The organism is Aphanothece stagnina RSMan2012, from assembly GCF_046764815.1.
GTDB lineage: Bacteria > Cyanobacteriota > Cyanobacteriia > PCC-6307 > Cyanobiaceae > NIES-981.
Genome location: NZ_JBKOUC010000009.1, coordinates 1 through 55539 on the forward strand (window position 1 = coordinate 1; position 55539 = coordinate 55539).

Annotated in this window: 55 protein-coding genes, 1 tRNA gene, 1 pseudogene and 1 riboswitch (1 of these 58 only partly in view); of the genes and pseudogenes, 38 read left to right on the plus strand and 19 right to left on the minus strand. The window is 68.9% G+C overall.

The window, feature by feature from the left end; translation table 11 throughout:
• Positions 1-79: 79 nt before the first annotated feature.
• Entirely contained in the window at positions 80-316 is a 237-nt protein-coding gene (locus ACLNEE_RS07430) for a type II toxin-antitoxin system Phd/YefM family antitoxin (RefSeq protein ID WP_411421783.1), read from the minus strand.
• An 86-nt stretch (positions 317-402) separates the two neighbouring features.
• Between ACLNEE_RS07430 and ACLNEE_RS07435 the strand changes: the two genes are divergently transcribed.
• The 11 genes from ACLNEE_RS07435 (at position 403) to secA (ending at position 11985) form a co-directional block, all read left to right on the plus strand.
• Complete coding sequence (locus ACLNEE_RS07435) at positions 403-711, plus strand: hypothetical protein (protein WP_411421782.1); 309 nt, start codon at positions 403-405, stop codon at positions 709-711.
• Positions 711-1373, plus strand: coding sequence for a hypothetical protein (locus tag ACLNEE_RS07440; protein WP_411421781.1), 663 nt, complete (start codon positions 711-713; stop codon positions 1371-1373). The genes ACLNEE_RS07435 and ACLNEE_RS07440 overlap by 1 nt, the downstream gene beginning before the upstream one ends.
• Positions 1366-2112 carry a glycosyltransferase gene (locus ACLNEE_RS07445; protein WP_411421780.1) on the plus strand — a complete coding sequence of 249 codons (747 nt, stop codon included), beginning with the start codon at positions 1366-1368 and terminating at the stop codon, positions 2110-2112. The genes ACLNEE_RS07440 and ACLNEE_RS07445 overlap by 8 nt, the downstream gene beginning before the upstream one ends.
• Positions 2113-2114: 2 nt before the next feature.
• Complete coding sequence (locus ACLNEE_RS07450) at positions 2115-2819, plus strand: class I SAM-dependent methyltransferase (RefSeq protein WP_411421779.1); 705 nt, start codon at positions 2115-2117, stop codon at positions 2817-2819.
• A 52-nt stretch (positions 2820-2871) separates the two neighbouring features.
• Positions 2872-3321: a glycosyltransferase family protein gene (locus ACLNEE_RS07455; protein ID WP_411421778.1), complete on the plus strand. Its 450-nt coding sequence runs from the start codon at positions 2872-2874 to the stop codon at positions 3319-3321.
• Positions 3314-4033, plus strand: a complete 720-nt coding sequence (locus ACLNEE_RS07460) for a glycosyltransferase family 4 protein (protein ID WP_411421777.1) — start codon at positions 3314-3316, stop codon at positions 4031-4033. Before ACLNEE_RS07455 ends, ACLNEE_RS07460 begins: the two co-directional genes overlap by 8 nt.
• A gap of 124 nt (positions 4034-4157) precedes the next feature.
• Positions 4158-5300 (plus strand): glycosyltransferase family 4 protein, encoded by a 1143-nt coding sequence (locus ACLNEE_RS07465; RefSeq protein WP_412006948.1) that lies wholly within the window; start codon positions 4158-4160, stop codon positions 5298-5300.
• A gap of 9 nt (positions 5301-5309) precedes the next feature.
• The gene (locus ACLNEE_RS07470; RefSeq protein WP_411421775.1) at positions 5310-6200 is read left to right on the plus strand and encodes an NAD-dependent epimerase/dehydratase family protein; all 891 of its coding nucleotides are present in this window, start codon (positions 5310-5312) and stop codon (positions 6198-6200) included.
• A gap of 11 nt (positions 6201-6211) precedes the next feature.
• Positions 6212-7180 (plus strand): MraY family glycosyltransferase, encoded by a 969-nt coding sequence (locus ACLNEE_RS07475; RefSeq protein ID WP_411421774.1) that lies wholly within the window; start codon positions 6212-6214, stop codon positions 7178-7180.
• Positions 7171-9075 carry a polysaccharide biosynthesis protein gene (locus ACLNEE_RS07480; protein ID WP_411421773.1) on the plus strand — a complete coding sequence of 635 codons (1905 nt, stop codon included), beginning with the start codon at positions 7171-7173 and terminating at the stop codon, positions 9073-9075. The genes ACLNEE_RS07475 and ACLNEE_RS07480 overlap by 10 nt, the downstream gene beginning before the upstream one ends.
• Positions 9076-9108: 33 nt before the next feature.
• Positions 9109-11985: a preprotein translocase subunit SecA gene (gene secA / locus ACLNEE_RS07485; RefSeq protein ID WP_411421772.1), complete on the plus strand. Its 2877-nt coding sequence runs from the start codon at positions 9109-9111 to the stop codon at positions 11983-11985.
• Between the two features lie 29 nt (positions 11986-12014).
• On the opposite strand, the gene cysE is transcribed toward secA, so the two are convergent.
• Positions 12015-12899 carry a serine O-acetyltransferase gene (gene cysE / locus ACLNEE_RS07490; protein WP_412006969.1) on the minus strand — a complete coding sequence of 295 codons (885 nt, stop codon included), beginning with the start codon at positions 12897-12899 and terminating at the stop codon, positions 12015-12017.
• Between cysE and ACLNEE_RS07495 the strand changes: the two genes are divergently transcribed.
• Positions 12885-12956: transfer RNA gene (locus tag ACLNEE_RS07495), tRNA-Gly, on the plus strand. The two genes, cysE and ACLNEE_RS07495, sit on opposite strands and share 15 nt — an antisense overlap.
• A gap of 33 nt (positions 12957-12989) precedes the next feature.
• Here ACLNEE_RS07495 and ACLNEE_RS07500 read toward each other — a convergent pair.
• Entirely contained in the window at positions 12990-13979 is a 990-nt protein-coding gene (locus ACLNEE_RS07500) for a GntR family transcriptional regulator (protein ID WP_411421771.1), read from the minus strand.
• 135 nt (positions 13980-14114) lie between these two features.
• On the opposite strand from ACLNEE_RS07500, the gene ACLNEE_RS07505 reads away from it, so the two are divergent.
• A complete protein-coding gene (locus ACLNEE_RS07505; RefSeq protein WP_411421770.1) occupies positions 14115-14903 on the plus strand; it encodes a dienelactone hydrolase family protein in 789 nt (262 codons plus the stop codon).
• Between the two features lie 134 nt (positions 14904-15037).
• Here the strand turns inward: ACLNEE_RS07505 and infC are convergent.
• Together infC and miaA are read right to left on the minus strand one after the other, a co-directional pair.
• A pseudogene (gene infC / locus ACLNEE_RS07510) lies at positions 15038-15580 on the minus strand (translation initiation factor IF-3); the annotation flags it as partial.
• A gap of 69 nt (positions 15581-15649) precedes the next feature.
• Positions 15650-16636, minus strand: a complete 987-nt coding sequence (gene miaA, locus ACLNEE_RS07515) for a tRNA (adenosine(37)-N6)-dimethylallyltransferase MiaA (RefSeq protein ID WP_411421768.1) — start codon at positions 16634-16636, stop codon at positions 15650-15652.
• A 150-nt stretch (positions 16637-16786) separates the two neighbouring features.
• On the opposite strand from miaA, the gene gyrB reads away from it, so the two are divergent.
• Positions 16787-18754 carry a DNA topoisomerase (ATP-hydrolyzing) subunit B gene (gene gyrB / locus ACLNEE_RS07520; RefSeq protein ID WP_411421767.1) on the plus strand — a complete coding sequence of 656 codons (1968 nt, stop codon included), beginning with the start codon at positions 16787-16789 and terminating at the stop codon, positions 18752-18754.
• Between the two features lie 13 nt (positions 18755-18767).
• Positions 18768-19097: a hypothetical protein gene (locus ACLNEE_RS07525; RefSeq protein WP_411421766.1), complete on the plus strand. Its 330-nt coding sequence runs from the start codon at positions 18768-18770 to the stop codon at positions 19095-19097.
• A gap of 22 nt (positions 19098-19119) precedes the next feature.
• On the opposite strand, the gene ACLNEE_RS07530 is transcribed toward ACLNEE_RS07525, so the two are convergent.
• Positions 19120-19590 carry a glutathione peroxidase gene (locus ACLNEE_RS07530; protein ID WP_411421765.1) on the minus strand — a complete coding sequence of 157 codons (471 nt, stop codon included), beginning with the start codon at positions 19588-19590 and terminating at the stop codon, positions 19120-19122.
• An 86-nt stretch (positions 19591-19676) separates the two neighbouring features.
• Between ACLNEE_RS07530 and mgtE the strand changes: the two genes are divergently transcribed.
• The 6 genes from mgtE to ACLNEE_RS07560 all read left to right on the plus strand — a co-directional run bounded on the left by mgtE (position 19677) and on the right by ACLNEE_RS07560 (position 27081).
• Positions 19677-21101, plus strand: coding sequence for a magnesium transporter (gene mgtE, locus ACLNEE_RS07535; RefSeq protein WP_411421764.1), 1425 nt, complete (start codon positions 19677-19679; stop codon positions 21099-21101).
• 175 nt (positions 21102-21276) lie between these two features.
• Positions 21277-22245 carry an RpoD/SigA family RNA polymerase sigma factor gene (locus ACLNEE_RS07540; protein ID WP_411421841.1) on the plus strand — a complete coding sequence of 323 codons (969 nt, stop codon included), beginning with the start codon at positions 21277-21279 and terminating at the stop codon, positions 22243-22245.
• A 94-nt stretch (positions 22246-22339) separates the two neighbouring features.
• Positions 22340-23707, plus strand: a complete 1368-nt coding sequence (locus ACLNEE_RS07545) for an NDP-hexose 2,3-dehydratase family protein (RefSeq protein ID WP_411421763.1) — start codon at positions 22340-22342, stop codon at positions 23705-23707.
• Positions 23708-23711: 4 nt separating this feature from the next.
• The gene (locus ACLNEE_RS07550) at positions 23712-24770 is read left to right on the plus strand and encodes a glycosyltransferase family 2 protein (RefSeq protein ID WP_411421762.1); all 1059 of its coding nucleotides are present in this window, start codon (positions 23712-23714) and stop codon (positions 24768-24770) included.
• Between the two features lie 2 nt (positions 24771-24772).
• Positions 24773-26044, plus strand: a complete 1272-nt coding sequence (gene mutT, locus ACLNEE_RS07555; RefSeq protein ID WP_411421761.1) for an 8-oxo-dGTP diphosphatase MutT — start codon at positions 24773-24775, stop codon at positions 26042-26044.
• Positions 26044-27081 carry a carbohydrate kinase family protein gene (locus ACLNEE_RS07560; RefSeq protein WP_411421760.1) on the plus strand — a complete coding sequence of 346 codons (1038 nt, stop codon included), beginning with the start codon at positions 26044-26046 and terminating at the stop codon, positions 27079-27081. Before mutT ends, ACLNEE_RS07560 begins: the two co-directional genes overlap by 1 nt.
• A gap of 4 nt (positions 27082-27085) precedes the next feature.
• On the opposite strand, the gene tsaE is transcribed toward ACLNEE_RS07560, so the two are convergent.
• Entirely contained in the window at positions 27086-27595 is a 510-nt protein-coding gene (gene tsaE, locus ACLNEE_RS07565; RefSeq protein ID WP_411421759.1) for a tRNA (adenosine(37)-N6)-threonylcarbamoyltransferase complex ATPase subunit type 1 TsaE, read from the minus strand.
• A 122-nt stretch (positions 27596-27717) separates the two neighbouring features.
• Here tsaE and ahcY point away from each other — a divergent pair, with 122 nt between their 5' ends.
• Positions 27718-29145, plus strand: a complete 1428-nt coding sequence (gene ahcY, locus ACLNEE_RS07570) for an adenosylhomocysteinase (RefSeq protein WP_411421758.1) — start codon at positions 27718-27720, stop codon at positions 29143-29145.
• 106 nt (positions 29146-29251) lie between these two features.
• Here the strand turns inward: ahcY and ACLNEE_RS07575 are convergent, their stop codons facing one another.
• Positions 29252-29656, minus strand: a complete 405-nt coding sequence (locus ACLNEE_RS07575; RefSeq protein ID WP_411421757.1) for a single-stranded DNA-binding protein — start codon at positions 29654-29656, stop codon at positions 29252-29254.
• 127 nt (positions 29657-29783) lie between these two features.
• Between ACLNEE_RS07575 and ACLNEE_RS07580 the strand changes: the two genes are divergently transcribed.
• The 7 genes from ACLNEE_RS07580 (at position 29784) to ACLNEE_RS07610 (ending at position 36290) form a co-directional block, all read left to right on the plus strand.
• Positions 29784-30830 carry a rod shape-determining protein gene (locus ACLNEE_RS07580; protein WP_412006949.1) on the plus strand — a complete coding sequence of 349 codons (1047 nt, stop codon included), beginning with the start codon at positions 29784-29786 and terminating at the stop codon, positions 30828-30830.
• A 5-nt stretch (positions 30831-30835) separates the two neighbouring features.
• Entirely contained in the window at positions 30836-31576 is a 741-nt protein-coding gene (mreC, locus tag ACLNEE_RS07585) for a rod shape-determining protein MreC (protein ID WP_411424840.1), read from the plus strand.
• Position 31577: 1 nt separating this feature from the next.
• Positions 31578-32078: a hypothetical protein gene (locus tag ACLNEE_RS07590; protein WP_412006950.1), complete on the plus strand. Its 501-nt coding sequence runs from the start codon at positions 31578-31580 to the stop codon at positions 32076-32078.
• A gap of 36 nt (positions 32079-32114) precedes the next feature.
• On the plus strand, positions 32115-33422 hold the full coding sequence (locus ACLNEE_RS07595; protein WP_411424384.1) for an ABC transporter substrate-binding protein: 1308 nt from the start codon (positions 32115-32117) through the stop codon (positions 33420-33422).
• A 180-nt stretch (positions 33423-33602) separates the two neighbouring features.
• A complete protein-coding gene (gene rpaB, locus ACLNEE_RS07600) occupies positions 33603-34367 on the plus strand; it encodes a response regulator transcription factor RpaB (protein ID WP_411424385.1) in 765 nt (254 codons plus the stop codon).
• 43 nt (positions 34368-34410) lie between these two features.
• Positions 34411-35922 (plus strand): lysine--tRNA ligase, encoded by a 1512-nt coding sequence (gene lysS / locus ACLNEE_RS07605; RefSeq protein ID WP_411424386.1) that lies wholly within the window; start codon positions 34411-34413, stop codon positions 35920-35922.
• 104 nt (positions 35923-36026) lie between these two features.
• Positions 36027-36290, plus strand: coding sequence for a hypothetical protein (locus tag ACLNEE_RS07610; RefSeq protein WP_035832975.1), 264 nt, complete (start codon positions 36027-36029; stop codon positions 36288-36290).
• Between the two features lie 97 nt (positions 36291-36387).
• Here ACLNEE_RS07610 and ACLNEE_RS07615 read toward each other — a convergent pair whose 3' ends face one another.
• From ACLNEE_RS07615 to egtB, 5 genes are read right to left on the minus strand one after another with little or no spacing between them, the layout of a single operon-like run.
• Positions 36388-37185 (minus strand): YdcF family protein, encoded by a 798-nt coding sequence (locus ACLNEE_RS07615; protein WP_411424388.1) that lies wholly within the window; start codon positions 37183-37185, stop codon positions 36388-36390.
• Between the two features lie 23 nt (positions 37186-37208).
• Positions 37209-37688 carry a hercynine metabolism protein gene (locus ACLNEE_RS07620; protein WP_411424389.1) on the minus strand — a complete coding sequence of 160 codons (480 nt, stop codon included), beginning with the start codon at positions 37686-37688 and terminating at the stop codon, positions 37209-37211.
• Positions 37685-37936 (minus strand): hercynine metabolism small protein, encoded by a 252-nt coding sequence (locus tag ACLNEE_RS07625; RefSeq protein ID WP_411424390.1) that lies wholly within the window; start codon positions 37934-37936, stop codon positions 37685-37687. Before ACLNEE_RS07625 ends, ACLNEE_RS07620 begins: the two co-directional genes overlap by 4 nt.
• Positions 37937-37938: 2 nt before the next feature.
• On the minus strand, positions 37939-38928 hold the full coding sequence (gene egtD / locus ACLNEE_RS07630) for an L-histidine N(alpha)-methyltransferase (RefSeq protein ID WP_411424391.1): 990 nt from the start codon (positions 38926-38928) through the stop codon (positions 37939-37941).
• Complete coding sequence (egtB, locus tag ACLNEE_RS07635; RefSeq protein ID WP_412006951.1) at positions 38925-40133, minus strand: ergothioneine biosynthesis protein EgtB; 1209 nt, start codon at positions 40131-40133, stop codon at positions 38925-38927. Before egtB ends, egtD begins: the two co-directional genes overlap by 4 nt.
• A gap of 67 nt (positions 40134-40200) precedes the next feature.
• On the opposite strand from egtB, the gene ACLNEE_RS07640 reads away from it, so the two are divergent.
• Complete coding sequence (locus ACLNEE_RS07640) at positions 40201-41202, plus strand: cysteine synthase A (RefSeq protein ID WP_411424393.1); 1002 nt, start codon at positions 40201-40203, stop codon at positions 41200-41202.
• Positions 41202-43223 carry a serine/threonine protein kinase gene (locus ACLNEE_RS07645; protein ID WP_412006952.1) on the plus strand — a complete coding sequence of 674 codons (2022 nt, stop codon included), beginning with the start codon at positions 41202-41204 and terminating at the stop codon, positions 43221-43223. The genes ACLNEE_RS07640 and ACLNEE_RS07645 overlap by 1 nt, the downstream gene beginning before the upstream one ends.
• Positions 43224-43284: 61 nt before the next feature.
• Here ACLNEE_RS07645 and smpB read toward each other — a convergent pair whose 3' ends face one another.
• Entirely contained in the window at positions 43285-43785 is a 501-nt protein-coding gene (gene smpB, locus ACLNEE_RS07650; RefSeq protein WP_412006953.1) for an SsrA-binding protein SmpB, read from the minus strand.
• A 67-nt stretch (positions 43786-43852) separates the two neighbouring features.
• Between smpB and ruvB the strand changes: the two genes are divergently transcribed.
• From ruvB to thiC, 6 genes are all read left to right on the plus strand, one after another.
• On the plus strand, positions 43853-44956 hold the full coding sequence (gene ruvB, locus ACLNEE_RS07655) for a Holliday junction branch migration DNA helicase RuvB (RefSeq protein WP_411423256.1): 1104 nt from the start codon (positions 43853-43855) through the stop codon (positions 44954-44956).
• Between the two features lie 32 nt (positions 44957-44988).
• Positions 44989-45837 (plus strand): tetratricopeptide repeat protein, encoded by an 849-nt coding sequence (locus tag ACLNEE_RS07660; protein WP_412006954.1) that lies wholly within the window; start codon positions 44989-44991, stop codon positions 45835-45837.
• A gap of 33 nt (positions 45838-45870) precedes the next feature.
• Positions 45871-47124 carry an amidohydrolase gene (locus ACLNEE_RS07665; protein ID WP_411423254.1) on the plus strand — a complete coding sequence of 418 codons (1254 nt, stop codon included), beginning with the start codon at positions 45871-45873 and terminating at the stop codon, positions 47122-47124.
• On the plus strand, positions 47121-47354 hold the full coding sequence (locus tag ACLNEE_RS07670; protein ID WP_411423253.1) for a DUF3188 domain-containing protein: 234 nt from the start codon (positions 47121-47123) through the stop codon (positions 47352-47354). Before ACLNEE_RS07665 ends, ACLNEE_RS07670 begins: the two co-directional genes overlap by 4 nt.
• Positions 47351-47974, plus strand: coding sequence for a HEAT repeat domain-containing protein (locus tag ACLNEE_RS07675; RefSeq protein ID WP_411423252.1), 624 nt, complete (start codon positions 47351-47353; stop codon positions 47972-47974). Before ACLNEE_RS07670 ends, ACLNEE_RS07675 begins: the two co-directional genes overlap by 4 nt.
• 57 nt (positions 47975-48031) lie before the next feature.
• Positions 48032-48149: riboswitch (TPP riboswitch) on the plus strand.
• Positions 48150-48228: 79 nt separating this feature from the next.
• Complete coding sequence (gene thiC, locus ACLNEE_RS07680; protein WP_411423251.1) at positions 48229-49611, plus strand: phosphomethylpyrimidine synthase ThiC; 1383 nt, start codon at positions 48229-48231, stop codon at positions 49609-49611.
• A 35-nt stretch (positions 49612-49646) separates the two neighbouring features.
• On the opposite strand, the gene ACLNEE_RS07685 is transcribed toward thiC, so the two are convergent.
• The 5 genes from ACLNEE_RS07685 to acpP all read right to left on the minus strand — a co-directional run bounded on the left by ACLNEE_RS07685 (position 49647) and on the right by acpP (position 55290).
• The gene (locus ACLNEE_RS07685) at positions 49647-50228 is read right to left on the minus strand and encodes a WbuC family cupin fold metalloprotein (protein WP_411423250.1); all 582 of its coding nucleotides are present in this window, start codon (positions 50226-50228) and stop codon (positions 49647-49649) included.
• A gap of 24 nt (positions 50229-50252) precedes the next feature.
• Entirely contained in the window at positions 50253-51398 is a 1146-nt protein-coding gene (locus ACLNEE_RS07690; RefSeq protein ID WP_411423258.1) for a PQQ-dependent sugar dehydrogenase, read from the minus strand.
• A gap of 282 nt (positions 51399-51680) precedes the next feature.
• The gene (gene tkt, locus ACLNEE_RS07695) at positions 51681-53705 is read right to left on the minus strand and encodes a transketolase (RefSeq protein WP_411423257.1); all 2025 of its coding nucleotides are present in this window, start codon (positions 53703-53705) and stop codon (positions 51681-51683) included.
• A gap of 77 nt (positions 53706-53782) precedes the next feature.
• Entirely contained in the window at positions 53783-55039 is a 1257-nt protein-coding gene (fabF, locus tag ACLNEE_RS07700) for a beta-ketoacyl-ACP synthase II (protein WP_411423249.1), read from the minus strand.
• An 8-nt stretch (positions 55040-55047) separates the two neighbouring features.
• Positions 55048-55290 (minus strand): acyl carrier protein, encoded by a 243-nt coding sequence (gene acpP / locus ACLNEE_RS07705; protein ID WP_411423248.1) that lies wholly within the window; start codon positions 55288-55290, stop codon positions 55048-55050.
• 234 nt (positions 55291-55524) lie between these two features.
• Here acpP and psaC point away from each other — a divergent pair, with 234 nt between their 5' ends.
• Positions 55525-55539, plus strand: the beginning of a protein-coding gene (gene psaC / locus ACLNEE_RS07710) for a photosystem I iron-sulfur center protein PsaC (protein ID WP_006850103.1). The gene runs 231 nt beyond the window's last position; 15 of the gene's 246 nt are visible here — the first part of the coding sequence; it begins with the start codon at positions 55525-55527; its stop codon lies off the right edge, out of view.

Sequence of the window (55539 nt, forward strand, 5' to 3'; positions counted from 1 at the left end):
CGGTCCCGGATGGCTGGCCGCAGCCGCGGATCACCCAGCAACCACCAGAGCATGATCTGGGTGTCGAGCAGCAGCCGCATCAGCCGCCCATCAGTTGGCTCACCTGCCGCTCCACATCCTCAGCGAAGGCCGCATCCGCCAGCTCAGCGGCGATGCCGGCCAGAGCGCCATGCCCTTCCAGGCCTGCAGCGAGGCTGCACGGCACCAACCGCACCTGTGCCTTGCCGTGGCTGGCGATGATCACCTCCTCGCCGGCCAGAGCCGCCTTCACGAGCTTCGAGAGCTGGCTTTTGGCCTCCAGCATGTTCACCTGCATGGCCGGGTGGGCATTTCCTGGCTAGCTTAGCCAGAGTTTGGGTGGCGCGCCGTTGCCGCCAGCCCGCAGCCACCTGCGCTCCGTCGATGCCGGCCACCATCTACCTGCACTGGGCCGCCACCCCCTACAGCTGGGTGCGCTCCGTCCTGTATCACACGATCATCGGCGGCGACGGCACCCTGCACCGCCTGCACGCCTACAGCATCGACCTGCCGGCCCACACCTGGCGGCGCAACGGCAATGCCGTGGCCCTCTCCTGCGCCTGCATGGGCGGCCGCCCCGATCCCTGGACCCTGCCGCCCACCGAGGTCCAGCTCGATGCGATGTGCCGAGAGGCCGCCGAGATCGCCCGCAGCTGCGGCTGGCGTGAGGCCGAATCACCATCGAGCGCGTGATGACCCACGCCGAGGCCGCCTCCAACCGCGACGGCCGCTGGTTTCACGACAACTACGGCCCCGTGCTCTGGGGCGGCACCGGCGAGCGCTGGGACTTTCTGCAACTGAGCAAGAACGGCCCGCCCGCCGGCGGTGAGGAGCTGCGGGGGCGCATCCGGCGGTTTCTGGCCAATCCCGATGCCGGGCCCGGCGCCACCACCAAGCCGGTGCCCGGCGGTTCACCCGCCCGCCTGGAGTTCCGCCGCGCCACCGCCATCAGCGCCCGCGGCCGGGAGCTGGGGGTGGACCTCGACGCCAACGGCACCTCCTGGGCCCTGGCCGCCGATCTGCTCGATCTCTACGAGATCCCCTACGCCTGGGAGGCCAGCCGCCGCCGCATCCTCATCGGCAGCCTCGATGTGGTGCCCAGCTTCTGCGAGGATCAAGTGCAGCCCACAGTGGGCTGGCCCCTGTTCGAGATGACCCTGCAGAGCGGCAATGCGCCGGTGGTGCTGCGTGGCATCCTGCGTGAAAACCGCGCCTGGTGCCGGGTGCTCGAATTCGCTGAGGAGTTCGGCATCAGCGTCACGTTCGAGCCGTTCACGCTGCTTGAGCGGCTGAGGGGGATGACAAAGGCCGACATTAACACCATGGCCAGCTCGTTTAAGCATCTCAATGAGTAGCGTATGCCTGGCTATCTGCATTGCTACCCATAATGCAGAAAAGACAATCCAAGGCTGTTTGAGGTCAATTCCATATTCCGCAAAAGATAGTGTAGTTATTCTAATTCAGGACAACCTTTCTCAGGACGAAACTCTTCCAATCGCCCAAAAGGAGTTGACAAGCTTGGGCCTCGCGCATGTAATATGCAGTGAAAGCGATGAAGGAATATATGATGCATGGAATCGCATGGCCAAGAAGGCGCATTCAGAGTGGATAACATTCATAGGTTCGGATGATAGATTTCTGCAGAAAATAGATTTAGAAGCCATCGAGAATGAGTACGGAAGCTGTAATTTTATCACTTTCCAAGGGCTCTATGGTGGAGTTAGGCCATATGGAAATAGCTTGGCGGGCTATTATAGGTCCTTGGCGGCTTATCAATCTGGATGGAAAATAATGCATCAAGGTTCATGGTACAAGACAAGTCTTCTCATTTCCAACCCGTTTAATCCTAGGTATAAGATAGCAGGAGACTTTGAGCATCTCATAAGAGTGAGGGGGATGCTTTCCTATGCTCACGTTGATACCGTGGTTCTATGGGTTGGCGGCTCTGGAGTGTCAGCCCGAAGACCATGGCTAGTGGCAGTAGAGGCGTTCAAGGCAGTTGCATCACAGAGTGTTAAGCCAAAAGTATCATCTTACTTGATTGGACTTATACTTATGTTGAAAATCATAGCGTATAGCATCTTCAAGTGGTAGGAGTGCATTCTCGCTATCTTAGTGGTGAATATCAAGCCAATAATCCTGACTGGGATAGAGACCATACGCCCTGGAAGCTGTCTTGCTTTGTCCCAATTCTCAATAGTCTTATTGGCAAGGCGGGTGTTGTCAGAGTAGTCGATATAGGATGTGGAAGTGGGCAGCTATTGGCATGCATGGCAGAGGCGTATCCATCAATAGACTTTATTGGCTACGATCCTTCTAGTGGCCTAGACGATGCTTGGCAAATTCTTCCTGGGCTGCCCAATCTGCGATTGATTAATTCAGAATTTGATATTCGTCAAAGTGCCGACCTCATTATTCTATCTGATGTCCTAGAGCATCTATGGGATCCCATTGGATTTGTTTCTCTTGTTTCTAAGAATGCTAAATATCTTGCGTGCTTAATCCCTATTGAGCACTCTGTTTCTTCATTGATCTTCCCGAAGGCGTTGCGTCAATCGTATGAGCTTGTGGGTCATATTCACTTTTTCTCCTTAGAGTCTGTCAAAATTCTATTCGACGAGGCTGGCTGCTACATCTTGTCAATTACATACACGGGCCGATCCCGCCAAGCCCCATCAAAAAATATTAGACAGCGATGCGGTTCTCTTGTTCGAAGTATAAGTCGCTACTTTATTGGCGAACACTATGCCTCCGTCCTTTTAGGTGGCGAATCCGTCCTCATTCTCTCACAATCGAATTAAAGTGCCGGGACAAGATATAGAAAGTGCTTTTGAGGATGCAGATCTTTGATATGTGGAACTGGATTTGATCGCCCAAGTAAGTATGCAAGATTCCTTTGCCGTCTACTTCGATTCTGACATTAGCGCGCTTCAGCGATATGGTGGTGGAATATCCCGATATTTCACAAATCTAACTAAAGCGTTGCTTGGGCTTGAGGTATCAGATATTACCTTTGTCTATCCGGGCCTCGAACAGTATCGCAATATCAGCGTCCCAGCATTTTTGTCCAATGCTGATGATATCTGCTTGAACGCATGTGTTGTCAAATCCTTCATGGATCCTATTCTTGCCAACGTAATTCTAAAGAAGCCTGTAGTCTACCATCCTACTTATTACCGAAATCTGGCTCTGAAATACATGAGCATGCCAGTAGTTGTTACTATTCACGATATGATCCATGAATTAATGCCGCTCATTCGATGCACAATATCAGAGTCGGATTCCCAAGTATGTGTTGCTTAAAAAGCGTGCTATCTACGCAGCAGATAAACTCATTGCAGTTTCCAGGGTCACCAAGGAAGATATCTTAATGGTTTACCCTAATATCCCGCAAGAGAAAATCTGTGTTGTCAGCCACGGATGTGATCACATGCTGCGAACTATTCCAGTTCCGCCGAAAGACAATGTATTTGTATCTGCCTGTCTTTCAAGGTCGGTTCTGATCCATGTGGGTAGCCGAAGTCATTATAAGGGATTCGATGATCTCATCAAGGCGCTTGCAATGGTCCGAGGATCTTGCAGTGATTTCCTCCTTGTTGCTGTTGGGATGCCTTGGAGCAATACGGAGCTGAATTTAATACGGGATTCCAATATCTCGGATTATGCGGTTGCGCTTCAGCTCGCAGACGCCGAGCTTGCTTGGCTATATAAAATTGCTTTGGCCACAATATGCCCTTCCAGGTACGAAGGATTTGGGTTTCCTGTCTTGGAGGCAATGCTAATGGGATGTCCAGTGGTTTGTTCTGATAACCCCGCGCATCTTGAGCTCGCCCAAGGCCAGGCCGAGGTATATAGGGCGGGAGACCCATCGGCACTAGCAGATATTCTTGTAAACCTAGTCCGCAAACCGAGTAAGCTGTTCGGCAAAGTTCCCAGAGCTCAGCGCATGGCCAGCCGTTTTACTTGGCGTGCAGCTGCGGCGAAGACTCTTGATTTGTACAAGTCCCTCGTGTGAGGTATTGAATTGAATAGGCCCAGTGTACTTCGCTAGACGTGCTTTGGAGTTTCCTGGCATCCTGTTTGTTGAGCGATATTTCTATCCTGAGGGGTGGAGTGGTGCCCAGATCCCACAGGACATCGTGGCAATGTTGCAGAAGCATTGGCAGGTGCAGGTGATCTGCAGCTCCAGGCCCTATGTGCCACCGGATTCAAATGACACGTTCAATCCTGAGTCTCTTGGGGTTCGCATCTTCTGGCTTCCTGAACCCCTGGATGCCCAAGGCCATGTGGGTGAGGCGATGGGTCAGCTGGCCTTCTCGCTGCTTGCGGCGCTGATGGCTCTGGTGCGGTTCCGGCCCCGGTTGATGGTGGTACTCACCAACCCGCCGCCCATGGTGGTGCTGATGGCTTGCGTGGCCACCATCCTGCGGGTGCCGCTGTTGATCGTGGCCATGGACCTCTATCCAGAGGTGTTGTTTTCCCGATACCCACGCCTGCGCTCCGTGCCGCTCTTCGGTGTGCTGACTGGTGTGTATGGGTGGGCTTACCGCTCCGCAGCGCGGGTGGTGTCTCTCGATTCCAGCGCGAGCGAGGTGTTGCGCGGCAAAGGTGTTCACAGCAGCCGCATCGTGCGCATCAACAACTGGGCCACGGGTGATCTGGCGATCCATCGCAGGCCAGCCAACCACTTGGCGACTCCCTGGGGGATTGGCCGTGAGCTGGTGCTGCTCTATTCGGGCAACCTGGGAGAGGCTCATGAGTGGGAAACACTCCTGGCTTCGGTTGAGCGTGTTCATCGGGACCCGTGCCGGTTCAAATGTGTGTTTGCCGCGCGTGGATCGCGCCTGGTCTCGGCTCGCTCCTTTGTGCTGGAGCGGCAGCTGGAAGGTTGTGTTGCCTTTCAGGACCTGGTGCCTGCACACCTGCTCCCGCACGCGTTCGGGCTGGCGGATCTGGGCGTCGTGACGCTCCGGGAAGGCTTCGATGGTCTGGTGGTTCCCAGCAAGCTCGCTGGTTTTCTCGCCAGGGGGATCCCAGTGCTTTACATCGGCCCCGAAACGGAGCTGAGCCGGTTGTTGGTCGCCCATGGGGCGGGCATCCGATTTGCTCCAGGAGATGTCCTTGGGGTCAGCTCCCTGCTCGAACAATTGATTGACAACCCCCATCAGCTGAGTTCCTGCCGGGAGGCGGCGCGGTTGTTGTACGCCGATCAGTTCTCATCCCAGGTCGGCCTGCAGCGCTACCTCAAGCTGGCTCAGGAGCTGATCCCAGCTCCCTCGTAGAGGGTGACGATGCGGATTGCTGTCTCCGGAGCCACCGGCTTCATCGGCACGGCCCTGGTGGGCGACCTCTCCCGCGATCACGCAGTGATGGGTTTCTCGACCCGAGCGCTTGATCCCGCCGCCCTTAAGAGCTTTGCCCCTACCCATCTTGTTCATGCTGCCGCCATCGCCCACCGCAGGCCGCCGCGCAGCGCCGCAGGCCCCCGCGAGCTGCACCAGGTGAACGTGCACCTGGCCGGCCGCACCGCCGCCCTGGCCGCCCGGCTGGGGCTGGAGCGGATGCTGTTCCTCAGCTCCATCGGCGTGCACGGCGCCGCCACAGCCCCCGGCGAGGCGATCAGCGAAGCCAGCCCCCTGCGGCCGGGTAACCCCTATGCCGCCTCCAAGCTGGAGGCCGAGCAGCTGATCCGCCGCACCCTCGCCGGCACCGCCACCCGCCTCACAATCTTGCGGCCGGCGCTTGTCTATGGCCCCGGTGCCCCCGGCAACCTGGCCCTGCTGCGACGTTGCGTGGACGCGGGGCTGCCCCTGCCCCTGGGCGCCGTGGCCAATCGGCGCAGCCTGATCGCTCTTCCCAATCTCATCGACCTGATCCACAACGCCCTGCTCCATCCCGCTGCGGCCGATCGCACCTACGTGGCGGCGGATGCCGAAACCATTGCCACCCCCGAGCTGATCCGCCTGATCGCCCGGGCGCGCCATCGCCCCTGCCGCCTGTTCCCACTGCCGACGCCGCTGCTGGCCGCCGCCGGTCGCCTCCCTGTGCTCGGGCCGAAGCTGCTGCAGCTCAGCGGCAACCTGGTGGTGGACAGCTCCCTGGTGCGGCGCGACCTTGGCTGGCAGCAGCCCGTTGACCAGCGCAGCGCCCTGGAGGCTGCCTTCTCCCCTGAGCCCAGCTGAGCCCACCGCCCATGCCCGCGCTCCTCCTGGCCACCACCCTGGCCTCCGCCCTGCTCTGCTGGGCCCTGCTCGCCCTGCTGCTGCCCCTGCTGCGCCGGGCCTTCCCCGACCACCCCAACGCCCGCAGTTCCCACCGGCGCGTCACCCCCCGCGGCGGCGGGGTGGTGTTCGCCCTGGTGGGCAGCGGCGGCGCCCTGCTGCTGGGCAGCTCTCTACCGCTACTGGCCCTGCCCCTGGCCCTGGTGGGATTCCTGGACGACCGCCACTCCATGGCGCCAGCGCTCCGCCTGGCGGCCCAGCTGGCCACGGCCCTGGCCCTGGTGGCGGTGAGTCCGTGGGCCGGCGTGGCGGCGTGGGTCGTGGTTGCCCTCGTGCTGGCGGCCACCGCCCTGATCAACCTCACCAACTTCATGGACGGCCTCGACGGCCTGGTGGCCGGCTGCCTGGCGGTGCTGCTGGCCACCGCCGCCAGCGCCCCAGCCGACGCCGCCCAGCCGGCGCTCTGGCCCCTGGTGGGGGCCCTGATCGGCTTCCTGCCCTGGAACTGGAGCCCGGCGCGCCTGTTCATGGGCGATGCCGGCAGCACCTTCCTCGGGGCCGTGTTCGCCGGCGCCCTGCTGCAGGCACCGGGTTGGCCGTCCGCGTTGGCCCTGCTGCTGGTGGCCACCCCCCTGCTGGCCGACGCCGGCCTCTGCCTGCTGCGCCGTCTGCTCGCGGGCCAGAGGGTGTGGCAGGCCCATCGGCTCCATCTCTACCAGCGTCTCCAGCAGGCCGGCTGGAGCCACGGCTGCGTGGCTGGGCTCTACATTGCTGCCACCGGCGCGCTGGCCCTGGCCTGGCTGGCGGGGGGCTGGTCCTGGCTGTTCCCCCTGGCGGCCGCCGCGCTCCTGCTCGGGCTGGTGCTGGAGCGGCGCGTGGCGGTGCCCTTTGCCGCCCCGTCTACGGTGAGCGCCCCATCGCAGCCACCAGGGTGGCGCTGAGAGTCCGCTGGCCGGTGCTCGGCCGCATCCCGCTGCTGGTTCGTCGCCTGCCCCTGCTGGCGGCGGATGTGGTGCTGCTGCCCCTGGCGGTGTGGCTCAGCTTTCTGCTGCGTCTGGCCGATCCCTGGCCCCCCGAGCTGCAGGAGTCGCTCTGGCTGCTGCCCACGGCGCTGGCGATCGGCCTGCCGCTCTATGCCCTCAGCGGTCAGTACCGCGGCCTCACCCGCTACGTGGGCAGCGCCGCCCTCTACCAGCTCGCCATCCGCAACGCCCTGCTCGTCTTGCTGGTGGCCTTCGCCGGCCTGCAGCTGCAGCAGCCTGCCCCGCCCCGCAGCAGCTGGTTGCTGCTCTGGATCCTGCTCACCGTGTTCACCGGCGGTCTGCGCTTTGCGCTGCGCGATCTGTTGCTGGGGCAGGTGCCCCGCGGCCCGCGGCCCCGCCGCCAGCGGGTGGTGATCGTGGGGGCCGGAGCCGCCGCCGCCCAACTGGCCGCGGCGCTGCGGCTCGGCCACGACACCCGCATCGCTGCCTTCCTCGACGACGACCCCGGCCTCTGGCACCGCACCCTCTACGGCGTGCCGGTGCTGCCGCCCGCCCAGCTGCCCCGGCTGCTGCGCCGCGGCCGCGTCGATCAGCTGATCCTCTCCACCCCCTCCCTCGAGGCCCGCGAGCGCCGGCGCCTGCTCGCCGACCTGCAGGGCTACGGGGTCCCGGTGCTGCAGGTGCCCTCGGTGGAGGAGATCGCCTCCGGTCGCGCCCGGATCGATACCCTGCGGCCCGTGCCGATCGAGGACCTGCTCGGTCGCGAGAGCGTGCCGCCCGACCCCGCCCTGCTCGCGGCGGCGATCAGCGGCCGCAGCGTGCTGGTGAGCGGCGCGGGCGGCTCGATCGGCTCGGAGCTGTGCCGCCAGATCCTGCGGCTGCGCCCGGCCCGGCTGGTGCTGCTCGAACGCAGCGAGCTGGCCCTCTACACGCTCGGCCAGGAGCTCGCCTCCTGGGCCGTGGACGTGCCGGTGGTGGAGGTGCTCGGCGATGTGGCCGAGCAGGCCTTCGTGGAGGGGGTGCTGCGGGCCGAGGGGGTCGAGGTGCTCTTCCATGCCGCCGCCTACAAGCACGTGCCGCTGGTGGAGGCCAACATCTGCGCCGGTCTGGCCAACAACCTCCACGGCACCCGCAGTGCCCTGGCGGCCGCCCTCGCCTGCGGCCTGGAGCGCTTCACCCTCATCTCCACCGACAAGGCCGTGCGCCCCACCAGCGCCATGGGGGCCAGCAAGCGGGTGTGCGAACTCCTGGTGCAGAACGCCGCCGCCAGCCAGAACCGCACGATCTGCGCGATGGTGCGCTTCGGCAATGTGCTCGGCTCCTCGGGGTCGGTGGTGCCTCTCTTCCGCCGCCAGATCGCCGAAGGGGGGCCCCTCACCGTCACCCACCCGGAGGTCACCCGCTTCTTCATGACCATTCCCGAGGCCGTGCAGCTGGTGCTCCAGGCCAGCGCCATGGCCATCGGCGGCGAGGTGTTCCTGCTCGACATGGGGAATCCGGTGCGGATCGCCGACCTGGCCCGCCAGATGATCCAGCTCTCCGGCGCCAGCGTGCGGGACGCTGCTCACCCCGAGGGCGACATCGCGATCCACTTCACCGGTCTGAGGCCCGGCGAGAAGTTGCATGAGGAGCTGCTGCTGGCCGGCGACAGCGACCCCACCGCCCACCCGCTCATCCGCAGGGCACGGGAGGTCTGCCTCTCACCCCGGCGCCTCGACGAGCTCCTGGCGGAGCTGGAATCGGCCCTGGGCCGCTGGGATGAGGCCCGTGCTCTCCAGGCGTTGCGGCGCCTGGTTCCGGACTACCGCCCCGCGACCCCTGCCGCCGCCGATCTGGCCGGGCAGCCTCGGTAGGCTGCCGGTACTGCCCTGGTAGCCGATCTCACCATGCTCAAGCTCCTGCTGGGTGACCCCAATGCCCGCAAGCTGAAGCGCTACCAGCCGATCGTCTCCGACGTGAACCTGCTGGAGGAGGAGATCGCCCCCCTCAGCGACGACGAGCTGCGCGGCCTCACCGGCGAGTTCCGCCAGAAGCTGGTCAGCCATCAGGAGGAGTGCCGCAGCCGCGGACTGAGCAGCGAGGCCACCCTGGAGCGCGAGCGGAAGCTGCTCGACGAGCTGCTGCCCCAGGCCTTCGCTGTGGTGCGTGAGGCCGGCAAGCGGGTGCTCGGCATGCGCCACTTCGACGTGCAGCTGATCGGCGGCATGGTGCTGCACGACGGCCAGATCGCCGAGATGAAGACCGGCGAGGGCAAGACGCTGGTGGCCACCCTGCCCAGCTACCTCAATGCCCTCACCGGCCGCGGCGTGCACGTGGTGACGGTGAACGACTACCTGGCCCGCCGCGACGCTGAGTGGATGGGCCAGATCCACCGCTTCCTCGGCCTCTCCGTCGGCCTGATCCAGCAGGACATGGCGCCACCGGATCGGCGCGACAACTACGCCTGCGACATCACCTACGCCACCAACAGCGAGCTCGGGTTCGACTACCTGCGCGACAACATGGCGACCGACATCGCCGAGGTGGTGCAGCGCGATTTCCACTACTGCGTGATCGACGAGGTCGATTCGATCCTGATCGACGAGGCCCGCACACCCCTGATCATCTCCGGCCAGGTGGAGCGGCCCCAGGAGAAGTACCAGAAGGCCGCCGAGGTGGCGGCGCGGCTTGAGCGTGCCGCTGAACTGGGCAAGGACGGCATCGACCCCGAGGGCGATTACGAGGTGGATGAGAAGCAGCGCAGCTGCACCCTCACCGACGAGGGCTTCGCCAAGGCCGAGCAGTTTCTGGGGGTGGGCGATCTGTTCGATCCGGCCGATCCCTGGGCCCACTACATCAACAATGCCCTCAAGGCCAAGGAGCTGTTCGTCAAGGACGTCAACTACATCGTGCGCGGCAGCGACGCCGTGATCGTCGATGAGTTCACCGGCCGGGTGATGCCCGGTCGCCGCTGGAGCGACGGTCAGCACCAGGCGATCGAGGCCAAGGAGAACCTGCCGATCCAGCCCGAGACCCAGACCCTCGCCTCGATCACCTACCAGAACTTCTTCCTGCTCTATCCCCGCCTGGCCGGCATGACCGGCACCGCCAAGACCGAGGAGGTGGAGTTCGAGAAGACCTACAAGCTCGAAGTCACCATCGTGCCCACCAACCGGCCCCGCTCCCGCTCCGACTGGACCGACCAGGTGTACAAGACCGAGCCCGCCAAGTGGCGCGCGGTGGCCCTGGAGACCGCCGAGGTCCACAAGAGCGCCCGGCCGGTGCTGGTGGGCACCACCAGCGTGGAGAAGTCGGAGCTGCTCTCCGCCCTGCTGGCCGAGCAGGAGATCCCCCACAACCTGCTCAATGCCAAACCCGAGAACGTGGAGCGGGAGGCCGAGATCGTCGCCCAGGCCGGCCGGGCCGGCGCTGTGACCATCGCCACCAACATGGCCGGCCGCGGCACCGACATCATCCTCGGCGGCAACAGCGATTACATGGCTCGCCTCAAGCTGCGTGAGGTGCTGCTGCCGGTGCTGGTGCGTCCCGAGGAGGGCCACCGCCCGCCCGTGCCCCTGCAGCGGGCCCCGGAGGCGGCCCCGGGGTTCGGCGCGGCATCCCGGGCACAGCAGGCCAAGGCCCCCTCCGAGGCGCGGGCCATCGGCGCGCTCTACCCCTGCGCCTTGCCCGATGAACTGGAGCATGCCCTCTCGGCCCTGGCCAAGGAGCTGGTGAAGGCCTGGGGAGACCGGAGCCTCACGGTGCTGGAGCTGGAGGACCGCATCGCCCAGGCGGCCGAGAAGGCTCCCACGGACGACGCCCACATCCAGCTGCTGCGGGAGCGCATTGCCGAGGTCAAGGCCACCTATGACGCCGTGGTGAAGGAGGAGGAAGGCAAGGTGCGGGAGGCCGGCGGCCTGCACGTGATCGGCACCGAGCGCCACGAATCCCGCCGGGTCGACAACCAGCTGCGCGGCCGTGCCGGCCGCCAGGGCGACCCCGGCTCCACCCGCTTCTTCCTCTCCCTGGAGGACAACCTGCTGCGGATCTTCGGCGGCGACCGGGTGGCCGGCCTGATGAATGCCTTCCGGGTGGAGGAGGACATGCCGATCGAGTCGGGCATGCTCACCCGCTCCCTCGAGGGAGCCCAGAAGAAGGTCGAGACCTACTACTACGACATCCGCAAGCAGGTGTTCGAGTACGACGAGGTGATGAACAACCAGCGCAAGGCGGTGTATGCCGAGCGCCGCCGCGTGCTGGAGGGCCGCGGCCTCAAGCAGCAGGTGATCGGCTACGGCGAGCGCACCATCGATGACATTGTCGAGGCCTATGTGAACCCCGACCTCCCCCCCGAGGAGTGGGACCTCACGCGCCTGGTGGAGAAGGTGAAGGAGTTCATCTACCTGCTCGAGGATCTGCAGCCCGCGCAGCTTCAGGGCCTGGCCATGGAGGAACTCAAGGCCTTCCTGCAGGAGCAGATGCGCAATGCCTACGACATCAAGGAGGGTCAGATCGAGCAGCAGCGGCCCGGGCTGATGCGCGAGGCCGAGCGCTTCTTCATCCTCCAGCAGATCGACACCCTCTGGCGGGAACACCTCCAGGCGATGGATGCCCTGCGCGAATCGGTGGGCCTGCGCGGCTACGGCCAGAAGGATCCGCTGATCGAATACAAGAACGAGGGCTACGACATGTTCCTCGAGATGATGACCCAGATGCGTCGCAACGTGATCTACTCGATGTTCATGTTCCAGCCGGCTCCTGCGCCCCAGGGCGCCGCCGTCTGAGCGGCTCGAGGCGGCTCTTTTGAGAGGCCTCAGCCGGTGGTGCCGGGGTTGTCGCCAAGGAACTCGAGGATCTCCCGGTCCTTGAGGTTCTGGGCCTCGCCGCGGCAGGGCTCCGGCAGGGGGCGTCCGGCGGCCAGTTCCCGCAGGCAGCCCTGGGCCCGCGCCAGCTCCCCCTCCAGGGCGTCGATCCGCTCCATCAGGTTGCGGATCACGTTCGCCTCGGTGTCCGGCAGGGCGGAGTGGGCCAGTGGATCGACCCGCACGCCGCTCTGGTGCACCACGCGGCCGGGGATGCCCACCACCGTGCTGTCCGGCCCCACGTCGCGCAGCACCACCGAGCCGGCGCCGATCCGCGTGTTGGCCCCCACGCTGATCGCGCCCAGCACCTTGGCCCCCGCTCCCACCACCACGTTCTCGGCCAGGGTCGGGTGCCGCTTGCCATGGGTCTTGCCGGTGCCCCCCAGGGTCACCCCCTGGTAGAGCAGGCACTTGTCCCCCACCACCGTGGTCTCGCCGATCACCACCCCCATGCCGTGGTCGATGAACACCCCATGGCCGATCCGGGCGCCCGGGTGGATCTCGATGCCGGTGAGCAGGCGGCCCAGCTGGCTCAGCAGCCGCGGCAGCACCGGCAGCCCGGCCCGCCACAGGCCATGGCTGATCCGGTGGAGCACCAGGGCATGCAGCCCCGGATAGCAGAGCAGGATCTCGAGCGTGCCCCGCGCCGCGGGATCACGCTCCTTGATGATCGCCAGGTCGGCCCGGATGGACTTGAGCATCAGGGCATCCTGCCGGAGCCCGGCATGGTTTGACCGAGGGGCCCCCGCTCGTGCATGATCACTTCGCCGGTGATGCCGGCCAGCCCCAGCCAGCGGTTTCCACCGACGGCTCTGCGGTCTGCGGATGTAGCTCAGTGGTAGAGCATCTCCTTGCCAAGGAGAGGGTCGAGAGTTCGAATCTCTTCATCCGCTTGTCAGATCAAGCCACGCAGATCAAGGCACCGCTCAGGCGGCCAGCACCCCGATCTCCTTGCGCAGCTGGTCGATCGTGGCTCCTCCCAGGTAGCTCTGGGCGCAGTGCACCACGGGCATCCGCATCAGCTGGGCGCGGTTCTGCCGCAGGCTCTGCTCCACCAGCTGCAGGCTTGGCCGGTCGCAGAGCACGTGGCTGGCAGCCCGCAGCAGGGCCAGCAGGCGGCTGCCGGTGTCCGGGTTGGCGGTCATCACCAGCAGATCATTGCCCCGCAGGCTGTGCAGGATCACCTCCGCCGCCCGCAGGATCCCCGGGCTGATGCTCACCAGGCCGACGCAGCTGCCGGCCCGCAGCTCCTTGAGCAGATCCAGCTCGTGGCGGAAGTCGTTGAGGTCCACCGGCACCGCCCGCACGCCGTGGCGCTTGGCGATCTCCTCCACGGGCTGAAGGAAATAGCGGCTGGTGACCACGGTGCCGTTGTTGGAGCTCTCCAGCACCCCCTCCAGCTCCTCCATCGGCACCACCTCCACCGGCACCTCCAGGTTGGGGGCGAGCTCCTCGGCGATGAGCATCGAGGCGCCGATGTCCTCCCGCGGCGTGCTCACCAGCACCCGGGCGCCGCAGCGCAGCCGCCAGTCGATCTCCCGGGTGAGCATGTCGCGGGCCTGCTGCAGGGTGCAGCCGCCGTTGAGCAGCCCGTCGATGCTCTGGCGCACCTGGCGGTCGATATCGGGCAGGACGCGGCTGCGGGGCCCCGGCGGCAGCTTGATGTCGCGGGGCTTCTGCTGGTCGCGCACGTAGATGCCGGAGCCGGCCATGGCCTCCACCACCCCGTCGCTCTCCAGCTGGCGGTACACCTTGCTGATCGTGTTGCGGTGCAGACCGGTCTGCATGGCCAGCTGCCGCGTACTCGGCAGGCGGTGGCCCGGGGGGTAGTGCCGGGCCGCGATCGCGAAGCAGATCTGGTTGTAGAGCTGGGTCGACGCCGGGATGTCGCTTTCCTGCTGGATATGGAATCGCACGCCGGGGTGGGCCAGATGGGCTGGTGGTCACCATACGGAGCAACGGCCTGAGGGACAATCCCCCCGTTGGCATACGGGAGTGTGCCGGTTGTCCCCGCCGCCCCCGCCAGAATCGCCCCAGCTGCCGGCGGCGCGATGTCCAACCCAGGCCCCCACGCCGTCTGCTCCGGCTGGCAGCTGCTGAGCGCCGACGGCGCCTCGCCGCCGCTGCGCTGCTGGTGGGCGCGGCCCGCCGGCGATCCGCCCCGGGCCGCCGTGCTGGTGTTGCCCGAGGTCTTCGGCCTCAACGGCTGGGTGCGGGACGTGGCGGACCGTCTGGCCGCGGCGGGCTATGGCGCCCTGGCGCTGCCGATCTTCGCGCGCACGGCTCCGGAGCTCGATGCGGCCTACGACGCCGCGGGCCTGGCGCTTGGCCGCCAGCACCGCGACCAGGTGACGGCCGATCAGTTTCTGGACGATGCCCGGCGCGCCGTGGCCTGGCTGCAGAGCCGCCCCGGTCTGGAGCAGCGCCCGATCGGCTGCGTCGGCTTCTGCTTCGGCGGCCACCTCGCCCTGCTGGCCTCCACCCTGCCGCAGGTGGCGGCCACCTGTGATTTCTACGGGGCGCGGGTGTCCACGGACCGCCCCGGCGGCGGCCCCCCCACCCTGGCCGTGCTGCCGGAGGTGCCGGGGAATCTGATCTGCTTCTGCGGCGCGGAGGATCCGCTGATGCCACCGGCCGAGCAGGAGGCCATCGCCGCAGCGCTCGCTGCCGAGGCCGAGCGCCGCCCGGAGCGCACCCGGCGGCTGGTGGTCGCGCCCCGGGCCGGGCATGGCTACATGTGCGAGGCCCGCGCCGACTTCCGGCCCCAGGCCGCAGCCGAAGGCTGGACGGCGATGCTGGAGATCTTCGCGGCCAGCTTGAAGCCGCCGGCCCCGACCTGAGGCAAGCCCACGGAGGGAAGTCCCCTGAGGGAAGCCCCAGGCCCTCAGCCGGGGCTCTTGCTGGCTGCAGCGGCGGGGGCTTCGCCGGCCTTGGCCTTGGGGGCGGGCTTGGCGGCCGTCTTGACGGCTGTGGTCTTGCGGGGACTCAGGAACATGATCATGTTGCGGCCTTCCCGTTTCGGGGGCTGCTGGATCTCGGCGGCGGCCTCGAGGTCTTTCGCCATCCGCATGAGCAGCACCTCGGCGAGGGCCGTGTGCTGGATCTCCCGGCCCCGGAAGATCACCGTGCACTTGACCTTGTCGCCGGCCTTGAGGAATCGAGAGGCTTGACCGATGCGCACGTCATAGTCGTGCTGGTCGATCTTGTAGCGCATCTTGACTTCCTTGACTTCCGTCTGATGCGACTTCTTCTTCGCTTCCTTGGCCTTTTTTTCCTGCTCGAACTTGTACTTGCCGTAGTCCATGATCCGGCAGACCGGTGGATCGGCCTTCTCGCTCACGAGCACCAGATCGAGCTCCCGATCCCTCGCGACCTCCAGGGCCGCTTCCCGTGTGATCACTCCGAGTTGACTGCCGTCGGCGTCGACCACCCGCAACTGGGGGTAGTTGATCCGGTCATTGATGTTGGGCAGCTCCCGAACGGGGGCTCGGCGGTCAAAACGGGGACGGGGAGGCATTCAGTGGGGTGAGGGTCTGCGGGATGCAGGGGGGACAGGCCGCCGCGCCTGGCGCGGGCAACACACCCTTCACCCTAGAACGCGCTCGATCTCCTGCAACGCCTGTTGCAACCGCGTCTCCGGCCGGCCCGCCTCCAGCCAGATCGGCCGGTGCTGGCGGCGGAACCAGGTGCGCTGGCGCTTGGCGAACTGCCGGGTGCGCTGGCCGGTGATCCGGATCGCCTCGGCCTCGTCGAGCTCGCCCGCCAGCAGCTGCCTGGCCTCCCGGTAACCGATGGTGTCGAGCAGGGGAAGGGCCGCGCCGTAGCGGCCGATCAGCTGCTCGGTCTCGGCCACCAGGCCGGCGGCGAAGAGCCCGCGGGTGCGGGTCTGGATGCGGGCCTGCAGATCGGGCGGATCGAGCCCCAGCTCCACCACCCGCCAGGCGGGGGGCGTGGCGCCCTGCTGGGCGGACAGCGGCCGCCCCGTGGCGTAGAGCACCTCCAGGGCCCGCTGCGTGCGCACGGCGTCGGCGGCGGCGATCCGGGCGGCGGCGATCGGATCGGCCTGCTGCAGCAGTTGGTGGCACACGGGCTGGCCGAGGGCGACCAGCTGGGCCCGTAACTCCGGCTGCGGCGGGACTGCCGGCGGCTGCAGGCCCTGGGTGAGCGCCTTGAGGTACAGGCCGCTGCCGCCCGCCAGCAGCGCCATCGGGCCTCCCGCGGCGGCCTGGGTGCGCCGGTGTTCCGCTGCGATCAGAGGGGCCGCCAGGGCCCGGAATTCCTGCAGATTGATCGGCTGATCCGGATCCCGCAGGTCGAGCAGCTCGTGGCGGGCCTGGGCCTGCTGGGCGGCTGTGGGCTTGGCGGTGCCCACGTCCATGCCGCGGTAGAGCTGGCGCGAGTCCACGTTCAGCACCGCCAGGTCGAGGCTCCGGGCCAGGCCGATCGCCAGCTCCGTCTTGCCGCTGGCGGTGGGTCCCAGCAGCACCAGCACCAGCGGCCGATCCCCGCCGAGATCCCCTGGGGGATCCCCAGCCGGTTCGGGGTGGTGATCGGCGGGCGGATCGCTGGCCATTCCCCCACCCTGCCAGCTGGCCGACAGCCCCCTGGGCCGGCGGGAGAACGATGGTAGATTCCCTCCTGTAGAAGGGTTTTCACCACTTCTCGCCCCTCTTGTCCAGGGCCAGTCGCCGCCTCTGCCCGACCCCTGGGAAGCCCCTCCCGCATGAGCGAAGCCACCAAAGTTCAGGCCGCCTACGGTGCCGAGCAGATCCAGGTGCTCGAAGGCCTGGAGCCGGTCCGGAAGCGCCCCGGGATGTACATCGGCTCGACCGGGCCGCGCGGGCTTCACCACCTCGTCTACGAGGTGGTGGACAACTCGGTGGATGAGGCTCTGGCGGGCCATTGCGACCAGATCCTCGTTGTGCTCAACGACGACGGTTCCTGCGCGGTCACCGACAACGGCCGCGGCATCCCCACCGACATCCACCCCCGTACCGGCAGGAGCGCCCTCGAGACGGTGCTCACCGTGCTGCATGCCGGCGGCAAGTTCGGGGCCGGTGGCTACAAGGTCTCCGGCGGTCTGCATGGCGTCGGCGTGTCCGTGGTCAACGCCCTCTCCGAGTGGGTCGAGGTCACCGTCCACCGCCACGACCAGGTGCACACCCAGCGCTTCGAGCGCGGTGCGCCGATCGGCACGCTCCGCTCCACCCCCGGTGACCCTGCCGAGCCGGGCCGGACCGGAACATCCGTGTGTTTCAAGCCCGACCAGGAGATCTTCACCGTCGGCATCGAGTTCGACTACCAGACCCTCTCCTCGCGGCTGCGTGAGCTCGCCTACCTCAACGGCGGGGTACGGATCGTCTTCCGCGACGAGCGCGCCAGCGCCCGCAACGCCGCCGGTGAGCCCCACGAGGAGATCTACTTCTACGAGGGCGGCATCCGCGAATACGTCGCTTACATGAACGCGGAGAAGGATCCGCTCCATCCCGACATCATCTATGTGAACGCCGAGAAGGAAGGCGTTCAGGTGGAGGCGGCCCTGCAGTGGTGCGTGGATGCCTACTCCGACAGCATCCTCGGCTTTGCCAACAACATCCGAACGGTGGATGGGGGCACCCACATCGAGGGGCTCAAGACCGTGCTCACCCGCACCCTCAATGCCTTCGCCAAGAAACGGGGCAAGCGCAAGGACGCCGATGCCAACCTTGCCGGCGAGAACATTCGCGAGGGCCTCACGGCCGTGCTCTCGGTGAAGGTGCCCGAGCCCGAGTTCGAGGGCCAGACGAAGACCAAGCTCGGCAACACCGAGGTGCGGGGCATCGTCGACACCCTGGTGGGTGAGGCCCTCGGTGAATTTCTCGAGTTCAATCCATCCGTTATCGACCTGATCCTCGAAAAGGCGATCCAGGCGTTCAATGCCGCCGAGGCCGCCCGCCGGGCCCGCGAGCTGGTGCGGCGCAAGAGCGTGCTCGAGAGTTCAACCCTGCCCGGCAAGCTGGCCGACTGCTCTTCCCGGGACCCCTCCGAATCCGAGATCTACATCGTTGAGGGCGACTCCGCTGGCGGCTCCGCCAAGCAGGGTCGGGACAGGCGCTTCCAGGCGATCCTCCCCCTGCGGGGCAAGATTCTCAACATCGAGAAGACCGACGACGCCAAGATCTACAAGAACACGGAAATTCAGGCCCTGATCACGGCCCTGGGTCTCGGCATCAAGGGTGAGGAGTTCGACGAGAAGAATCTCCGTTACCACCGGATCGTGATCATGACCGACGCTGACGTCGACGGCGCTCACATCCGCACCCTGATTCTGACGTTCTTCTTCCGTTACCAGAAGGCTCTGGTGGAAGGCGGATACATCTACATCGCCTGCCCGCCGCTCTACAAGGTTGAGCGCGGCAAGAATCACACTTACTGCTACAACGAAAACGACCTCAAGAAGACCATCCAGGGTTTTGGGGAAAAGGCCAACTACACGATCCAGCGGTTCAAGGGCTTGGGTGAAATGATGCCCAAGCAGTTATGGGAAACCACCATGGATCCTGCCACCCGCATGATGAAGCGGGTGGAGATCGAGGATGCGCTCGAGGCCGACCGTATCTTCACGATCCTGATGGGAGACAAGGTGGCTCCGCGCCGTGAGTTCATCGAGACCCACAGCGCTGAACTGGATCTGGCCCAGCTCGACATCTGAGGGAGGGCCGTTGATGGTTGCGTCCTCTCCGCTGCTCGCGCCCTGGCGCTGGATGGCCCTGCTCGGCTTTGCCCTGGTTGCTCCCGCCGGTCTGCCGGCCGGGGGAGCCGACTGGCGGACGCCGGAACTGCGGCGGCGCCAGAGCAGCCGCGAGCCCGTGCTCAGCGCGGTGCCCCAGGTGCTGCGCTGCGCGCCGGAACGGCAGGCCCCGGCCATCGCCCAGGCCCAGGCAGGGGTTCCGCTGCGGGTCCTGCGCAGCTGGGCCCGGCCTGGGGGCGAGCGCTGGCTGCAGGTGGAACTGGCCACCGGCGCCGGTGCCCGCCGCGGCTGGCTGGCGGGCTGATCACCGGGGCCTTCAGGGGCCTTCAGGCCGCCAGGGCGGCTTCGATGGCGCTGGTGAGCTCGGCAGCCTCAGGCTCCACGCCGCTCTTGAAGCGGGCGAGCACCGTGCCGTCCTTGCCCACCAGAAACTTCTCGAAATTCCAGGCCACCGGGCCGCTGGGCTCGGCCTGGGTGAGGGTCGTGTAGGGCGCCTCGGCCATCACCACCTTGTCGAACAGGGTGAAATCGGCCCCGTAGGTGGTGGAGCAGAACTGCTGGATTTCCGGCAGGCTGCCGGGCTCCTGGGCGCCGAAGTCATTGCAGGGGAAGCCGAGCACCGCCAGGCCCTGCGGGCCGTAGGTCTCCTGCAGCTTCTGCAGCCCGGCGTACTGACGGGTGAAGCCGCAGCGGCTGGCGACGTTGACGATCAGCAGCACCTGGCCGCCCCATTCACCCAGACGCCGCTGGCCTCCCTGGGCGTCGCGCACCATCACATCGCTCACGTTCACGGCCATGGATCGTTCCGTTTTCGGCGGCCGGACGCTAGCGGCTGCTCCCCGCGGCCGGCCCATAAACTCGACACTGCCGTGGCTCCGGGCCGATGAGCGAAGCGAACGGCACCAGCGTGAACCTGAAGACCTCCCCGGTGGGAGGCGGGGGTGTGCCGCTGGCCGACGTGGTCGCCCGGCAGCTGGAGACCCTGCTGGAGGCCGGCAACTACGACGGGGCGAAGCTGCTGCTGCAGCCCGTGCAGGAGGTGGACATCGCCGAGGCGATCGGGACCCTGCCCCGCACCCTCCAGGCCCTGGCCTTTCGCCTGCTGCCCAAGGACGAGGCCATCGAGGTGTACGAATACCTCGACCCCAGCGTGCAGCAGACCCTCCTCGACCGGCTCCGCTCCGGGGAGGTGCTGGAGCTCGTCGAGAAGATGTCCCCCGATGACCGGGTGCGGCTGTTCGATGAGCTCCCCGCCAAGGTGGTTCGCCGGCTGCTGGCCGAGCTGAGCCCGGCGGAGCGTCGCGTCACCGCCCAGCTGCTCGGCTACGAGGCCGAGACCGCCGGCCGGTTGATGACCACCGAGTTCATCGATCTGAAGGAGTTCCACAGCGCCGCCCAGGCCCTCGAGCTGGTGCGCCGCCGGGCCCGGGAGACCGAGACCGTCTATTCCCTCTACGTGACGGACGGCTCCCGCCATCTCACCGGGATCCTGTCACTGCGGGATCTGGTGGTGGCCGATCCCCAGGCCCGCATCGGGGATGTGATGACCCGCGAAGTGGTGAGCGTCTCCACCGAGACCGACCAGGAGGAGGTGGCCCGGGCGATCCAGCGCTACGACTTTCTCGCCGTGCCCGTGGTGGACCGGGAGCAGCGGCTGGTCGGGATCGTCACCGTCGATGACGTGATCGACGTGATCGAGCAGGAGGCCACCCGCGACCTCTACGCCGCCGGTGCCGTGCAGGCGGGCGACGAGGACGATTACTTCCAGAGCAATCTGTTCACCGTGGCCCGGCGGCGGGTGGTGTGGCTCTCGGTGCTGGTGGTGGCCAATGGCTTCACCTCCGAGGTCATCGCCCTGCAGGGCAAGGTGCTCAGCCAGGTGGTGGTGCTGGCGGCCTTCATCCCCCTGCTGATCGGCACGGGCGGGAACGTGGGGGCCCAGAGCTCCACCGTGGTGATCCGCGGTCTGAGCACCCAGCGGATCCAGTCGCTGGGGGCGACGCGCACGATCCTGCGGGAAGCCGTCGCCGGAGCCCTGCTGGGCGTGCTGATGCTGGTGGTGGTGGTGCCCTGGGCCTGGTGGCGCGGCGAGGGACCGCTGGTGGGGCTGTCCGTGGGGATGAGCCTGCTGGCCATCACCACCCTGGCGGCCACGGCGGGGGCGGCCCTGCCGCTGCTGTTCGACCGGCTGGGCCTGGATCCGGCGTTGATGTCGGCCCCCTTCATCACCACCGCCACGGACGTGGCCGGCGTGTTCATCTACCTGCAGACCGCCGGCTGGCTGATCGGCCGCCTGGGTACGGGATGAGCCCCGGGGATGGGCATCGGCAGGCGGCCGCCGCGCCCAGATGAGAAGAGGTTCACACTTCTTCAGGTTAGGCTTAACGGAACTTCAAGGGCCCGGAACCATGATGCTTGCTCTTGCCCCTGACCCGACCAGCCTCTCCGGCGTTGCGGTCTCCCCCGATCGCCCCGCCCGCCAGATGCCCGCGGTCGATGGGGATCTGGTGCGCAGCTACCTGCGCGACATCGGCCGGGTGCCGCTGCTGACGCACGAGCAGGAGATCACGCTGGGCCGCCAGGTGCAGGAGCTGATGGCGATCGAGGAGACGGAGCAGGAGCTGACGATGCGTGCGGGCGGGACGCGTCCGAGTGCGGCGGAGCTGGCGAAGGCGTTGGGTCTGAGCGGTCCTGTGCTGCGCAAGCGCCTGCAGGCGGGCCGTCGGGCGAAGGAGCGGATGGTGGCGGCGAATCTGCGCCTGGTGGTGAGCGTGGCGAAGAAGTACACCAAGCGGAACATGGAGCTGCTGGACCTGATCCAGGAGGGGACCATTGGCCTGGTGCGGGGTGTGGAGAAGTTCGACCCGACACGGGGTTACAAGTTCAGTACGTATGCGTACTGGTGGATCCGGCAGGGGATCACGCGGGCGATTGCGGAGAAGAGCCGCACGATCCGGCTGCCGATCCACATCACCGAGACGCTGAACAAGCTGAAGAAGGGTCAGCGGGAACTGAGCCAGGAGCTGGGCCGCACGCCGACGGTGACGGAGCTGGCGGGGTATGTGGAGCTGCCGGAGGAGGAGGTGAAGGACCTGCTGTGCCGTGCGCGTCAGCCGGTGAGTCTGGAGACGAAGGTGGGGGATGGGGAGGACACGGAGCTGCTGGATCTGCTGGCGGGGGATGGGGAGCTGCCGGAGGAGCGTGTGGACGGGGAGTGCCTGAAGGGGGACCTGCGGGCGCTGCTGGAGCAGCTGCCGGAACTGCAGGGGCGTGTGCTGAAGATGCGCTACGGCATCGATCCGGATTCCGCCGAGACCTCTGAGCCGATGAGCCTCACGGGCATCGGCAGGGTGCTCGGCATCAGCCGGGATCGGGTGCGCAACCTGGAGCGCGACGGACTCGCCGGCCTGCGTCGGCTCAGCGAGGCGGTCGAGGCCTACGTGGCCAGCTGACGCATCCTGCTGACCGTGCCCGCTGACCCCGCGCCTTCCGGGGTTAGTTTCGCCGGCGGAGCTGCTCCTGCCACTCCGTCACCGCCCGTACTCCATGCCATCCGCGTCACTGTCGTCCTGGCTGGAGCTTCGGCGCAAGCTGTGTGACATGGCTGTTCGGGAGATTCCCTGGCGGGACTCACAGGAATGGATCTACGCCGAGGGCGCCTTGCGGCATCGCTCCGGCGGCTTCTTCAGCATCGTGGGCGTCGAGGCGGAGGCCGGCGGCAGGATCACGCTGCACCAGCCCCTGATCGACCAGCCCGAGATCGGCATTCTCGGTTTCCTGATGCAGCGGCGCGGCATGCAGCCGCACGAGCCTGTGCCGCACCTCCTGATCCAGGCCAAGCCCGAGCCGGGCAACATCGGTCTCTCCCAGGCGGCACCGTCGGTGCAGGCCACCAAGAGCAACTACCAGCGCCTGCACCACGGCAAGGCGACCCCGTTCCTCGCCTACTTCACCGGGCACGACCAGGCGATCGTTCATGCCGACAGCCTCCAGTCCGAGCAGGGCACCCGCTTCCTGGGCAAGTACAACCGCAACATGACGGTGGAGGTGCCTCCCGACCTCGACCTCCCCTGTGACAGCTCCTACCTCTGGGCGCCGATGCCGGAGGTCTGCGAGCTGCTCGTCAGCGATTTCCAGATCAACACCGACGCCCGCTCGGTGCTGGCCACCTCCGACTGGACTGCGCTGGCCCCACCGGAGGGCCCCTTCGCCCGCTGGAGCGGCCAGGGGGGATTCGGCGAGGGGCTGTTGCGCTCCTACCGCGCCGGCGCCACGGAACAGCTCAGCAGCGATGCCGCGATCGTGGAGCGGCTGGAATCGATCCGCAGGGCCTACCCCTTCACGGTGCGCGTCGTGCCGCTCGACGATCAGCAGGGGTGGCTCCGTGGGGAGGAGCCCCGGCTGCTGGGACCCGCCGGCAGTTTCGACGTGCGCCAGGTGGCCGTGAGTTGCAGCGAGCGGGAGGTGCAGACCTGGGATCAGCCCCTGGTGGCCCAGGAGCGTGAAGGCACGGCCGTACTGCTGGCGCGGGAGATCGGCGGTGTGCTTCATTTCCTGTTCCGTTGCCGTCCTGAGATCGGCTTCCGAGAGGGCTTCCAGTACGGCCCTGCCCTGCAGGACGCCGGCGGCGCGCCTTCCCCGATCCCCGCCCTCGATGCCGAGGAGCAGCAGCTGGAGACCTTGAGCCTGCAGGCGAGCCCCGTGCTCTCCAACCTCCATTCCGACGAAGGGGGCCGTTTCTACCGCTCCGTGGCGCGCTACAGCATCCTGCTGCTGGGGGAAGCCGAGCCCTTGCCCAGCTCGGACACGCTCAGCTGGATGACCCTGGGGCAGATCGCCCGGCTGGTTCACCGCCAGGGCCTGTTCTCGAACGAGGCCCGCAGCCTGGTGTCCATGCTGCTCGCCTACCTCTGAATCGATGCCGATCGCAGCGCCGGGCGTGCCGCAGGTCACCTTCGTGATCGCCACCTACAAGCGGGTTGATGCCCTGCGCAGCACGTTGCGGGCCCTTCAGCTGCAGAGCGTCAGCGACTGGGAAGCCATCGTGGTGGGCGACTGCTGCGAACCCGAGACCGGCCAGATGCTCAGCGCCCTGGCCGAGCCGCGGGTGCGCTACTACAACCTCACCCAGCGCTTCGGCGAGCAATCCGGGCCCAATTCCTTCGGCCTGGCCCTGGCTCGGGCGCCGGTGGTCTGCTTTCTCAACCACGACGACATCCTGCTGCGGGATCACCTGGAGATGGGCCTGCCGCTGCTGCGTCAGGCCAGGGCGGACCTGCTGATCGCGCCTGCCCTCAAGCTGGTCGATTGCCATCAGGATGCCGATGGCACCATCCGCCCCGTCTTCATGAAGCGGATCACCGTGGCGCCGCCGCTGCAGGATCTGCGCATGCTCCTGAGGCCGGAGGATCTCTATTACGACCCCAGCAGCTTCTGGCTGGTGCGCACCGCTTTCGCCCGACAGGTGGGGCCCTGGACCCACTCCAGCCGACTCTGGCGCACACCGCTGCGCGACTGGCTGCTGCGGGCCTGGCGTCGTGGGGGGCGCTTCGTCTTCGGGGGCGAGCTGGTCGGGATCCGCGTCGTCACCCACAACCATCGGCCCAGCCGCCGGCGCTACAACGCCCGCACCCCCGAGCATCAACGGCTGGTGCAGCTGCTCGCCCACCGCAGCCCTGACCAGTTCCGTGACCTGATCCCGCCGCACCTGCACCAGAACGCCCAGGAGCTGGCCCGCCCCCTCCAGGCATCGGCGGCGGCGCCGGGGGGAGCCAGGGTCACGCCGGCGTTGAAGCTGAAGGCCTGGCTCTTCCGCCTGGTCGGTCTCGACTGGCAGGTGCTGCGGTGGCGCTGGGGTGGCGTGGAGCGGGGGGCCTTCCATTCCCGCCTGCTGCGGCTGCGCACCGGTGAGGCGATCGCCGCCGTGCCGGATCTCCAGCCCCTGCTGGCCGACCCCGAGCGCTACCGCATCCTCTGACGGTGGCGCCCCCTTCAGGTGCGGACCCCGCAGCGGCGCTGGGACGGGCGGATCCGCTGGCTGCCGAAGCCTCCCTGGCCGGGCTGGAGGCCGGGGCGCCGGCCCTTCGCCGCCGGCTGCTCCGTTGGTGGGAACACCATGGCCGGCAGGCCATCCCCTGGAAGCTGCGCCCCGATGGCAGCCCGCCCGGCGATGGCGAGGCCCTCGATCCCTACCCGGTCTGGGCCGCCGAGATCATGCTGCAGCAGACCCAGCTGCCGGTGATGCTGCCCTACTGGACAGGGTGGATGGCCCGGTTCCCGGATCTGGAAGCCCTGGCCCGCGCCGACAGCCAGGTGGTGCTGCTGCAGTGGCAGGGGCTCGGCTACTACGCCCGCGCCCGGCGCCTGCACCAGGGGGCGCGCCAGCTGCTGGCGGCGGGAGGCCCTGGCCCGGTCGTCTGGCCGAGGGATCTGCCGGGTTGGCTGGCCCTGCCCGGCGTGGGCCGCAGCACCGCCGGCAGCATCCTCTCCTCGGCCTTCGATCAGCCCTACGCCATCCTGGACGGCAATGTGAAACGGGTGCTGGCCCGGCTGATTGCCAGCCCCAGGCCGCCGGCGCGGCAGCTCGCCGGCTTCTGGCAGCTGAGTGAGCGCCTGCTCGATCCCGAGCGGCCCCGGGTGTTCAACCAGGCCGTGATGGACCTGGGCGCCACCGTCTGCACCCCCCGCCAGCCCCGCTGCGGGGCCTGTCCCTGGCAGGGGGACTGTGCTGCCTACGCTGCCGGCGACCCCGCCCGCTTTCCCGTGAAGGATGCTCCCAGGCCCCTGCCCTTCCAGGTGATCGGCGTGGGGATCGTGCTGGATGGCGATGGCCGGGTGCTGATCGACCAGCGTCTGCAGGAAGGTCTGCTGGGTGGGCTTTGGGAGTTCCCGGGGGGCAAGCAGGAGCCCGGCGAGCCCATCGCGACCACCATTGCCCGGGAGCTCCGCGAGGAGCTGGCGATCGAGGCCGCGGTGGGGGAGGAGCTGATCCGGCTGGACCATGCCTACAGCCACAAGCGGCTGCGCTTCGTGGTGCACCTGTGCCGCTGGATCAGCGGGGAGCCCCAGCCACTGGCCAGCCAGCAGGTGCGCTGGGTGCGGCCCGAGGACCTGGGCACCTACCCCTTCCCGGCGGCCAACGCCCGGATCATCGCGGCTCTGCTGGAGCGGCTGCAGGGGCCGACTTCGGGCTCCGAGGCTGACGCCGGCGGCGGATCGGGCCAGCCTGGAGCCAGTCGATCAGCCGCCTGATGGCTGTCCATCCCCAGGTCGTCTGCTTCGGCGAAGCCCTGGTGGACCGGCTCGGTCCGCCCGGTGGCGATCCGGCCCTGGCAGCGCTCGACCAGCTCGAGGACCACCTCGGGGGGGCTCCCGCGAACGTGGCCTGTGCCCTGGCCCGCCTGGGCACGCCCGTGGCCTTCGTGGGCCGGCTGGGCCGGGATCGGATCGGCCAGGCCTTTGCCGAGCTCTTCCAGCGCCGCGGCGTGGACCTCAAGGCCCTGCAGTGGGATGGCCGGCGGCCCACCCGGATCGTGCTGGTGCGCCGGGATCCCAGCGGCGATCGCCAGTTCGGTGGTTTCGCCGGCGACCTGGGCGATGGTTTCGCCGATCAGGCGATCGAGGCCGAGCCCCTCGCCCGCGAGCTCGCCGCGCTCGCGCGGCCATCCCAGCCCCGCTGGCTGCTGGTCGGCACGATTCCCCTGGCCAGTGCCACCGCCGCCGCGGCCCTGGAGCGCTGTCTGGCCTGGGCCGAGGCCGCCGGGGTGGCCCTCGCTGTGGACGTCAACTGGAGGCCCACCTTCTGGGATCCGGTCGCCCCTCCGGAGGCTCCCCCCAGCGCCGCTCAGGCCGAGCGCATCCGCCCGCTGCTGCAGCGCGCCGCCCTGATCAAGTGCGCCGCCGAGGAAGCGGAGTGGCTGTTCGGCAGCCCGGAGCCCGCTGCGGTGCGCGAGGCCCTGCCCCAGCACCCCGCGGTGGTGGTGACGGACGGAGACCGGCCACTGCGCTGGTGCCTCGGGCCGGCCTGCGGCGCGCAGCCGTCCTTTCCCGTGGACGTCATCGACACCACGGGCGCCGGCGACAGCTTCACCGCGGGGCTGCTGCACCGCTTGTGCGGCCGCCCCGCTCTGCTGGGCGGGGCCGACCCGCTGGCGGTGGCGGAGCTGATGCGCTTCGGCAGTGCCTGCGGTGCCCTGGTGTGCCAGGGGGCGGGGGCGATCGACCCCCAGCCGAGCGAGGCGGCCGTGGACGCCTTCCTGGCGGCCGCTTCCGGCCCGCCGGGGGTCTGAGCTCTCAGCGCGAGAGGCCGCTGCCGCCCCCTTCGGCGGGGGCCGGGCGCCACAGGCAGGCCAGCCGCCCGGCGGCGGGATCGTCGCCGGGGAGGAGCTGCAGGTCCACCCACCAGGCGCTAGACGGCCGGAAGCTCAGCCGTTCGGGCCACTCCACCGCCAGCACGGCGCCCCGCGCCATGGCCTCCTCCTCCTCCTGGGCGAACAGCTCGTCTGCGGCCGCCGCCAGCTCCAGCCGGTAGAGGTCGAGATGCACCAGGCCGCGGCAGGCCCCATCCGCGCTCGGGAGATAGTGCTGCGCCAGGGCGAAGGTGGGGCTGGTGATCGGCTCAAGGATCCCGAGGCCCGCGGCCAGGCCCTGCACCAGCGAGGTCTTGCCGGCTCCCAGGTCACCACAGAGCAGCACGATCGCCGACTCCGGAGCGAGCAGGCCGGCCAGTTCCCGCCCCAGGCGACGGGTCGCTTCGGCATCCGCAAGGGTGTGGCGGCGCCAGGGTGGGTCGGGGTGGCTCACGGGTGTTCAGAACCTGCCTGTAGATTGCCCGCCAAGCGAGCCCGAAGCCTCGGCGTCTCCGCAGATATTTCCCATCCACGCCCTCCCAGCCGGGAGCGAGCCGTTTCCCAGGAGTGACAACCATGGTGGCCACCCCCGCCGCGCCTGCGCTGCAGACGACAGCCTCGTATGTGATCGCCGATCTCGGCCTGGCCGATTTCGGCCGCAAAGAGATCGCCATCGCCGAAACCGAGATGCCCGGCCTGATGGCCCTGCGGCAGAAGTTCGGCGCAGAGCAGCCCCTCAAGGGGGCCCGCATCGCGGGTTCGCTGCACATGACGATCCAGACCGCCGTCCTGATCGAAACCCTCGTGGCCCTTGGGGCCGAGGTGCGCTGGGCCAGCTGCAACATCTTCTCCACCCAGGATCACGCCGCCGCCGCGATCGCGGCCGCCGGCGTGCCGGTGTTCGCCTACAAGGGCGAAACCCTCGATGAGTACTGGGCCTTCACCCACCGGATCCTGGAGTGGGGCGATGGCGGCACGCCCAACATGATCCTGGACGATGGGGGCGACGCCACCGGTCTGGTGATTCTCGGCACCAGGGCCGAGCAGGATCTCTCGGTTCTCGACAACCCCTCCAACGAAGAGGAGACCGCCCTCTTCAACAGCATCCGCCAGAAACTGGCCGCCCAGCCCGGCTTCTACTCCCGCATCCATGCCGCCATCCAGGGCGTGACCGAGGAGACGACCACCGGCGTGGCCCGTCTGTACCAGCTGCAGAAGAGCGGTGAGCTGCCCTTCCCGGCGATCAACGTCAACGATTCGGTCACCAAGAGCAAGTTCGACAACCTCTACGGCTGCCGCGAATCGCTGGTGGATTCGATCAAGCGTGCCACCGATGTCATGGTGGCGGGCAAGGTGGCTCTGGTGCTGGGCTACGGCGATGTGGGCAAGGGTTCGGCCCAGTCGCTGCGCGGCCTCGGCGCCACCGTGATGATCGCCGAGATCGACCCGATCTGCGCCCTGCAGGCGGCGATGGAGGGCTACCGCGTCGTGCGTCTCGACGACGTGGTGCGCGATGTCGACATCTTCGTGACGGCCACCGGCAATTTCCAGGTGATTCGCCACGAGCACCTGATCCAGATGAAGGATCAGGCGATCGTCTGCAACATCGGCCACTTCGACAACGAGATCGATGTGGCCTCGCTGAAGCAGTACCCCTGGGACAACATCAAGCCCCAGGTGGATCACATCACGCTGCCCAGCGGCAACAAGATCCTGCTTCTGGCCGAGGGTCGTCTGGTGAATCTGGGCTGCGCCACCGGCCACCCCAGCTTCGTGATGAGCAACTCGTTCACCAACCAGGTGCTGGCCCAGATCGAGCTGTTCACCAAGGGCGATCAGTACGGCAAGCAGGTCTACGTGCTGCCCAAGCACCTCGATGAGATGGTGGCCCGCCTGCACCTCGAGAAGATCGGCGCCAGACTCACCGAGCTCACCGCCGAGCAGGCCGCCTACATCAACGTTGCCGTGGAGGGCCCCTACAAGCTCGAGCACTACCGCTACTGACCCCCGGCAGGCCGCCCAGCCTGCCCAGCTGTGTGCAGCTCTCGGAAGTCCAGCCCCCGCCGGCCATGCCGGTGGGGGCTTTCTGTTCGGGCCCGCTCGCCCGGACTCAGAACGGCACTTCCTCCTCGCTCGGTTCGCCGCCCCCGAATCCGCTGCCCCCGAATCCGCCGCCCCCGCCCAGGCCGGCCTCGCCATCCCGTCGGGAGCCCAGCAACTCCAGCCTGTCCACCCGGATCACCGGCTTGGTGCGCTCCTCGCCGCTGTTCCGGTCGGTCCAGCGGTCGAGCTTGAAGCTGCCGATGATCCCCAGCAGGGAACCCTTGCGGACGTAGTCCGCCGCCACCTGGGCCTGTTTGCCCCAGATCTCGAGGTTGAACCAGTCGGGTTCGTCGTCGCGGCTGCGGCGGTTCACCGCCAGGGTGAGGTTGGCCACCACGCTGCCGGACTCGAAGTACCGCACTTCAGGGTCGCGGCCGGCACGGCCGACGAGGGTGATGGAATTGACGCCCATGGCGTGTCTCCTTGGTCGATTGGGTCAATGATGCGGCACCCCTCGGGGCGCCTTCTCCGGTTCAGTTCCACCCTTTGGCCCGGCCGTACCACCCCCCTATGATTTGGGGCTGCCTGGCGGGTCGTCCGTGTTTTTTCGTCGTTTCCAGTTTTCCCGTGACATCGGTATCGATCTGGGAACGGCCAACACCCTGATGTACGTGTCCGGCAAGGGCATCGTGCTGCAGGAACCCTCCGTCGTGGCCCTGGATCTCGAGCGCGGGGTGCCCCTGGCCGTGGGCGACGAGGCCAAGCTGATGCTGGGCCGCACCCCTGGCAACATCCGGGCCGTGCGTCCGCTGCGCGATGGCGTCATCGCCGATTTCGACGCCGCCGAACAGATGATCAAGACCTTCATCCAGAAGGGCAACGAGGGGCGCGGGATCGTCGCCCCCCGCCTGGTCATCGGCATCCCCAGCGGCGTCACCGGCGTGGAGCGCCGGGCCGTGCGCGAGGCGGGCCTGGCCGGCGCCCGGGAGGTGCACCTGATCGATGAGCCGGTGGCCGCGGCCATCGGTGCCGGGCTGCCGGTCACCGAACCGGTCGGCACCATGATCGTGGACATCGGCGGCGGCACCACCGAGGTGGCGGTGCTCAGCCTCGGCGGCACCGTGCTGAGCGAATCGGTGCGGGTGGCCGGCGATGAGCTCAGCGACTCCATCGGTGTCTACCTCAAGAAGGTGCACAACCTGGTGGTCGGTGAACGCACCGCCGAGGACATCAAGATCCGGATCGGTTCGGCGTTCCCCGACGACGAGCACGACGAGACCTCGATGGACGTGCGGGGCCTGCACCTGCTCTCCGGCCTGCCCCGCACCATCAACGTGCGCGCCGGCGACATCCGGGAGGCCATGGCCGAGCCCCTCAACGTCATCGTGGAAGCCGTCAAGCGCACCCTGGAGCGCACCCCTCCCGAACTGGCCGCGGACATCGTCGACCGGGGCATCATGCTGGCCGGCGGCGGTGCCATGGTGCGCGGGATCAGCGATCTGATCAGCCACGAGACCGGCATCCTCACCCATGTGGCCGAAGATCCCCTGCTCTGTGTGGTGATGGGCTGCGGCATGGTCCTGGAGGACTACAAGCGCCTCGAGCGGGTGCTCGATACCCCTGACTTCGTGCGTCAGGCGGCCTGAACCCGATGCAGGCGGGCCGCCGGCTGCGACTGCCGCCGTTGCGATGGCTCACGGCCGGCTGGCCCTGGGGCCTGCTGCTGCTCGCCCTGGTGGGGGTGCGGCTCAGCAAGGGGGCCTTCCTCACCGATGTCTACGCCCTGCTCACCCGGCCCTTCTGGCCCGGTTCGGCCCAGGGGGAGTGGATCAAGGCCGCCGAGCAGCTCGATCTGCAGTCGAGGCTTTCGGTGCTGGAGGCCGACAACCGGCGCCTGCGCGAGTTGCTGGAACTGCAGCGCAGCTCGGGGCAGGACGTGACGGCGCCGGTCATCTCCCGGGACGCCCAGGGCTGGTGGAGCCAGCTGGTGATCGGGCGGGGTTCCCTCCACGGCGTCACCCCGGGCGATGCGGTGGTGGCGCCGGGGGGACTGATCGGGCGGGTGGCCAGCGTCACCCCCAGCACCGCCAGCGTGGCCCTGCTCACCGATTCCTCCAGCCGCGTCGGTGTGTGGATCGGGCGGGTCCAGCGCCACGGGCTGCTGGTGGGGGGAGGCACCGCCCGGCCGATCCTGCGCTTCATCCAGAAGGATCTCGGCGTGCGTGCCGGCGATCTGGTGGTGACCTCTCCCGCCAGCACCCTGGTGCCCCCCAACCTCACCGTCGGGGTGGTGCAGTCGGTCGACGATCAGGCCGTGCCGGCTCCCGAGGCAGTGGTGCAGCTCAGCGCGCCGGTCGACGCGGTGGACTGGGTGCGGGTGCGGGTCCGCTGAGATGGCGGTCCTGACCCGCCAGCGCTGGTGTGTCGCCACGGCACTGCTGGTGCCCTTCCTGGTGCTGGCCTCTCCAGGGGCGGTCAAGCTGGCCGGTGTGCCGCCCAGCTGGGCCGTGCTCTGGCTGCTGCCCTGGGCCCTGGTGGATGGTCCCCTGTCCGGGGCGTTCGCCGGGCTGGGCCTGGGGTTGATGCTGGATGCGCTCGTGCTCGGCGAGGTCACCCAGATCCCCGCCCTGATCCTGCTGGGCTGGTGGTGGGGACGGCTCGGCCGCAAGGGCCCCCCGATCGAGCGCAGCTTCAGCCTCGGTCTGCTGGCCCTGCTGGGCACGGCCCTGGTGGGGGCCACGGTGCTGCTGCAACAGCTCTGGCGCGGCCAGCTCGGTGAGGGGGCGCTTCACACCCTGTGCGCCCAGACTCTCCTCACCGCTCTGCTGGCGCCGATGCTGTGTTCCCTGCAGCTGCTGCTCTGGCGTCAGCAGGCACCGGGCTTGCGCAGTTGACTGACGCTGCGCCATGACGTGATGGGGAGGAAGCCGATGGGCGTCACGCGCCGACAACTGCTGTGGCTGCTGCTGGCCGGCGGCGGCTCCGCTGCCCTGGGGGCCTGCGGTGGCGGACGCCGCGGCGCCGATGGGCGGCGGGAGCTGAACGTCTGGACCCTCGATCTGGCCCCGAAGTTCAACGACTACATCGGCGGTGTGATCGACGCCTGGGAGCGCCAGCATCCCCAGGTGCGGGTGCGCTGGACCGATGTGCCCTGGGCCTCGGTGGAGCGCAAGCTGCTGGCGGCGGTGTTTGCCCGCACCGCCCCGGATCTCGTCAACCTCAACCCCCCCTTTGCCGCCAACCTGGCCAGCAAGGGAGGGCTGCTCGACCTGACCCCGGAGCTGCCGGAGGGAGCCGCCCAGCGCTACCTGCCGGGCATCTGGGCGGCAGGCCGCCAGGGCACCGACCAGTTCGCCATCCCCTGGTACCTCACCGCCAGGATCACCATGGCCAACCGCCAGCTGCTGCAGCGCGCCGGCTACGCCGCTCCGCCGTCGCGCTGGGAGGAGGTGCCGGCCTATGCCGAGGCGGTCCGTCGCCGCACCGGTCGCTACGCGCTGTTCATGACGGTGGTGCCCGACGACTCGGCCGAACTGCTGGAGTCGTTCGTGCAGATGGGGGTGCGGCTCCTGGACGACCGCCAGCGGGCCGCCTTCGACAGCCCTGCGGGTCGCCGGGCCTTCGCGTTCTGGACCGATCTCTACCGCCGCGGTCTGCTGCCCCGGGAGGTGGTGAGCCAGGGCTACCGGCGGGCGATCGAGCTGTACCAGTCCGGTGATCTGGCCCAGGTCGCCACCGGGCCGGATTTCCTGCGCAACCTGCAGACCAATGCCCCCGGCGTGGCCTCCCGGACCGCGCCCTACCCCCCGCTGACCGGTGCTGACGGAGCCGCCAACGTGGCGGTGATGAACCTGGTGGTGCCGAGGCAGAGCGCCATGGCCGCCGAGGCCGTGAGCTTCGGCCTGTTCCTCACCGATGCGGCCAACCAGTACCGTTTCGCCGACCAGGCCCGGGTGCTGCCCTCGTCCCGGGAAGCCCTGCAGCGCCTGCAGACCAGCCTGCGCCGGGGGGGCGAGCGCAGCCCCGCTGAGCAGCTGGTGGAGGACGCCCGCCTGCTGTCGGCCACCACCCTGGAGCGGGCACAGGTGCTGGTGCCGGCCATCCCGGGCATCAAGCGGCTCCAGGCGATTCTGTACACCCAGCTCCAGCGGGCCATGCTCGCTCAGGTCGACAGCGATGCGGCCCTGACCCAGGCCCGCCGCGAGTGGGACCGCTACGCCGCCGCCCGCTGGCCCTGAGCGACCCCGACCGGGGCGCCGTTAGCAGGGTCGCGCCGATCCCGCTGTTTCTTCAGAAATGCTTAAATCCGGCCAGATCGGCCCGCCAGGCGTCGATCCGGGGGATGACCCCAGGCCGGGCCGAGGGGTAAGGTTGCGTTTCTTCATCCCTGCGGCGCCTCGCCCATGCCCTCTGCGGACATGCCGACCACGCCCGCGGAGCCCAAGGCCACCCTGCTCGTCGTTGACGACGAGTCCGCCGTCAGACGGGTGCTGCTGATGCGGCTCCAGCTGGCCGGCTATCGGGTCATCTGCGCGGAGGACGGCGAGGAGGCGCTCAGCCTCTTCCACCAGGAACAGCCCGACCTGGTGGTGCTGGATGTGATGCTGCCCAAGCTTGATGGCTTCGCGGTCTGCCGCAGGCTGCGGGCCGAATCCTGCGTGCCGATCATCTTCCTCTCGGCCCTCGACGCCATCGCCGAGCGTGTGTCCGGCCTGGACCTCGGTGCCGACGACTACCTGCCCAAGCCCTTCAGCCCCAAGGAGCTGGAGGCCCGCATCGCCACGATCCTGCGCCGCGTCGGTCGCGGCTCGGCGGCCACGGAGCCCCGGGAACAGTCCAGTGGCAGCGGTGTGCTGCGGGTGGGTGATCTGGTGGTGGACACCAACCGCCGTCAGGTGACCCGCGAAGGCGAGCGCATCGCCCTGACCTACACCGAATTCAGCCTGCTCGAACTGCTCTTCCGCGAGCCCGGCCGGGTGGTGCCCCGCGCCGAGATTCTCGAGCAGCTGTGGGGGTACCCGCCCCGGCGGGCCGCCGATCTGCGGGTCGTCGATGTGTACGTCGCCCGGCTGCGCGGCAAGCTCGAGCCCGACCCCCGCAACCCCGAGCTGATCCTCACCGTGCGGGGCACCGGCTATGCCTCCCAGCGGATGGGAGACGGAGGGATGACCGCCGCCGGCTGACCCCGCTCCTGCAGGATGGCCCGCAGCTGAGATCCCCTCCCCCGTGTCGGAGCTGCGCGAGACCCGCCTGGAGAAAGCCCGGACCCTCGCCAGCCTGGGCCAGGGTCCCTATGCGCTGCGCTTCGAGCCGACCCATCGCACCGCCGACCTCCAGGTCGACCATGCCGACCTGGCCAATGGCCAGGAACGGGACGTGGCCGTGGCCGTCGCCGGCCGGGTGATGACCCGGCGGGTGATGGGCAAGCTCGCCTTCTTCACCCTGGCCGATGAAAGCGGTCCGATCCAGCTGTTCATCGAAAAGGCCACCCTCGCCTCGGCCATGCCGGAAGACCCCGAGGCCTTCGCCCACATCACCTCCCTGGTGGACGCGGGCGATCTGATCGGTGTGCACGGCAGTCTTCGCCGCACCGACCGGGGTGAACTCTCGGTGAAGGTGAAGGGCTGGACGATGCTGAGCAAGAGCCTGCAGCCCCTGCCGGACAAGTGGCACGGCCTGGCCGACGTGGAGAAGCGCTACCGCCAGCGCTACCTCGATCTGATCGTCTCGCCCCACACCCGTGAGACCTTCCGGCGCCGTGCCCTGGCGGTGAGTGCCATGCGCCGCTGGCTGGATGAGCGGGGATTCCTCGAGATCGAGACGCCGGTGCTGCAGAGCCAGCCGGGCGGTGCCGATGCCCGGCCCTTCGAGACCCACCACAACGCTCTGGATCTGCCCCTCACCCTGCGCATCGCCACCGAGCTCCATCTCAAGCGCCTGGTGGTGGGTGGGTTCGAGCGGGTGTACGAGCTGGGGCGCATCTTCCGCAACGAGGGGGTGAGCACGCGCCACAACCCCGAGTTCACCTCGGTGGAGGTCTACCAGGCCTATGCCGACTACACCGACATGATGGACCTCACCGAGCAGCTGATCGCCCACGTCTGTCAGCAGGTCTGCGGTGCCACCCGGATCACCTACCAGGGCACCGAGATCGACCTGACGCCGCCCTGGCGGCGGGCCACCATGCACCAACTGGTGCAGGACGCGAGCGGGCTCGACTTCACCGGCTTCGCGAGCCGGGAAGACGCCGCCGCCGCCATGGAGGCCCGCGGCCTCGCCGTGCCTGAACTGGCCGATTCGGTGGGGCGGCTGCTGGTGGAGGCCTTCGAGCAGTGCGTCGAGGGCCAGCTGATCCAGCCCACCTTCGTGATCGACTATCCGGTGGAGAACTCCCCCCTGGCCCGGGCCCATCGCAGCAAGCCCGGCATGGTGGAGCGCTTCGAGCTGTTCATCGTCGGTCGCGAGACCGCCAATGCCTTCAGTGAACTGATCGACCCGGTCGACCAGCGGCAGCGTCTCGAGGCCCAGCAGGCGCGCAAGGCTGCCGGGGATCTCGAGGCCCAGGCGGTCGATGAGGACTTTCTCCATGCGCTGGAGGTGGGGATGCCTCCGACGGGGGGTCTGGGGATCGGCATCGATCGGCTGGTGATGCTGCTCACCGACAGCGCCTCGATCCGCGACGTGATCGCCTTCCCCCTGCTGCGGCCTGACCAGAAGGCCGAGGTCCCGGCCTGCTGAGCTGTCGCCCCCCAGGCCGCGACCGGCCGGCAGGGCCGGCCCCGAGGGGCACAATGAGATAATGGGTTCGGTAGGCAATCTCCCCCACCGGGGGCAGCGATTCCATGAGTGGCGAGCGCGTCGGTTTCCGCTTCCAGCACGCAGATGCGGTTGTGAAGCGCAACCCCCAGGGGCGCTCCAGGCGCGGCTGGGTGATGGAGCCGGTGGAGCAGACCACCAGCCGGGGCACCAAGATGCCGGCCTACCGCATCCGCTGGCGCGACAGTGAACGCCCCGAGATCGTCCTGCAGCACATGCTGATCGCCGACCCGGATCCCACGCCTCCCCCCGAGGGCGTGAGCCTGGTGCCGCCGGCACCGAAGAAATGACGGCTGCGGAAGAGCTGAGGGCGGTCCGCTGCCACCCGGCTGCCACCCCGGCTGATCGGTCCGCCACTTACCCCTCCACCTGCACCACCGACCGGGCTCAGCTCCATCCGCGCCATCGGTAGACCAGCAGCCCCAGGTGCTCCTTGAGCATCACCGTGCTCAGGTGGAGCGCCTCCGCATTCGGCGCCAGGTCCAGCAGGGTGCTGCCCAGGGTGGCGCGCCCGTAGTTTGCACGGCTGGGCAGCTGGTAGTCGGCCGGCACCGGGATCACCTCCAGCCCACTCCGCTGCCGGAACGTCGCCAGGGAGCGGGGCATGTGGAAGGCACTGGTGACCAGGAACACCCGCTGCCAGCCCCGGCGCCGGGCCAGCGCGCCGATGTCGCGTGCCTCCTCGGCGGTGGTCCGGGAGCGGTCATTCAGCACGAGGCGATCCGCCGGCACGCCCAGTTCCAGGGCGAGATCGCGGGCCCAGTGCGCCTCCGGTGGGGCAGGGTCGCCCGCGGTGAAGCTCACCCGGCCGCCGCTGGCCACCAGGATCGGCGTCTTCCCCTGGCGCAGCAGGCGGACGCCGGTGAGCAGGCGGTCGCCCCCTTCGCCCACTTCCACCGCCGTGCGTGGCGCCAGGGGGGGGCGCAGGCCTCCACCGAGGACCACCACCGCATCGGCGCTGGGAAGGGAGCGGGGGGCCAGGCTGGCGCTGTGCTCCTCCAGCCCCCAGATCAGCTGGCGGGCGGTCAACGGCATCGCGAAGAGCCAGATCAGGCCGATCCCCGCCCAGCCCAGGCCGCGGGCCCAGCGGCGGTTTCCTCCGGCCTGACCCCCCAGCAGCACCAGCAGCCCGAGGCCGAGGGGGTAGAGCGCAAGCGGCAGCAGCTTCGTGAGCAGGAATCCCATGGCGGTCGCGGCCCCGGGGCCTTTCAGCCCTGACGGCGGCGCAGCTCTTCGAGCTCCTGCTGGGCTTCGAAGGCGGCCCAGTCACGCTCGAGGCTGGGCCCATCGCCCGCGCGGCTCCGGGCCTGGCGGCTGGCGAGGCCGAGGAGCTCCTGCTCCACCGCGGCGAACCGTTGCCCCAGCGCCTCCAGCTCCTGCCAGCGTCGGCGTCCCTGCTGCATCAGCTCCCCCACATGCTGCTCGGCCCGCTCGGCCAGGTCGCTGGCGCCGGCGTCGCGGGCCTTGTCGGTGCGCTCCTGCCACTGGCGGATCTGGCTGGCCAGCTGCAGCAGGCCCTGCCGCTGCCGCTCCGCCTGCTGCTGCAGGCCCCGTCGCTGGGAGCGCAGGTGGGCCTGCCGGTCGCGATCCTCCTGATCCCGCAGCAGGGCCTCCTGGTCGGGGTTGGCGGCGAGGAAGGTCTCCAGTTCCCGCTCCAGCCGGGCTTCCAGGTCGTCGAGCCAGCTCACGGACCTGCAGCTCCTCCGGTCGGATCACCGGCCGGGCTGGTGATCAGCGGGGCCTCGATTTCCTCCTGCAGCGGGGTGATCGCCGCTTCGCGGGACCGCAGCAGCAGCTGGGTCAGGCGGGCGACGGCCCCCTCCCCCAGCTGCTGATCGCCGATGCGGTCGAAGGCCTGGCGGTACAGGTCCTCGAGCTCGGCGATCAGTCCCTCCCGCATGCGGCGCATTGCCGCCCGCTGCTCCTCCCGGCCCATGCTCAGCCCTCCCGTACACGGCCATCCTGCACAACGCCATCCTGCTCCAGCAGATGGAGGGAGAGATCCCCCGCCGGATCACTCCAGCGGCATCGGGGTCGCCAACCGGCCGCGGCGGCCAGGGCGGTGAAGGCCTCCGGGGTGTACTTCAGGCTGTATTCGGTGATCAGCTGCTCGCCGGGCTCGAAGGTCCAGCTCCGGCCCGCCAGCCGGACCCGTTGGCGCCTCCGGCTGATCAGGGCCATGGCGATGCGGCTGTGCTCGGCCTCCCAGCGGGCCTGGTACTCGAAGGCGCTCGGATCGAAATCGCCGTCCAGGTCGCGGTTGAGGCGCACCAGCAGGTTGCGGGCGAAGGCCGCCGAGACTCCCGCCGCGTCGTCGTAGGCCGCCTCCAGGCGGGCCGCGGGTTTGGGCTGGTCGATGCCGATCAGCAGCCGGCTGCCCGGGCCCAGCAGCCTGGCGAACTGTCCCAGCAGCCTCCTGGCCTCCGCCGGCGTGAAGTTGCCCAGCGAGCTGCCCGGGTAGAAGCCCAGCAGCCGCTGGCCGGCGAGCAGGGGATGGTCGGGGAGCCGCTGCAGACGGCTGTAGTCGCAGCAGATGCCCAGCACCGGCACGGACGGATGTTCGGCCTGCAGTTCGGCGCAGGCGGCGGCCAGGTGGTCCGCGCTGATGTCCAGGGGCACGTAGGCCGGCGGCTGAAGGGCCCGCAGCAGGGGGGCCACCTTGCGGGCGCTGCCGGCGCCGAACTCCACCAGCACCCCCTTCCCGAGGCTGGCGGCCAGCTCAGGCGCCCGCTGCTCCAGCAGGGCCGTCTCCACCCGGGTGAGGGTGTATTCCGGCTGGGCGCAGATGGCCTCGAACAGCCGGGAGCCCTGGGCGTCGTAGAGCAGCCAGGCCGGCAGCTGCCGGGGGCGCTGTTCCATGCCGTCCGTCACGAGTGCCGCCATGTCGGCGGTCTCGGGGTGCAGGTCGATCAGGGGGCAGGTCCTCATCGGCGATCCTGGGCCAGCCGCAGGCCCGCCGCCATCCAGCGGCAGGCGGGCGGATAGAAGTTGCGGTAGGAGCTGCGGGCGTGGCCGGCCGGGGTGAGGAAACAGCTGCCGCGCAGCACCATCTGGGAGCTCATGAACTTGCCGTTGTATTCCCCCACGGCTCCGGGTGCTGCCCGGAAGCCCGGATAGGGACGGTAGGGGCTGGCGGTCCACTGCCACAGCAGGCCGTGGGCCCGGGGCAGGTGCAGCGCCAGCACCTCCCACTCCGCTTCCGTCGGCAGGCGGGCGCCGGCCCAGCGGGCGTAGGCATCGGCTTCGAACCAGCTCAGATGCCGCACCGGGGCTTCCGGATGGCGCTTCACCGGCCCGGCGAGGCTGAATTCGAGGTTGTCCCGCCAGTAACGCGGCGTCCGCCAGCCGCGGGAGGTGGCCACGGCCCAGCCCTCACTCATCCACAGGTCGGGGCGGTCGTAACCGCCGTCGGCGATGAAGGCGGCGTAGTCGGCGTTGCTCACCAGCCGAGCGGCGATGGCGAAGGGCTCGAGCCACTGGCGATGGCGCGGGGCCTCGTTGTCGAAGTGGAACCCCCCACCGGCGTGGCCGACCCTCACCAGCCCACCGGGGTGCTCCAGCCAGGTGGGCTGGTGACGGTCGGAGCCGCGCCAGGCCGTCTCGAAGGCCCGCTCAGGCCCGGGCCCGTAGGGAGGCTCGAGCGGATTGCGGCTGAAGCCGTCCAGCAGATCCATCAGCAGCAGTTCCTGGTGCTGCTGCTCGTGCTGCAGGCCGAGCTCCACCAGCTCCAGCACAGGGGGATGCCGCTCCTCCGTCCAGGCCTCCAGCTGCTGCAGCAGCAGCTCCAGGGCCGCATCCACCCGGTGGCGCCAGTCCAGCACCGCGGCGATGGAGGGGCGGCTGAGCAGACCCCGCTGGGGACGCGGATGGCGAGCGCCGATCGCGTCGTAGTAGCTGTTGAACAGAAAGCCCCAGCGGGGGTCCGCCGGCTCGAACGCCAGGTCCTGACCTCTCTCCAGCTGGGGCCGCAGCACGAAGGTCTCGAAGAACCACGTCGTGTGGCCCAGGTGCCATTTGGGCGGACTCGCATCGGCCATGCCCTGCAGACAGAGGTCCTCGGGCTCCAGCGGTTCGATCAGGGCCAGACTCTGCTGGCGAACCTGGCGGAGCCGGGCCTGCAGGCCACTGGTCATGGGATGGCCGGGGTCAGGCCTGACCATAGGGAGCTTGCCTACGATCCCGCCACGCGGTTTTCACGCCATGGGCGGCATCACTGAGGGGTTCGTTGGAGCGGTGGGCCACACCCCGTTGATCCGCCTGCAGGCGCTCAGCGCGCTGACGGGTTGCGAGATCCTCGGCAAGGCGGAGTTCATGAACCCGGGAGGATCCGTCAAGGACCGGGCGGCCCTGGGCATTCTTCTGGAGGCGGAGCAGGAGGGATCGCTGCAGCCCGGCGGCACGGTGGTCGAGGGCACGGCCGGCAACACGGGCATCGGCCTCACCCACCTGTGCAATGCCCGGGGGTATCGGGCCCTGATCGTCATCCCCGACACCCAGTCCGCCGAGAAGATCGGCCTGCTGCGCAGCCTCGGGGCGGAGGTGCGCACCGTGCCGGCGGTGCCGTACCGCGATCCCAACAACTACGTGAAGCTCTCCGGCCGCATCGCAGCCGAGACCCCGGGAGCGGTGTGGGCGAACCAGTTCGACAACCTCGCGAACCGTCGGGCCCACTACGCGAGCACCGGGCCCGAGATCTGGGAGCAGACCGCGGGCAAGGTGGATGCCTGGGTGGCGGCCACCGGGACCGGCGGCACCTACGCCGGTGTCGCCCTCTACCTCAAGGAACGCAACCCCAGGGTGCGGTGCGTGCTCGCCGATCCCCACGGCAGCGCCCTCTACAGCTGGGCCCGCACGGGGGAGCTCAGCAGTGAGGGCAGCTCCATCACCGAGGGGATCGGCAACAGCCGGGTCACGGCCAACCTGCAGGGAGCCCCGGTGGACGACGCCGTCCGCATCGACGACCAGTCGGCCCTCGAGACCATCTACAGCCTCCTCTGGCGGGAGGGGCTCTTCCTCGGGGGCTCCGTCGGCATCAACGTCGCGGCGGCGGTGGAAACGGCCAGGCGGCTGGGCCCCGGTCACACGGTCGTCACCGTGCTCTGTGACAGCGGCGACCGTTACAGGTCCCGGCTCTACGACCGGGACTGGCTGGCAGGCAAGGGCCTGCGCCAACCTGAGCGCACCCTGGTCCCGGCAGGTTGATGGCCTCCGATTCCGTTGCCGCTGCCCAGCCGGGCCAGATCATCGGCGAGCGCTACCGGCTGGAACAGTGCCTCAGCGAGGGCAGCCAGGGGAGCCTGTGGCGCGCCAGGGACCAGCTGGCGGGCGATGCTCCCGTGGCCTTGCGTCGACTCGGACCTGAGCTGGATCAGGGGCGGGCGCTCGAACTCTGGGGCCGGCTGCAGGGCGTGCTGCACCCCCAGGTGCCCCGGCTGGGGGGCAGCCTGCGTGCCGACGCTGCCCTCTGGCTCGTGCGCGAGTGGCAGGGCGGCCGCACCTACCAGGAGATCGTCGAGGTCCGGGGGGAACGCCAGATGGTGTTCGGGCCCGGGGAGGTGCTGCTGCTGCTGCGGCAGCTGCTGCCGGTCCTGGCCGTGCTGCACGGCCAGGACCTTGTGCACGGGGACCTCTGCCCGGCCAATCTGCTGCGCCGGGACAGCGACGGGCTGCCGGTGCTGCTCGACTACGGCCTCGTGGTGGGTGGCGTGGCCGCCACCCCCGGGTTTGCCCCACCGGAGCTCGCCCAGACGCGCCGCCCCCTGCCGTGGATGGATCTCCACGCCCTCGGGGTGACAGCCCTGGTGCTGCTGAGCGGCGATCCCCCTGCCCGGTTGCTGGACCCCGTCACCCTGAGCTGGCGCTGGCCGGCCGCGCTGGCCAGCGAACCCGATCTGCACCGCACCCTGCAGCGCCTGCTCAGCCGTGAGCCGGAGCAGCGATTCGCCTCGGCGACCCAGGCCCTGGCGGCCTTCCAGGCCCTGCCGATGCCGGAGAGCACCGGCCCCGTTCCCCGCGCCGACCGCACCGTGGTGCTGGTGCCACCGCCGGTGACGGCCGCCGCGGCGACCCCGGCTCCCGCGCAGCCGGTCCCGCCGGCCCCCCAGCCAGAGCTCCCCCCGCTCCATGCCACCGTGCCCGCCAGGACGGGGCGCAGCCGGGGCGAGGAGCGCGATGAGGCCGCCGAGGGGGGCATCTGGCCGGTGGTGATGGCCCTGGTGCTCTCTGCCGTGGTCGGTACGGCCCTGGGCTGGTGGTGGCTCAGCCGTGGCAAGCAGGCGGCCCCCTCCACACCGGATGCCGCCCTGCAGCTGCCGAGCAGCCTGCCGCCGGCCGAGGTGGATCAGCGCCAGCAGCTGCTCAACCGGCTGCGGGCGATGCAGGTGGACCGCTCCTGGTTCCTCAAGCTGGTGGACGCGAGCCTGCTCGCCCAGTTCCCGGAGCGCGGCGGCCGCCTCCCCAGCGACTCCCTCGAGGACGCCCCGCTGCGGAAGGTGTGGAACGAGCTGGCCGAGGAGTGGCTGGCCCGGGTGGAACAGCTGCCGCTGGAGATCCGTCGCCGACTGGGCAGCTACAGCAACGGCGACTGGGAACGTCGCCAGGCCGATCTGGTCAAGCAGGGTCTCAGCCCCGAAGTGCTGCGCCAGCTCGTTTCGGGCAGCGCCCAGAACTTCCTGCCGGGCCGCTCCGGCGCCGCCGTCCCGGCCGAACCCTTCCGCCAGCTCTGGTATGCCGCCGCTGAGCAGATCCTGGCCAGCGTTCAGATCGAGCCGATCCGCGCCGAGCCCCTGCAGACCCAGGTGATCTCGGCCTCCGTGGATGCCGGAGGCGCCCGTCTCTTCCCGGTGCGGTTGCCGGAGGGCTACCGGCTGGTGCTCGGGGTCAACGGCTCGCCGCTGATGCAGATGAGCGTGTTCGGGCCCGACGGCACCCAGCTGGAGCCCAAGGGGCCGCTGCGGGTGGTCAGCCTCGGCTCCCAGAAGCGCTCCCCGGTGCAGCTGCTGGTGACCAACGACGGCGTGGCGCCGGCACTGATCACCCTGTCGCTGCGGGCCGACCCCCCTCCCGAGGCCCCGCCCGTCGAGCAACCGACCGAGTCCAGGCCGGAGGGGGCGACCACGCCGCCGAGGCCACCGATCGGCTGGCCCGACAAGCCCGCCGAGCCACCCGCCGAGACTCCCCCCGACAGTGCCAGCGGTCCCGAGCCGCCACCACCGCTGAACTGACACGCTGAACTGACGCGCTGACCTGACGTACTGACCTGACGTTTCGGGGGCAGGTGCAGGCCTAGATCCGGGCGATGGCGGCGCGGGTCTCCTTGGCCTCCTGCTTGCGGCGTTCCTCCTGGCGCTTGTCGTGGAGTTTGCGCCCCTTGGCCAGCCCGAGGGTCACCTTGATCCAGGACCCCTTGAGGTGCAGGTTGAGGGGCACCAGGGTCAGGCCCTTCTGGTCGAGGGCGCCGCGCAGCTTGTCGATCTCCCGGCGGTGGGCGAGCAGCTTGCGGACCCGCAGCGGGTCATGGTTGAAGTAGGCGCCCGCGTGGCTGTGGGGAGCGATGTGCACGTTGTGCAGCTGCAGTTCCCCGTTGCGGATCAGGCAGAAACCGTCCCGGAGGTTCACCTGACCGGCGCGGATCGACTTCACCTCGGTGCCCAGCAGCTCGATGCCGGTCTCGAGGGTGTCAAGGATCTCGTACTGATGCCGGGCCAGGCGGTTGTCGGCCAGCAGGCGGTTCGCGGCATCCCGCCGGGCCCGGGCGGCGGCCTTCTTTGCTCCGCCTTTCGCCATCGCGTCCTGCCCTGCGTCCCGTTGGCTTGCATCCCCGACCCTAGGCAGGGGCCGGTACCCTCCATCCATGGCGATCGTCTCCTCGGCCTCTTCCGCCCCAGGTGGCCGTCCGCGGGCCAGGCCGGCGCAGGGGCGACCGGCCGATCCGGGCCCCCTGGAGACGCTCCCGGGGGAGCAGCGCCTGGTGGATCCCGCGGTCGCGGCCAGCGACGGGGACAGCCCGCTGCAGCGGGAGGACGGGCTGCGGCCGCGGCGGCTGGCCGACTACATCGGCCAGGGGGAGCTCAAGCAGGTGCTGGGCATCGCCGTGGAGGCCACCCGTGGCCGCGGCGAAGCCCTCGACCACGTGCTGCTCTACGGGCCGCCGGGCCTCGGCAAGACCACCATGGCCCTCGTGCTGGCCGAGGAACTCGGGGTGCGCTGCCGCATCACCAGCGCACCGGCCCTGGAGCGCCCCCGTGACATCGTCGGCCTGCTGGTGAATCTCCAGCCCAATGAACTGCTGTTCATCGACGAGATCCACCGTCTCAACCGGGTGGCCGAAGAACTCCTCTACCCGGCGATGGAAGACTTCCGCCTGGATCTGACCGTGGGGAAGGGCACGACGGCCCGCACCCGCAGCCTGCCGATCGCCCCCTTCACCCTTGTGGGGGCCACCACCCGCGCCGGTGCCCTCAGTTCGCCGCTGCGGGACCGGTTCGGCCTGATCCAGCGGCTGGAGTTCTATGGCCTCGACGATCTGCAGGCCATCGTGCAGCGGGCCGCCGGCCTGCTCCAGGTCGCCCTCGACGCCGAGGCGGCCCTGGAGGTCGCCCGCCGGTGCCGTGGCACCCCACGGATCGCCAACCGCCTGCTGCGCCGGGTGCGCGATGTGGCGGCCGTCGGCGGCCACGGGCGTGTCTCCGCCGCTCTGGTGCAGGAGGCGCTCAGCCTCCACCGCGTCGATGCCCGGGGGCTCGACGCCCATGACCGTCGTCTGCTGACGCTGATGCTCGAGAGCTACGGCGGCGGCCCGGTCGGGCTCGACACGCTGGCGGCCGGACTCGGGGAGGATCCCGCCACCCTGGAGGCGGTGGTGGAGCCCTACCTCCTGCAGCAGGGCCTGCTGCAGCGCACCCCCCGGGGCCGGGTTCTGACCGATGCCGGTCGGGCTCACCTGGCGGCGGCGTGAGCAGGTCGATGGGCGTTCCGGCCATGGGGTGCATGCGCGCTCTGGGGTGCATCAGGGCCGGGGGGTGGTTGGCGGGCTGGCGTCGCACGCATCTGCTGGTGCTGGCGGCGGCGACCGCGCTCCTGCTGGGCCTTGCCTCAGTGGCTGCCGTGCCCCCTGCCCTGGCCCTGGAGCCGCCCCTCGCCCACCAGCGGCTGTTCGAGCAGGCCCTGGCGACCAGCCGGGAGGGGCGCTTCGCCGAAGCCCTGCCCCTCTGGGACCGGGTGGTGGCCCTGGCCCCGGAGGACGCCGCCGCCTGGAGCAACCGCGGCAATGTGCGGCTGGCCCTGGGCGATCCCGAGGGGGCGATCGCCGACCAGACCCGTGCGGCGACCCTGGATCCAGCCAGTCCGGATCCCCATCTGAACCGCGGTACGGCGGAGGAAGCCCTGGGCCGCTGGGAGGCGGCGGAGGCTGACTACCGCTGGATCCTCGAGCGCGACCCCGCCGAGGCCTCGGCGCTCTACAACCTCGGCAACGTGCTGGGGTCCCGCGGGGACTGGCGGGCTGCCCGGGCCAGTTTCGAGGCGGCGGCCGAAGCCAGGCCTGGCTTCGCCATGGCCCGTGCCAGTGCCGCCCTGGCCGCCTTCCAGCTGGGTGACCTGGAGACGGCCGAGCGGGCTCTGCGCGCCCTGATCCGCCGCTACCCACTCTTCGCCGATGCCCGGGCGGGCCTCACCGCCCTGCTCTGGCGAGAGGGGGCCCGGGGTGAGGCCGAGAGCCACTGGGCGGCGGCCTCGGGCCTCGATCCCCGTTACCGCCAGGGAGAATGGTTGCGGCAGACGCGGCGCTGGCCCCCCGATCCGGTCGAGGCTCTGCAGCAGTTCCTGGCCCTCTCCTGACCGGCCCCGCCGGCCGTCGTTTCCCTGATGCGCATGAACACCAGCCCCGCTCCGACCAACGCTCCGGTTGCCGGGCCCAGCTGGCAGTCATTGGCTCTGGAGCCCGAGCTGGCGGCGGTGCTGCCCGAACTGATCCAGTTGCGCCGCCATCTTCACCGCCATCCGGAACTGAGTGGCCATGAGCAGCAGACGGCCGCCCTGGTGGCGGGGGAGCTGCGCCGTTGGGGCTGGCAGGTGCGGGAGGGCGTGGGTCGCACCGGCGTGGTCGCCGAACTGGGGTCCTCCGCCGGGCCGGAGGGTGAGCCGCTTCCTGTGGTGGGCCTGCGGGTCGACATGGATGCCTTGCCGGTGGAGGAGCGCACCGGTCTCGACTACGCCTCCACGGTGCAGGGGTTGATGCATGCCTGTGGGCACGACCTGCACACCGCCGTGGGGCTGGGCGTGGCGCGCCTGCTGGCGGCCGTGGTGCAGCGGCAGCCCCAGCTGCTGCGCGGCCGCGTGCGGTTGCTGTTTCAGCCGGCCGAGGAGACGGCCCAGGGGGCGGCCTGGATGAAGCTGGATGGGGCCACCGCGGGGCTTGACGCCCTGTTCGGCGTGCATGTGTTTCCGAGCATCCCGGTGGGGAGCATCGGGGTGCGCAGCGGCAGCCTCACCGCGGCGGCGGGCGAACTGGAGGTGGAAGTGCTGGGCGAGGGCGGCCATGGCGCCCGACCCCACCAGAGCACCGATGCGATCTGGATCGCGGCCCGGGTGGTCAGCGGCCTGCAGGAGGCGATCAGCCGACGCCTCGATGCGCTGCATCCGGTGGTGGTGAGTTTCGGGCGCATCGAAGGGGGCAGGGCCTTCAACGTGATCGCCGATCACGTGCGCCTGCTCGGCACCGTCCGCTGCCTCGACAATGACGTGCATGCCCAGCTGCCGGCCTGGATCGAGGAGACCGTCCACGCCCTCTGTCAGGGCCATGGCGGTGAAGCCCGGGTCCGCTACCGCTGCATCTCACCGCCGGTGCACAACGATCCCGCCCTCACCGAGCTGGTGGCGCAGGCCGGTGCCGAGCTGCTGGGCCCCGATCGGGTGCAGTGGCTCGAGCAGCCTTCGCTGGGGGCGGAGGACTTCGCCGAACTGCTCGATGGCCTGCGCGGCACCATGTTCCGCCTGGGGGTGGCCGGCCCCCAGGGCTGCAGCCCGCTCCACAGCAACACCTTCGCGCCGGATGAGGGGGCGCTGGCGGTCGGCATCCGGGTCCTGACCCTCAGCCTGCTGCGCTGGATGGATCGGCCGCGATGAGGCAGCGCTTCTGGCTGAAGGGGTTGCTGGCGCTGTCCGCGCCCCTGCTGCTGGCGATGGCCCTGGTCGTGGCGGTGCACCGTCAGGGCCACGACCGCCTGCCGGTGCTGCCGGCGCTGGTGATCGGGGTGGGCCTGCTGGCCACGAGCGTCAACAACCGGCGCCGCCGCAGGCGGCGTCTGCTCGAGGCGCTGCGGCAGGTTGGGCCATCCGCCAGGCTGGAGGAATGACCAACCCTTCCGACGTCCCGGCCGAGCTGGAGGCCCTGCGCGCCGCCATCGCCTCCGGCGATCCGTCCCGTTCGATGCCAGCCCTGGCCGGATTGCGGGAGATCCCCGCGGAACAGGCGGTGCCGCTGCTGCTGCTGGGCCTCGAGCAGTCGGCCTTCATGGTGCGCTCGCTCAGCTGTGCCGGTCTCGGGGTGAAGCAGAGCGAGGCGGGCTGGACCGCCCTGCTGGACGCCCTGAAGCATGACGAGGATGCCAACGTGCGCGCCGAGGCGGCCAATTCGCTGGTGAGCTATGGCCTGGAGCGGGCCTGGCCGGTGGTGCTGGAGGCCTTTCGCCGCGATGCGCAGTGGCTGCTGCGCTGCAGTGTGCTGGCGGCGGTGGCGGACCATCCGGCCGCAAGACCGGCCGATCTGCTGGAACTGGCCCGGCTGGCCCTCACCGATGCGGATGGCACGGTGCGCGTCGGCGGGGCCGAGATCCTGACCCGGCTGGCCCGGGCAGCCGCCTCGCCCTCGGGGGACAGGGCCGTCGCCGAGGAGGCGCGCACCCTGCTGCAGAGCCTCCAGCAGGACGGGGATCACCGGGTGGTGGCCGCGGCGCTGAACGGCCTGCAGGCCTGAGCCTGCCTGCCTGCCCGTGCCATGGCAGGCAGGCTCAGGCCGGTCTTGCTAGGTTTTCAGCGTCACTAGGGGTGCCCGTTCCCGTGCCGTCCAGGCACGTGTTCCATGGGCTGAGATCACACCCTCCGAACCTGATCCGGGTCATGCCGGCGCAGGGAAGTGAGAACGAACTCCAGCTGCGCCCCGAATCCGTCTGTGCCCGATGCAGGCATCGGGCACAGACGGATCCCCCCCCACCATCGCCTGACTCCCTCATGCGCAGCGCCTGGATCGAGAAGCGTCGTGGTCACGCCAATGTGAGCCAGATGCACTACGCCCGCCAGGGCCTGGTTACCGAGGAGATGGCCTTTGTGGCCCAACGGGAGAACCTGCCCGAGTCGCTGGTGATGGAGGAGGTGGCGCGGGGCCGCATGATCATCCCGGCCAACATCAACCACACCAACCTTGAGCCGATGGCGATCGGCATCGCCAGCCGCTGCAAGGTGAACGCCAACATCGGTGCCTCGCCCAACGCCTCCGACCTCGATGAGGAGGTGGCCAAGCTGCGCCTGGCGGTGAAATATGGCGCCGACACGGTGATGGATCTCTCCACCGGTGGCGTCAACCTCGATGAGGTGCGCACGGCGATCATCAAGGCCTCGCCGGTGCCGATCGGCACGGTGCCCGTGTATCAGGCGCTTGAGAGCGTGCATGGCTCGATCGAGAAGCTCGACGCCGACGACTTCCTGCACATCATCGAGAAGCACTGCCAGCAGGGGGTCGACTACCAGACGATCCACGCCGGTCTGCTGATCGAGCATCTGCCCCTGGTGAAGGGCCGCCTCACCGGCATCGTCAGCCGCGGCGGCGGCATCCTGGCCCAGTGGATGCTGTACCACCACAAACAGAACCCGCTTTACACCCATTTCGATGACATCATCGAAATCTTCAAGCGCTACGACTGCAGCTTCTCCCTGGGCGATTCGCTGCGGCCGGGCTGCCAGCACGACGCCTCCGACGCCGCCCAGCTGGCTGAGCTCAAAACCCTGGGCCAGCTCACCCGCCGCGCCTGGCAGCACGACATCCAGGTGATGGTGGAGGGTCCGGGCCACGTGCCGATGGACCAGATCGAGTTCAACGTCAAAAAGCAGATGGAGGAGTGCAGCGAGGCGCCCTTCTATGTGCTTGGCCCCCTGGTGACCGACATCGCCCCCGGCTACGACCACATCACCAGCGCCATTGGCGCGGCGATGGCGGGGTGGTACGGCACGGCCATGCTCTGCTACGTGACCCCGAAGGAGCACCTGGGCCTGCCCAACGCCGAAGACGTGCGCGAGGGCCTGATCGCCTACAAGATCGCCGCCCACGCCGCCGACATTGCCCGTCACCGCCCGGGGGCCCGCGACCGCGACGATGAGCTGAGCCGGGCCCGCTATGCCTTCGACTGGAACAAGCAGTTCGAGCTGAGCCTCGATCCGGAGCGGGCCCGCGAGTACCACGACGAAACCCTGCCGGCGGACATCTACAAGCAGGCCGAGTTCTGCTCGATGTGCGGTCCCAAGCACTGCCCGATGCAGACGAAGATCACGGATGCGGATCTCGAGGGTCTGGCCGAGGTGCTGGAGCAGCAGAAGGCCGTCAATCCAGTGTCGGTGTAAGCGCTCCCCCTGGGCCCCACGGCCGGCCTGCACCTTCAGCCCTTTGAGGCTTCGGCGGGCTCAAACAGGTTCCGCCAGCGGCGTTCCTGGAGCACTGCATCCGGTGTGCCCTCGGCGGGAAACCGGGTCAGGAACTCCTTGTCGGTGGCGGGCTCATAGGGCCCCTGCTTGAGTTCGAGCATCACCGTGTCCGGGAGGAGGGCCACCAGGGTGTGGAACTGGCCCTCGGCCAGCTCGATCCCCTTCAGCGGACCGTTGGCCTCCAGTCGCTCGATGCGGCTCACCTCTCCGGCCCTGTTCAGAACCAGCAGGCCGATGGCCCCCTGGAGCACCACGAAGCACTCGAAACCGCTGCCGGGTTCGTCCCGACAGTGTCGGTGCGGGCGCACGTAGGTGCCGGGCTGCAGGGCATTCAGAAACCGCTGCACCTTGTCAGGCAACCGGTGCAGGTTGTGGTGGCGGCGCAGACGGGCCTCCCGGCGCGCCTCCCCACTGAGCCGATCGAGCAGGGTCTGATCGATCCGTTGCAGGGGCGGACGGGGCTCCGGCGACCGGGGGACCTGGGGCGAGGTTTCCGGAGGCACAGCGGAGGGCAGGGGTGCTGACGGCCATTCCACCAGCTCACAGACGGGATGGTGCGCTCAACTGGCCGGGCGGATGCGCAGCAGACGGCCCCGGGGCTCATCGGTGAGCACATACAGCTCCCCATCGGGACCCTGCCGCACATCCCGCACCCGGGCCCCCACCGGCAGCACCGACTCGGTGATCACCTCACCCGCCGCGTTCAGCTGCAGCCGGCGCACCCCCCGGGCCACGAGCCCGCCCGCGAACAGGTCGCCGCGCCATGCCGGTATCCGATCCCCCTGCAGCACCGCCAGACCGGAGGGGGCGATGGTGTCCATCCACACCCGCCGCGGTGAGACGTACCCCGGCGCTGCCGTGACCGGTGCCACCGGCAGGCCGGTGCTGTACTCCCGGCTGTGGGAGACGACAGGCCAGCCATGGTTGCCCCCAGGTTTCAGCCGGTTGAGCTCGTCGCCGCCGCGCGAACCGTGCTCCGTGGCCCAGACCCGCCCGTGCACCGGGTCGTAGGCCATCCCCTGGATGTTGCGGTGGCCAAGGCTCCACACCGCCGGATCGGTGGCCTGCACGCCGGCACGCTCCCCGGCCCTCCCACCTGCGAAGGGGTTGTCCGGGGGAATGGAGCCGTCGTCGCGCAGCCGGATCACCTTGCCCAGGTGGCTGGCGGGGTGCTGGGCCTGCAGGCGGATCCAGGCGCCATCGAGGCTCAGCGGCGGGTTGCCGCCATCCCCGATCGACACCAGCAGGGTCTCGTCGGGCAGCCAGAGCAGCCGTGAGCCGAAGTGCTGACCGCCCGGCTTGCTGCGGTTCACCGCGAAGATCACCTGCCAGTCGCGCAGACGGCGGCCGTCGAACCGGGCCCGGGCCACGCGGGTGCGGTTCGACTCCTGGGTGCCGTGGGCATAGCTGAAGTACACCCAGCCGGTCTCCGCGAAGCGCGGATGCACCGCGATGTCGAGGAGTCCGCCCTGGCTGGAGGCGAACAGCTGGTCTGCCACCACATCCGCCGCCACCGGGGCCAGGCCGGCCACCGGCTCGGGATCAAGCTGCCCATCCCGAACGATCCGCAGCCGGCCCGGCCGTTCGGTGATCAGCAGATCGCCGTTGGGCAGCCAGGCCATCCCCCAGGGGTGCTCCAGCCCCTCCACCTCCGGGTTCAGCGTCACCCGTTCCACGGGGAGGCGCCCCGCCTCAGGGCTGAGCAGGCTGGCCCGGCTGCCGCTGCCGCTGATGCCGGAAGGGTTGTCGCTGCCTGGTGCCGAATCTCCGGTCAGGGCCGAGCACTGCGGCAGCACCGAGGCGAACAGCGCCACGGCCAGGCCATCGATCGCCAGCGTGATCCAGGGCTGCGGCTGAAGGCGGAACCGGCGAAGGAGGAAGCGCACGCGTCCTGGGAGTGGCCATCCCAGTCTGCGCGGAACGACAAAAGCCCCGCCGTAGGGCGGGGCTTGCAGTAGGGGGCTTGGAGCGCGCCGCCGGTACGGGGCTCAGCCCAGTGCCTTGGCCTTGGCCACCACGTTGTCCACCGTGAAGCCGAACTGCTCCATGCAGACCGGACCGGGGGCCGAGGCACCGAAGCGGTCGATCGAGACGCTGTCGCCCTCGAAGCCGGTGTACTTGTGCCAGCCGAAGGAGCTGGAGGCCTCCACCACCAGCCGCTTGCGCACCGTGCTGGGCAGAACGCTCTCGCGGTAGGCGGCGTCCTGCTCCTCGAACAGCTCGACGCAGGGCATCGACACCACCCGCACGTTCTTGCCCTCGGCCCGCAGCTGGGCCGCGGCCTTCACGCACAGATCCAGTTCGGTGCCGGTGCCGATCAGGATCAGGTCGGGGCTGCCGTTGCTGTCCTCGAGGATGTAGCCCCCGCGGGCCACGGCGGCGGCGGTGGAATTCGCCTGGTTCGCCATCGCCTGACGGCTGAGGATGAGGGCCGTGGGGCGCGTCCGGTTGGTGATCGCCACCTGGTAGGCACCGCTGGTCTCATTGCCGTCGCCCGGGCGGATCACCAGCAGGTTGGGAAGGGCCCGCAGGCTGGCCAGGGTCTCGATCGGCTGGTGGGTGGGGCCGTCCTCACCCAGACCGATCGAATCGTGGGTGAGCACGTAGATCACACCGATCTCGCTCAGGGCGGAGAGGCGGATCGCCCCCAGGGCATAGCCGGCGAACACCGCAAAGGTGCCGCCGTAGGGAATCAGGCCGCTGGCGTGGTACGCGAGACCGTTGAGGATGGCGGCCATGGCGTGCTCCCGCACACCGAAGTGCAGGTAGCGGTTGGCCTCGGCACCCTTCTGGAAGCCCTTCTCCCCCTTGATGTCGGTGAGGTTGGAGTGGGTGAGGTCGGCGGAACCACCGATCAGCTCGGGCAGGTTGGGGCCGATCGCGTTGAGGCAGTTGTAGGAGTGCTGGCGGGTGGCCAGGCCCTTGTCCTCAGGGGTGTAGCTGGGGAGGTTGGCATCCCAGCCCTGGGGCAGTTCCCCCCGCAGCTGGCGCTCGAACTGGGCCGCCTCGGCCGGATACTTGGCGCGGTAGTCGGCCAGGGTGTTGTTCCAGGCGGCCTCGGCAGCGGCACCGCGGCTCAGGGCCTGACGCCAGTGGTCGTAGGACTCCTGGGGCACTTCGAAGGGGCCGTAGCTCCAGGCGAGGTTCTTGCGGGTGAGTTCGGCCTCGTCGGCTCCCAGGGCGGCGCCGTGAACGCCGGCGGTGTTGGCCTTGTTGGGTGAGCCGTAGCCGATCGTGGTGGTGACCTTGATCATCGAGGGCCGGTCGGTCACGGCCTTGGCTGCCTCGATCGCCCGGGCGATGGCGGCCACGTCGGTGTTGCCGTCAGGCACGTGGATGGTGTGCCAGCCGTAGGCCTCGTAGCGCTTCAGCACATCCTCGGTGAAGGACACCTCGGTGTTGCCGTCGATGGTGATGTGGTTGTCGTCGTAGAGGGCGATCAGCTTGCCCAGACCCAGGTGACCGGCGAGGGAGGCCGCCTCACCGCTGATGCCTTCCTGATGGCAGCCATCGCCCATGATCACGTAGGTGTGGTGATCGACGACGGTGCAGTCGGGCCTGTTGAACTTCGCCGCCAGATGGGCTTCGGCCATGGCCAGTCCCACGGCGTTGGCGATCCCCTGACCCAGGGGCCCGGTGGTCACCTCGACGCCGGCGGTCTCGAAGGTCTCGGGGTGGCCGGGGGTCTTGGATCCCCACTGCCGGAACTGCTTGAGGTCCTCGAGGGTCACCGAGTCGTAGCCGGTGAGGTGCAGCAGGGCGTACAGCAGCATGCAGCCGTGGCCCGCCGAGAGCACGAAGCGGTCGCGGTTGAACCACTTGGGGTTCTTGGGGTTGTGCTTGAGCGTCTTGTCCCACAGGGCGAAGGCCATGGGGGCGCAGCCCATGGGGAGCCCGGGGTGACCCGAGTTCGACTTGTTGATCGCATCGACGGCCAGGAAGCGGATGCTGTTGATGCAGAGCGTTTCCAGCTGGCTGGCGGAAGACGTGGAGGCGGTTGGGGTGGCGACCATCGGGGGACTAGGGATAGGGGTGGGTCGGGGTGTACGCAACAGGCAAGGCCGGACTGTCGAGCTAACGGGTCATCAGCTCATGCACCGGAACTCAGGCGCTGGAAGGCCAGACAGACGTTGTGGCCACCGAATCCGAAGGAGTTGGAGAGCACCACATCGAGTTTCTGTTCCCGGGCCTGGTTGGGCACGACATCCAGATCACAGGCCGGATCCGGATTTTGGTAATTGATCGTAGGGGGAACGATGCCGTGCTCCATGGCCAGCACCGCCGCCACGGCCTCGATGCCGCCGCTGCCTCCGAGCAGATGGCCGGTCATCGACTTGGTGGAGCTCACCGGGATGGCGTGGGCCCGGGCACCGAGAGCGCTCTTGATCGCGGAGGTCTCGTTGCTGTCGTTGGCTGGGGTGCTGGTGCCGTGGGCGTTGACGTAGTCCACGGCGTCGGCGTCGAGCCTGGCATCCAGCAGGGCCTGGCGCATGGCTTCGGCGCCGCCGACACCCCCCGGGGACGGGGAGGTGATGTGGTGGGCATCGCAGGTCATGCCGTACCCCACCACCTCGGCGAGGATCCGGGCTCCCCTGGCCTCGGCGTGGCTGAGGCTCTCCAGCACGAGCACGCCCGCGCCCTCGCCGATCACGAAGCCGTTCCGCTCCGCATCGAAGGGACGGCTGGCCGTGGCCGGATCGTCGTTGCGGAAGGACAGGGCCTTGGCGCTGGCAAAGCCGGCGACGCCCAGCGGGGTGATCGCGGACTCGGCCCCCCCGCAGACCATCGCATCGGCCAGACCGAGCTGAATCAGTCGGTAGGCATCCCCGATGGCGTTGGATCCCGCCGCGCAGGCGGTGGCCACGGCCGTGCTCGGTCCCTTGGCACCAAGGGCGATCGCCGTCAGGCCGGTGGCCATGTTGGGGATCATCATCGGCACGCAGAAGGGGCTGACCCGATCCGGTCCCCGGTCGGCCAGCACGTGGGCCTGGGTTTCCATCATCAGCAGGCCGCCCACGCCGGAGCCGATCGCCGTGCCGACCCGGTGCTGGTTGCTTTCATCAATGGTCAGGCCGGCATGCCCGACGGCCTGCTTGGCGGCGACCACGGCGAACTGGCAGAAGCGGTCCCAGCGCTTCGCCTCCTTGGGCTCCAGCCATCCGCTGGGATCGAACTGCTTGACCTCAGCGGCGAAGCGGCAGGCATGGCGGCTGGCGTCGAACAGGGTGATCCCCGTGACGCCATTGCGACCACTGCACAGACCCTCCCAGTAGCTGGAAACGTCATTGCCGATCGGAGTGACCGCGCCGAGGCCGGTGATGACGACGCGCTGCAGACCCTGGACCATGGAGCGGTTCAGGCCTGCTTGTCCTGGATGTACTTCACGGCATCGCCCACGGTGGTGATGCCTTCGGCGGCCTCGTCGGGAATCTCGATGTCGAAGGCTTCCTCCAGGGCCATCACCAGTTCCACCGTGTCGAGGGAGTCAGCGCCCAGGTCGTTCTGGAAGTTGGACTCGGTCTTCACCTCGGCCGCGTCGACGCTGAGCTGCTCGGCAACGATGGAGCGCACTTTCTCGAAGATCGCTTCCTGGGACATGGCCGCTGTGAGAGTCGATGCACTCTACGGGTCGCCCTGACGGGTCTCCCGCCACGGCCTCTCGGGACGTCTCGGTAGGTGTCTCGGCAGGTGGTGAACGCGTGCAGAGGGGGCTGCCGGGCCACGGGAGGGCCCGTATGAACAAGGGTGAAGGCCTCGGGCTCGGGGCAGATCCAATCCGGACAGCTTGGGTACCTTTGGCGGCACGCCGAGTCTCAGCACACCGGAGTCCAGATGTCCCACGCCGTC

Coding starts and splice junctions, on each gene's coding strand:
- ruvB (WP_411423256.1), top strand. CDS start 43,853: ATGGCGATCGTCTCCTCGGCCTCTTCCGCCCCAGGTGGCCGTCCGCGG.
- ACLNEE_RS07550 (WP_411421762.1), top strand. CDS start 23,712: ATGCCGATCGCAGCGCCGGGCGTGCCGCAGGTCACCTTCGTGATCGCC.
- ACLNEE_RS07525 (WP_411421766.1), top strand. CDS start 18,768: ATGGTTGCGTCCTCTCCGCTGCTCGCGCCCTGGCGCTGGATGGCCCTG.
- ACLNEE_RS07545 (WP_411421763.1), top strand. CDS start 22,340: ATGCCATCCGCGTCACTGTCGTCCTGGCTGGAGCTTCGGCGCAAGCTG.
- ACLNEE_RS07675 (WP_411423252.1), top strand. CDS start 47,351: ATGACCAACCCTTCCGACGTCCCGGCCGAGCTGGAGGCCCTGCGCGCC.
- ACLNEE_RS07430 (WP_411421783.1), bottom strand. CDS start 316: ATGCAGGTGAACATGCTGGAGGCCAAAAGCCAGCTCTCGAAGCTCGTG.
- ACLNEE_RS07440 (WP_411421781.1), top strand. CDS start 711: ATGACCCACGCCGAGGCCGCCTCCAACCGCGACGGCCGCTGGTTTCAC.
- rpaB (WP_411424385.1), top strand. CDS start 33,603: ATGCCGACCACGCCCGCGGAGCCCAAGGCCACCCTGCTCGTCGTTGAC.
- miaA (WP_411421768.1), bottom strand. CDS start 16,636: ATGGCCAGCGATCCGCCCGCCGATCACCACCCCGAACCGGCTGGGGAT.
- fabF (WP_411423249.1), bottom strand. CDS start 55,039: ATGGTCCAGGGTCTGCAGCGCGTCGTCATCACCGGCCTCGGCGCGGTC.
- ACLNEE_RS07595 (WP_411424384.1), top strand. CDS start 32,115: ATGGGCGTCACGCGCCGACAACTGCTGTGGCTGCTGCTGGCCGGCGGC.
- ACLNEE_RS07530 (WP_411421765.1), bottom strand. CDS start 19,590: ATGGCCGTGAACGTGAGCGATGTGATGGTGCGCGACGCCCAGGGAGGC.
- ACLNEE_RS07670 (WP_411423253.1), top strand. CDS start 47,121: ATGAGGCAGCGCTTCTGGCTGAAGGGGTTGCTGGCGCTGTCCGCGCCC.
- mreC (WP_411424840.1), top strand. CDS start 30,836: ATGCAGGCGGGCCGCCGGCTGCGACTGCCGCCGTTGCGATGGCTCACG.
- mgtE (WP_411421764.1), top strand. CDS start 19,677: ATGAGCGAAGCGAACGGCACCAGCGTGAACCTGAAGACCTCCCCGGTG.
- gyrB (WP_411421767.1), top strand. CDS start 16,787: ATGAGCGAAGCCACCAAAGTTCAGGCCGCCTACGGTGCCGAGCAGATC.
- smpB (WP_412006953.1), bottom strand. CDS start 43,785: ATGGCGAAAGGCGGAGCAAAGAAGGCCGCCGCCCGGGCCCGGCGGGAT.
- ACLNEE_RS07505 (WP_411421770.1), top strand. CDS start 14,115: ATGTCCAACCCAGGCCCCCACGCCGTCTGCTCCGGCTGGCAGCTGCTG.
- ACLNEE_RS07540 (WP_411421841.1), top strand. CDS start 21,277: ATGCCCGCGGTCGATGGGGATCTGGTGCGCAGCTACCTGCGCGACATC.
- ACLNEE_RS07575 (WP_411421757.1), bottom strand. CDS start 29,656: ATGGGCGTCAATTCCATCACCCTCGTCGGCCGTGCCGGCCGCGACCCT.
- ACLNEE_RS07435 (WP_411421782.1), top strand. CDS start 403: ATGCCGGCCACCATCTACCTGCACTGGGCCGCCACCCCCTACAGCTGG.
- egtD (WP_411424391.1), bottom strand. CDS start 38,928: ATGAGGACCTGCCCCCTGATCGACCTGCACCCCGAGACCGCCGACATG.
- acpP (WP_411423248.1), bottom strand. CDS start 55,290: ATGTCCCAGGAAGCGATCTTCGAGAAAGTGCGCTCCATCGTTGCCGAG.
- ACLNEE_RS07560 (WP_411421760.1), top strand. CDS start 26,044: ATGGCTGTCCATCCCCAGGTCGTCTGCTTCGGCGAAGCCCTGGTGGAC.
- ACLNEE_RS07645 (WP_412006952.1), top strand. CDS start 41,202: ATGGCCTCCGATTCCGTTGCCGCTGCCCAGCCGGGCCAGATCATCGGC.
- ACLNEE_RS07470 (WP_411421775.1), top strand. CDS start 5,310: ATGCGGATTGCTGTCTCCGGAGCCACCGGCTTCATCGGCACGGCCCTG.
- secA (WP_411421772.1), top strand. CDS start 9,109: ATGCTCAAGCTCCTGCTGGGTGACCCCAATGCCCGCAAGCTGAAGCGC.
- ACLNEE_RS07615 (WP_411424388.1), bottom strand. CDS start 37,185: ATGGGATTCCTGCTCACGAAGCTGCTGCCGCTTGCGCTCTACCCCCTC.
- thiC (WP_411423251.1), top strand. CDS start 48,229: ATGCGCAGCGCCTGGATCGAGAAGCGTCGTGGTCACGCCAATGTGAGC.
- ACLNEE_RS07665 (WP_411423254.1), top strand. CDS start 45,871: ATGAACACCAGCCCCGCTCCGACCAACGCTCCGGTTGCCGGGCCCAGC.
- ACLNEE_RS07475 (WP_411421774.1), top strand. CDS start 6,212: ATGCCCGCGCTCCTCCTGGCCACCACCCTGGCCTCCGCCCTGCTCTGC.
- ahcY (WP_411421758.1), top strand. CDS start 27,718: ATGGTGGCCACCCCCGCCGCGCCTGCGCTGCAGACGACAGCCTCGTAT.
- ACLNEE_RS07445 (WP_411421780.1), top strand. CDS start 1,366: ATGAGTAGCGTATGCCTGGCTATCTGCATTGCTACCCATAATGCAGAA.
- ACLNEE_RS07610 (WP_035832975.1), top strand. CDS start 36,027: ATGAGTGGCGAGCGCGTCGGTTTCCGCTTCCAGCACGCAGATGCGGTT.
- ACLNEE_RS07590 (WP_412006950.1), top strand. CDS start 31,578: ATGGCGGTCCTGACCCGCCAGCGCTGGTGTGTCGCCACGGCACTGCTG.
- tkt (WP_411423257.1), bottom strand. CDS start 53,705: ATGGTCGCCACCCCAACCGCCTCCACGTCTTCCGCCAGCCAGCTGGAA.
- ACLNEE_RS07660 (WP_412006954.1), top strand. CDS start 44,989: ATGCGCGCTCTGGGGTGCATCAGGGCCGGGGGGTGGTTGGCGGGCTGG.
- ACLNEE_RS07625 (WP_411424390.1), bottom strand. CDS start 37,936: ATGGGCCGGGAGGAGCAGCGGGCGGCAATGCGCCGCATGCGGGAGGGA.
- egtB (WP_412006951.1), bottom strand. CDS start 40,133: ATGACCAGTGGCCTGCAGGCCCGGCTCCGCCAGGTTCGCCAGCAGAGT.
- ACLNEE_RS07640 (WP_411424393.1), top strand. CDS start 40,201: ATGGGCGGCATCACTGAGGGGTTCGTTGGAGCGGTGGGCCACACCCCG.